This window comes from Paracoccus sp. DMF, from assembly GCF_004407025.1.
GTDB classification, from domain to species: Bacteria; Pseudomonadota; Alphaproteobacteria; order Rhodobacterales; family Rhodobacteraceae; genus Paracoccus; species Paracoccus aminovorans_B.
In genome coordinates this window covers 1-48,322 of sequence record NZ_SOKV02000026.1, presented here as the reverse complement: position 1 = coordinate 48,322, position 48,322 = coordinate 1, and the positions used below count along the sequence as shown (strand labels likewise).

Genomic DNA, 48,322 nt, shown 5'->3' with positions numbered 1-48,322 from the left:
CCAGTGGAATCCCGTTTTGTCAACATGACCTAGGCATCAACCAGAGCCAAGATTGCACGCCGTTCGGCAGCCTGCTGGCCCGATCATCGTCGGTGATCACGATTCGACAGGCTTTGATCCGGCGCCCGAACATACCATCGCGGACAAGCTGAATTCTGCTTCAACAAGGGCTGGCTATGAGACCACCAGCCGAACTGCGCATGCTGCGGCGCTGCCCCAACGACCAACATGGTTAAATCAGCAACGACGGAGCGGCGAGAGCCGCGCCCAAGTCTGACCCACGAAGGACACAGCCCCGGAGACCAGATCCCGCGCCCCAGCCGTCCGCCTATTGGCCCAGCTTCCGCGCCACCAGTTCCTGCACCGCGGCCGGGTTGGCCTTGCCGCCGGTGGCCTTCAGCACCTGCCCCACGAACCAGCCGGCGAGCTTCGGATTGGCCTTGGCCTTCTCCACCTGCGCCGGATTGGCGGCGATGATCTCGTCCACGGCCGCCTCGATGGCGCCAAGGTCGGTGACCTGCTTCATCCCGCGCGCTTCCACGATCTCGGCCGGGTCGCCGCCTTCGGTCCACAGGATCTCGAACAGATCCTTGGCGATCTTGCCCGAGATCGCGCCCGAGCCGATCAGGTCGATCACCCCGCCCAACTGCGCGGCGGAAACCGGCGAGGTTTCCACCGTCAGCCCCTCCTTGTTCAGCCGGCCGAACAACTCGTTGATGACCCAGTTCGCGGCCATCTTGCCGTCGCGGCCCCGGGCCACGGCCTCGAAGTAATCGGCATTCTCGACCTCGGCGGTCAGCACGCCGGCGTCATATTCGGAAAGCCCCAGATCGGCCACGAAACGAGCCTTCTTCTGGTCCGGCAACTCGGGCATCGAGGCGGCGATGCCGTCCACCCAGGCCTGCTCGATCTCCAGCGGCAGCAGGTCGGGATCGGGGAAATAGCGGTAGTCGTGCGCCTCTTCCTTCGATCGCATCGAGCGCGTCTCGCCGCGGTCGGGATCGTAGAGCCGGGTTTCCTGCACCACCTTGCCGCCGTCCTCCAGGATGGCGATCTGGCGGCGCGCCTCGTAGTCGATGGCGGCCTGGATGAAACGCAGCGAGTTCATGTTCTTGATCTCGCAGCGTGTGCCGAGATGGCTGAAGTCCTGGGTCTCCTGGTAGCGCTCATAGGCGCCCGGCGGACAGACCGAGACGTTCACGTCGGCGCGCAGGTTGCCGTTCTGCATATTGCCATCGCAGGTGCCCAGATAGCGCATGATCTGGCGCAGCTTGGCGACATAGGCCGCCGCCTCCTCCGGCCCGCGGATGTCGGGGCGGCTGACGATTTCCATCAGCGCGACGCCGGTGCGGTTCAGGTCCACGAAACTCATGTTCGGGTCCATGTCATGGATCGACTTGCCGGCGTCCTGCTCCAGATGGATGCGCTCGATGCGGACGCGGCGGGCGACGCCGGGGCCCATGTCCACGATCACCTCGCCCTCGCCCACGATCGGGTGGTAGAGCTGGCTGATCTGGTAGCCCTGCGGCAGGTCGGGATAGAAATAGTTCTTGCGGTCGAAGGCCGAGCGCAGGTTGATCGCCGCCTTCAGCCCCAGCCCGGTCTTGACCGCCTGAGCAACGCAGAATTCGTTGATGACCGGCAGCATCCCCGGCATGGCGGCATCGACGAAGGCGACATGGCTGTTCGGCTCGGCCCCGAAGCCGGTCGAGGCGCCGGAAAACAGCTTGGCGTTCGAGGCGACCTGGGCGTGGACCTCCAGCCCGATGACCAGTTCCCAATCCTGCTTCGCGCCCTGGATGACTTTCGGTTCCGGCGCGGTATAGGTCAGATGGTCAAGCATGGCATTCCCCTTGGCAAGGCTGCCCGCCTTTTAGGGTCTCGGCGCCCGCCCGGCAAGGCCCCGGGCCGTGGCAGCGCCGCAGGAGTATTTGGAAAACAGTGAAGACAAGATCTCTTGCGCGCTTCTTTGCTCCTCAAATACCCAACCGCCGCGGCGCCACCAGAATGGACCGCGCCAGGCTCTCGCCAACCCTGCATTCACCGTTTTCCAAATACTCAAACCCGACCGAGCAACAACCGGAAAGCCCGGACATCGACCTCAGCGACCACCCGGACGACCGGGGCGGGTCAGCCCGTGCTCGGGCGCCTCGTCGCCTTCCGACCCGATGGGCGCGGCGCTTGGACCGTGCGAGAAGCGCTCGATCAGGGCGTTTTCCAGCTGCCGATTCAGGTCGCGGCTCAGCGCCATGTACTCGGGATTTTCCTCGACCGGGACGCCGGGCTTCCAGACCTCGGCCAGTTCGCGCAGATGGGCACGGTCCATGCGGTAGAAGATGCGCTCCAGCTCGGCCGCCTCATAGGGCGACAGGCCGACATGCTCCAGCGCATAGCGCCCGGCGCGCAGCGAGCTGTCGAAGGTCTCGCGCACGATATGGTCGGCCTTGGCGGCATAGAGCTGGAACACGTTCACCCGGTCGCGGGCGCGGGCGATCACCACGATGTCGGGGCGTTTCTCCTTGGCATAGCGCACCAGGCGCAGGTTTGCCTCGGGGTCGTCCAGCGCCGCGACCAGCACGCGCGCCTTGTCGAGCCCGGCCGCCGCCAGGATCTCGGGCCGGGTCGGGTCGCCGAAATAGCCCTTGAAGCCGAAGCGGCGCATCAGCTGGATGACCGCGAGGTCGTGGTCCAGCACCGTGGTCTTGAACCCCGACATGGTCACCAGCCGGTTCAGCACCTGGCCGAAGCGGCCGACGCCGGCGATGATGATCGGCTGCTGCTCCTCGATCTCGTCGGCGAGGTCGCTGGCGCGTTCCTCGGCGATGCGGCGCGAGATGAAGTCCGACAGGATGAAGAGAAGCGGCGTTGCCAGCATCGACAGCGCGATGACCAGCAGGATGCCCTGCGCGAGGGCACGCGGCAGGATCGCCAGCGAGACGGCATAGGAGATCAGCACGAAGCCGAATTCGCCGGCCTGCGCCAGCGACAGGGTGAACAGCGTGCGGTCGCGGCCGCGCAGCCCGGTCAGCCGGGCGATCAGGTGCAGGACGACCGCCTTGATCGCGATCAGCGCGACCGTTACGCCCAGCACGGTCCCCGGCTGCTGGAACAGGATGCCGAAGTCCATGCCGGCGCCGACGGTGATGAAGAACAGCCCCAGCAGCAGCCCCTTGAAGGGCGCGATCTGGCCCTCGAGCTCGTGGCGGAACTCGGACCCGGCCAGCATGACCCCGGCCAGGAAGGTGCCAAGCGCGGGCGACAGGCCGACGAATTCCATCAGCGAGGCGATGCCCACCACGATCAGCAGCGCGAGCGCGGTGTCGAGCTCGTTCAGCCGCGCCGAATAGACATAGCGGAACATCGGCCGGATCAGGTATTGCCCGATCAGGATCACCGCCGCCACCGCGCCCAGCGTGACCAGCGCCGCCGCCCAGCCGGGCAGCGAATGCATGAAGGCCTCGCCGATATGCTCCTCGGACGTGGGCAGCGGCGCCCGCGTCGCCAGCAGCGGCATCAGCGCCAGCATCGGGATCACGGCGATGTCCTGGGTCAAGAGCACGGCGAAGGCGCTGCGCCCGCCCGGGGTCTGCATCAGCGATTTTTCCGACAGGGTCTGCAAGACGATGGCGGTCGAGCTCAGTGACAGGATCATGCCCAGCGTCACCGCGACATGCCAGTCCTGGTTCAGCGCCATCGCCAGCAGCGCCAGCAGCGCCACGGTGCCCAGGATCTGCATCCCGGCCAGGCCCAGGAGCTTCTTGCGCATCTGCCACAGCGCCTCGGGCTCCAGCTCCAGCCCGATCAGGAACAGCATCATCACCACGCCGAATTCGGCGAAATGCTGCAGGTCGGCCATGGCCCCGGCGGAACCCGCGAGGCCCAGCACCGGCCCGATCACGATGCCCGAGACCAGATAGCCCAGCACCGAGCCCAGGCCCAGCCGCGCCGACAGCGGCACGGCGATCACCATCGTCAGCAGGTAGACGGTGGCGATCAGCAGGAAGGATTCCATCAGCGCCCGTCCAGCATCCGCAGTTCGTGGGTGCGGCCCGACTTCACATAGGTCAGCCGCCCGTTGCCGATCGAATTGATGGTGCCACCGTCGATGCGGTCGCCCAGCCGCACCGTCACCACCTTGCCGCTGCGCAGCCGGATCAGCGCCCGGCTGGCCTGGCCGGCGCCGATGATGCCGATGATGGTGGTGCGGCCGGTGTCCATGCCGCGCGCCTGGGTCGCGGCCTTGGCCACGCCGGCCGAGGACACGCCTTTCGACAGGGCGGTGGCGGCGATCTCGGGCTCGTTGTCGATTTCCGGCGGCTTGTAATCCTGCTTGCGGGCGCGGGCGGCGCGTTCCTCGGCCTCGGCCTGGGCGCGGGCGCGGGCTTCGGCCTGGGCGCGGGCCTGGGCCTCGGCGGCGGCATCGGCCTGGGCGCGGGCGCGGATGCGCGCCTCGGCCTGGGCCTGCAATTGTTCGTCGAGCGCACGGCGGGCGGCGATCTCGGCATCGCTGGGGCCCGCAGCCGGCGCCGCCGCTGCCGGGGCCGCCGCGGCCGGTTCGGGGCCGGGCGCCGGGTCGGCGGCGGGCTCGGCCGCAGCGCCGCGCCGGGGCGGCAAGGGCGACGAGGCGAGCGCCGAAAGCTGCACCGCACCGGGCGTCGCCGGGGCAGCGGCGGCGGCCGACAGCGCCGCGTCGATGGCTCCGGCCGAGGGCGTGGCGCCGCCTTTGCCGGGACGCGGCTGCGGGCGGGACGAGCCACGCAAAAGCCCGCCCGAATCCCGGGCGGGCGTCGCGGCTTCCGCGCTGCGGCCGGGCTTGTCCGGTGGTGGCGTCGTGGCGGCGCGCAGCGCGGCATCGACGGCCGAGGCGCTGACCGCATCGCTGGCGGTGGCGGCCTTGCCGGGCTTGCGCAACGGCCGGGCCTGGGCCAGCCGCGCGCCCTCGGCCGCAGGCACCATCCGGGCCTCGACCAGGCCGTGCCGGCCCAGGTCGCGGATCAGATCGTGCAACTGCCGGTCATCGGCCGGGGTCAGCGGCTCGTCCTCGATCAGGGCGGGGGCCGCGCCCTCGGGGCGCAGCGGCGGCCGGGACGAGCCGCGCAGCGTCGCATCCTGGGCGACCCGGCCGGCGGGCGCCGCAGCCGGGCTGGCGGCCGGCGCCGCGGCCGGGGCGACGGTGCGGCGGGCGCGCTCCGGCGGACGGGTGGCGCGGATCGGCTGCGCCGCCTTCTGGCTTGCCGCATAGGGCAAGGGATCGGCCGGCAGGCGCGGCGCGCTGTCGGCCCGCGGTGCGCTGGTCTGCGGCGTGCTGCGCCGGGGCGCCAGCTGCGGCCGCGCCGAACTGCTGAGGCGTCCCGCTGCCGGCGCCGGGGTGGTCGGCCGTGCGGCCGAGGGCGTGGTCCGGGCCACCTGCTGCGGCGCGGCAGCGGGACGGGTGGCGGCGACGCTGGCTGCCGGAGCGGCCGCGGCGACGGCGGGCGCTTGCAGCGGGACCGCGGCCGTCGCGGCCGGCGCATCCGGGGCCGCAGGCGCAGCGGCATGGGTCGAGGGCGGCACCACGGCGGCGGCGACCGCGGCGGCGGCGACGATGACGCGCCGGCGCTCCTCCTCGGTCAGGGCCGAGATCGGCGCGGCGGGCGCGGCCAGCTGCGGCGCGGGCTGCGCCGGCGCCGGCTGGTCGATTGCCGCGGTTTGCGCGCCAGCCCCGGGCGCCAGCGCAGCGGCGGGCGTGGTCGGCGCAACGCTCTGCGGCGCGGCTTCGGTGGCGGGCGACACCGCGGCGGCTTGCGGCGCCGGATCGGCCGGCCGCTCGATCGCAGGGGTGGATTCGGCCAGGCTGTCGCCACCGTCGCGCGGCACCACGAAGGCCCAGATCAGGATCAGCCCGGCGACCAGCGCCGCCAGCATGCCGACGAGGCCGACCAGCCCGCCCGGGCGGCGGCCGGGCGGCGGCGCGGCCACGGTCTCGCGCGTCTTGCGGGCGCCGGCGGCGCGTTCATGGATGGCCCGGGCGCGCGGGTTCAGGGCCGCGGCACCCTCGGCGGCGGTCGGCGCGTGGCGCACCACGGCGACTGCGGCCTCGGCGGTCTCGGCCTCGGCTGCGCCGGCCGGCGGGGCGGGCGCATCATCGGCAGGCGCGGACGCCTTCGCTTCCGGCTCGGGTGCCTCGGGGTCCGGCACATCGGCCGTGGCGGCATCGGCCTCGGGCGCATCGGCTTCCGCGGGCGTCGCGTCGGCGGCCGGTGCCGGGGCCGGCGGCGCTTCGGCGGCGGGCATCTGCGTATCGGGCTCCGCCGTCGGCCCGGGTTCGGCGGGGGTTTCCGCCGCGGCCTCCGTCACGTCGCCGCCCAGGTCCAGATCCGAGGGCGCGCTGTCCTCGGCGAATTGCAGCCCGGCCGAGGTCACGCCGGCCTGGGCCGGATCGACCGCGGGTCGGGCGCGGGCCGGCGGATCCAGCACGAAGACCGGCTCGCCCGGATAGGCGGCCTCGGACGGGGCGGCGCAGAAGCCCTGGCCGTCGAAGCCGTATTGCGCGGCGAAGTCGCGCGCCTCGCGCAGGGTCTGGCGCGCCACGGCGGCGACGCGCACGCTGTCGCCGTCGCCCTCCCAGTCGAAGGCCAGGTCGTCGATGGCATAGGGGGTCAGCCCGTCCAGTGCCCGGCCCACCGACCGCTCGCGGTCGGCGCCGGGGGCGACGGTCAGGGTGGTGTAAAGGATCTGGTCGTCGGGAATGACCAGCGTCACCGGCAGCGGAGCCGCGTCCCCGGCCATGGCGCGCAGCGCGGTCAATTCCTCGCGAAACCCGGCCGAGTCGAACTCGACCGAGCCGAGATGGCGCCAGGCGGCCGGCACCTGCCCCTCGGCCGCGGTCTCGCGGCGCTGCAGATGCACGGCATCCTCGCTGAAGGAAAGGGCGTATTCGGTAACGGAATCAAGCGACATGAATAGGCTTTGCTCTGCGGTCCCGGGCGCCTGCGCGCGTTCTTGTGATCTTTTTGAATGGACTACCGCAGAACGCGATCCGTGAAAAGCGGAACACCGGATTGTGAGGCATCCAAACCGCGATTTCCGGTGTTATGGGGCGGGAACGACAATCGCGCGGCCAGAACCCTTCCCCAAGGCCGCGCCAAGGAGACAGAGATCATGGCCCCATTCCGCCCCCTGCTGACCGCGGCGACGTTGATCGTCATCGGCGCCGGCCCGTTGCTGGCCCAGGCCGCCGCCCCCGACGCCCCGCCGCCGCCCCCGCCGCAGATCGGACAGCACGCCATGAAACACCCCGGCAAGCATCACGGCCCCATGGCCAAGCTGACCGTGACCGGCGAGGGCCAGTCCGCGGCCCAGCCCGACATGGCGACGATCTCGCTGGGGGTCAGCTCGCGCGCCGACACCGCCGCCGAGGCCATGGCGCAGAACGCCGAACAGCAAGGCAAGGTCATCGAGGCGCTGAAGGCCGAGGGGATGGAGGCCCGCGACATCCAGACCTCGGGGCTGAACCTGTCGCCGGTCATCGACTATCAGGACGGCCAGCCGCCCAAGCTGACCGGCTACGCTGCGCAGAACATGGTGACGCTGCGCGTGCGCGACATCGCGGCGCTTGGCGGGGTGTTGGACAAGCTGGTCGCCTCGGGCGCCAATGAGATCAGCGGCATCAGCTTCTCGCGCGAGGACATGACAGAGGCGCTGGACCAGGCCCGCGCCGCCGCCATCGCCGATGCACGCCACCGTGCCGAGGTCATGGCCGAGGCGGCCGGGATGAAGCTCGGGCCGCTGATCTCGCTCTCCGAGGCCCAGGCCGGCGGCGGGCCGCGCCCGATGATGATGGCGGCTGCGGCCAAGCAGGCCGACACGCCGATCGAGGCGGGCGAGCTGACGGTGACGGCCCATGTGACCGCCGTCTTCGCCATGCATGAGGGCGCGCGGCACCGGACTCGGCCCCTGCCCCCGATGTCCCTGCCCCCGACGCGCCCGAAGGCGAGGCGCCGGCGAACTGAGCGCCACGAATGCAGCAGAACGGGCGGCGGGCCATTCCGCCGCCCGTTTCGTTCAGGCCGTCGCCGCCGCCAGCGCCTGGTCGAGATCGGCGATGATGTCCTGCGCGTCCTCGATGCCGATCGACAGCCGCACCACGTCCGGCCCGGCCCCGGCCGCGATCTTCTGCGCGTCGCTGAGCTGGCTGTGCGTGGTCGAGGCGGAATGGATCACCAGCGAACGCGCATCGCCCAGGTTCGCGACATGGCTGAAGAGCTTCAGGCTGTCGACCAGCTTCACCGCCGCGTCGTAGCCGCCCTTGATCGAGAAGGTGAAAAGCGCCCCCGCCCCCTTGGGATAGACCCGGCGCGCCGTCGCGTTCCAGGGCGAGGACGCGAGCCCCGCATAGGTGACCGAGGTGACGCGCGGGTCCTTCTCCAGCCATTCCGCGACCTTTTGCGCGTTCTCGACATGGCGCTGCATGCGCAGGCCCAGGGTCTCGACCCCCATCAGCGTGTAATGCGCGGCCTGCGGGTTCATGGTCATGCCCAGGTCGCGGAGCCCGATGGCGATGCCGTGGAAGGTGAAGGCGAGGCTGCCGAAGGTCTCGTGGAACTTCAGCCCGTGATAGGCCGGCTCGGGCTGCGACAGGCTGGGGAACTTGTCCGAGGCCGACCAGTCGAACTTGCCGCCGTCCACGATCACGCCGCCGGTCACGGTGCCATTGCCGGTGATGTATTTCGTCAGGCTGTGCACGACCAGCGTGGCGCCCAGCTCCAGCGGCTTGCAAAGCCAGGGCGTCGCCAGCGTGTTGTCGACGATCAACGGGACGCCGAGCTCGTCCGCCACCTTGGCCACCGCCGGAATGTCGGTGACATAGCCGCCCGGGTTGCTGATCGATTCGCAGAAGATGGCGCGGGTATCCTCGTCCGCCGCCGCCCGCAACGCCTCGAGATCGTCGAGGTCGACGAATTTGCACGACCAGCCGAAGCGCTTGATGGTCTGGCTGAACTGGGTGATGGTGCCGCCATAAAGCCGGGTCGAGGCGATGATGTTCCGGCCCGGCCCCATCAGCGGGAACAGCGCCATGATCTGCGCCGCATGGCCCGAGGAACAGCAGACCGCGCCCGCGCCGCCCTCCAGCGCCGCGATGCGGGTCTGCAGCGCGGCGACGGTCGGATTGGTCAGGCGGGAATAGATATAGCCGACCTCCTGCAGGCCGAAGAGCCGCGCGGCATGGCCGGCGTCCTGGAACACATAGGCGGTGGTCTGATAGATCGGCACCTGGCGCGAGCCGGTCGCCGGGTCGGGCGCGCTGCCGGCATGGACGGCGCTGGTGTCGAAGCCCCAATCGGGGGACATGCTGTCGGACATGGAAACTCTCCCTAGCTGCGGGCCAGAGACTAGGCGGGTTTCGCGGCGGAAATCCATCGAAATCCGGGGGATGGCGCCGGGAAAGACGCGGCATGGCGCCGCGCAGCCGTCCAGGAGAACGCGCTTTCTCCGCCGGGGCGAGAAAGAGCATGGCATCGCTTCAGGGAAGGGATGTTGGTGCGGTCGAGAAGACTCGAACTTCCACTCCGGTTAAGGAACAGCGACCTCAACGCTGCGCGTCTACCAATTCCGCCACGACCGCACTGCCGCAGGCCCGCGCGTTCTAGACGGTTGCGCGGCGGATGAAAAGAGAGATTTTCACCCGCCGCGCCAATTCCACCATGGCTCGGTTTTTCACTCCGCCGCCACGGCGCCTTGCGGCGTATAGTTCAGGATCGGCGCCAGCCAGCGCTCGGCCTCGCGCAGCGACATGCCCTTGCGATGGGCATAGTCCAGGACCTGGTCGTGCTCGACCTTGGCGACGCCGAAATAATAGGCCTCGGGATGGCCGATATAGAGGCCCGAGACCGACGAGCCGGGCCACATCGCCATGGACTCGGTCAGTTCGACCCCGGTCGCCGCCGTCGCATCCAGCAGCCGGAACAGCGTGGTCTTTTCGGTGTGGTCGGGCTGGGCGGGATAGCCGGGCGCCGGGCGGATGCCCTTGTAGGGCTCGGCCGCCAGTTCCTCGGGGCTGAAGTCTTCCTCGGCATAGCCCCAGTATTGCTTGCGCACCCGCTCGTGCATCATCTCGGCCAGCGCCTCGGCGAAGCGGTCGGCCAGCGCCTGCACGAGGATCGCCGAGAAATCGTCATGCGCCGCCTTGAAGCGTTCGGCGATCTGCTGCTCCTCGCCGCCCGCCGTGACCACGAAGCCGCCGACATAGTCGCGATGGCCCTCGGGGGCGACGAAATCGGCCAGGGCCACGTTCGGGCGGCCGTCGCGCTTGCTGACCTGCTGGCGCAGGGTGTGCAGCGTCGCCAGCTCATGCGCGCGGTCGTCGGCGGTGAACAGGCGGATGTCGTCGCCCATGCGATTCGCCGGCCAGAAGCCGATGACGGCGCGCGGCTTGAACCAGGATTCGTCGATGATGCGCGTCAGCATCGCCTGCGCATCGGCGAAGAGCTGGCGCGCCACCTCGCCCTGCTTTTCGTCCTGAAGGATGCGCGGATAGACCCCCTTCAGCTCCCAGGTCTGGAAGAACGGCGTCCAGTCGATATAGCGCGCGATCTCGGCCAGGTCGAAATCGTCGATGACGCGCGCACCCAGGAATTCGGGCGCCTTGGCCTGATAGCCGGTCCAGTCGATGCGCACGGCATTGTCGCGGGCCGAGGCCAGCGGCAGCCGCTTCTTGTCCGCCTCGGCGCGGGCATGACGGTTCGCCACGTCCAGGTATTCGGCGCGAACCGTGTCGACATAGGCCGATTTCTGGCCCGAGAGCAGGCTGCCCACCACGCCCACGGCGCGGCTGGCGTCGGTGACATAGACCGCCTGCCCCTTGGCATAGCGCGGGTGGATCTTCACGGCGGTATGCACGCGGCTTGTCGTCGCGCCACCGATCAGCAGCGGAATGTCGAAACCCTCGCGCTCCATTTCCGCGGCGACATGCGCCATCTCGTCCAGCGAGGGGGTGATCAGGCCGGACAGGCCGATGATATCCACCTTCTCGGCCTTGGCGGTTTCCAGGATCTTGGTCGCCGGGACCATCACGCCCAGGTCGATGATCTCGTAATTGTTGCAGGCCAGCACGACGCCGACGATGTTCTTGCCGATGTCATGCACGTCGCCCTTGACCGTCGCCATCAGGATCTTGCCGGCGCTGGAGGCGCCGCCACCGCCGCCCGCCGCGGCCTTCTCGGCCTCCATATAGGGCAGCAGATGCGCCACCGCCTGCTTCATCACCCGCGCCGATTTCACCACCTGCGGCAGGAACATCTTGCCCGAGCCGAACAGATCGCCGACCACGTTCATCCCGGCCATCAGCGGGCCCTCGATCACATGCAGCGGCCGCGCGGCGGCAAGGCGGGCCTCCTCGGTGTCCTCGTCGATATATTCGGTGATGCCGTTGACCAGCGCATGTTCCAGCCGCTTGTCCACCGGCCAGGTCCGCCAGGTCAGGTCCTTTTCGCGGGCCTTCGCGCCGCCCTCGCCGCGGAAACGCTCGGCGATCTCCAGCATGTTCTCGGTCGCCGTGCCGCCGGCCTTGGGCTTGCGGTTCAGCACCACATCCTCGCAGGCCTCGCGCAGGCTGGGCTCGATCTGGTCATAGACGGCCAGCTGGCCGGCGTTGACGATGCCCATGTCCATGCCGGTCTGGATCGCGTGATACAGGAACACCGCATGCATCGCCTCGCGCACCGGCTCGTTGCCGCGGAAGCTGAAGCTCAGGTTCGACACCCCGCCCGAGACATGCACATGCGGCAGCTGCTGCATGATCCGCCGCGTCGCGCCGATGAAGTCCAACCCGTAGTTGTCGTGCTCCTCGATCCCGGTGGCGATGGCGAAGATGTTCGGGTCGAAGATGATGTCCTCGGCCGGGAAGCCGACGCGGTTGACCAGGATGTCATAGGCCCGGGCGCAGATCTCGACCTTGCGGTTCTCGGTGTCGGCCTGGCCCTTCTCGTCGAAGGCCATGACCACCACCGCGGCACCGTAGCGGCGGCACAGGTCGGCATGGTGCAGGAAGGCCTCCTCGCCCTCCTTCAGCGAGATCGAGTTCACGATGGCCTTGCCCTGCACGCATTTCAGCCCGGCCTCGATCACCTCCCATTTCGAGCTGTCGATCATCACCGGCACGCGGGCGATGTCGGGCTCGGCCGCGATCAGGTTCAGATAGTCGATCATCGCCTGCTTCGAATCGATCAAGCCTTCGTCCATGTTGACGTCGATGATCTGGGCACCGTTCTCGACCTGGTCGCGGGCCACGTCCAGCGCGGCGGCGTAATCGCCATTGGTGATCAGCTTGCGGAACTTGGCCGAGCCGGTGACGTTCGTGCGCTCGCCCACGTTGACGAAGGGAATGTCGTCGGTCTTGACGAAGGGCTCCAGCCCCGACAGGCGCAGGCGCGGCTCGATCTCGGGGATCGCGCGCGGCGGCAGGCCCTCGACGGCGCGGGCGATGGCGGCGATATGCTCGGGCGTCGAGCCGCAGCAGCCGCCGACCACGTTCACCAGCCCCTCGCGGGCGAATTCGGCGACCTGCGCGGCCATCTCCTCGGGCGATTCGTCGTATTGGCCCATCTCGTTCGGCAGGCCGGCATTGGGATAGGCGCAGATCAGCGTATCCGCGACCGAGGACAGCTCGGCCAGGTGCGGGCGCATGGCGGCGGCCCCCAGCGCGCAGTTCAGCCCGATGGTGGCGGGTCGGGCGTGGCTGACCGAATACCAGAAGGCGGTCGGCGTCTGCCCCGACAGCGTGCGCCCCGACAGGTCGGTGATGGTGCCCGAGATCATCACCGGCAGCCGCAGCCCCACGTCGGAAAAGACCTCCTCGCAGGCAAAGATCGCCGCCTTGGCGTTCAGCGTGTCGAAGATGGTCTCGATCAGGATCAGGTCGGCACCGCCATCGACCAGGCCGCGGATCTGCTGGGCATAGGCCACGCGCAGATCGTCAAAAGTCACGGCACGATAGCCGGGGTTGTTCACGTCCGGGCTGATCGAGGCCGTCCGGTTGGTCGGCCCCACCGCGCCCGCCACCCAGCGCAGCCGCCCGTCCTCGGCCGTGGCGCGGTCCAGCGCCCGGCGCGCGATGCGCGCGCCGTGGAAGTTCAGGTCATAGACCGCCGCCTCCATGCCGTAATCCGCCTGGGCGATGGTGGTCGAGGAAAAGGTGTTGGTCTCGACGATATCGGCGCCCGCCTTGGCATAGCGGTAATGGATCTCCTCGATCGCCGCGGGCTGGGTCAGGATCAGCAGGTCGTTGTTGCCCTGCTGCGGATGCTCGCCCGGCACCGGCGGATGGCAGCCGCAGTTGCAGCCGCCGCCATGGCCGCGGAAATCGTCCTCCTTCAGGCCCAGCTGCTGGATCTGCGTGCCCATGGCCCCGTCGAGGATCAGGATACGCTGGCGCGCGGCCTCGCGCAGGGCTTCGAAGACGGGGGACTTGGGCAGGGTCATGGCGGCATCCGGGCTTGGGTTGGGTGGCAACCTATACAGGCACACAGGCATTTAGTGAAATTCAACATCCGCACAATGATCTTGAAGCAGGCTCATGTTTCTTTGCTCGGCAAATACCCCGGGGGCGTGGGGGCAGCGCCCCCACCGCCGACGGCGCCCCCTTGCGACAGCCCGTCCGCAGGAATATCTGCCGGCCATGACCGAATGGATCACCGCCCCCGGACTGACCGACTATCCGCAAGCCGTCGCCTTCATGGAGGCGCGCGCCGCCGCGATCCACGAAGGCCGCGCCGACGAGCTGATCTGGCTGGTCGAGCATCCGCCGCTCTATACCGCCGGCACCTCGGCCAAAGCCGAAGACCTGCTCAGCGCCCGCTTCCCGGTGCACGAGACCGGCCGCGGCGGGCAATATACCTATCACGGTCCCGGCCAGCGCGTGGTCTATGTCATGCTGGACCTGAACCGGCGTGGCCGCGACGTGCGCGCCTTCGTCAAGGCGCTCGAATCCTGGGTCATCGACGCCCTGGCCGAGTTCAACCTGAAGGGCGAGATCCGCGACGGCCGCGTCGGCGTCTGGATCGCCCGGCCCGACAAGGCGCCCCTGCCCGACGGCAGCATGCGCGAGGACAAGATCGCCGCCATCGGCGTCAAGCTGCGCCGCTGGGTCAGCTTCCACGGCATCTCGATCAATGTCGAGCCCGACCTCGGCCATTACGCCGGCATCGTGCCCTGCGGCATCCAGGGCCATGGCGTGACCAGCCTGGTCGATCTCGGCCTGCCGGTCGGGATGGGCGACCTCGACCTGGCGCTGCGGGCCGGATTCGCACGGCATTTCCCGCCGCTGGCCGGCTGATTTTCACCCGCACGGAAAAGCAGTCTCAAAACTTTCTGCGACTTTTTGACGGTGTTGCACCCCAGCCCGGCATGTTACCCCTGTACTTCGGAGGAGGACGAGGGTCCTCTCGTCGACTCAAGGAAAAGAACCCAGAGGATTCGCGATGAAGACCAGCATCTACGCCACTCTCGCCGCCACGTTTCTCGCCCTGCCCGCCATGGCCCAGGACGCCGGAGACCCGGCCAAGGGCGAGAAGGAATTCAAGAAGTGCAAGGCCTGCCACATGATCCAGTCGCCGGACGGCTCGGATGTGGTCAAGGGCGGCAAGACCGGGCCGAACCTCTACGGCGTGGTCGGGCGCAAGGCCGGTACCGAGGAAGGCTTCAAATATTCCGACGCGCTGATCAAGCTGGGCGAGGCCGGCGAGGTCTGGACCCCCGAGGATCTGGAGCATTACATCACCGACCCGAACAAATACGTCGCGGAAAAGGTCGGCGACAAGTCGCTGAAAACCAAGATGACCTTCAAGCTGACCAAGAACCAGGCCGACGTGGTGGCCTTCCTGGCGCAGCACTCGCCCGAGGCGGGCGCCGCCCCCGCGGCCGGCGACGCGCCCGCGGCCGATGCTCCCGCCGAGGCCCCTGCAGAGACTCCCGCCGCGCCGGCGTCGAACTGAGCCGATCCTGTCGCCAAGCGGCAACATTCGCGCCCCCGGCACGCCGAAAGCGTCCGGGGGCGTGTCATTTGAGACCTGTGGCGGATTGCCTCAGCCCATCATCCTGTTCTAGAACCGATAGCGAGTCCGCTGGCCCCCGAGGCCGGCCAGCCGCATCTGAGGGAGTCCACGCATGGCAGACGCAGCCGTTCACGGCCACGGTGACCATCATGACACCCGCGGGTTCTTCACCCGCTGGTTCATGTCAACCAACCACAAGGATATCGGTATCCTTTACCTGTTCACGGCCGGCGTCGTCGGCCTGATTTCGGTCTGCTTCACCGTCTACATGCGCATGGAGCTGCAGCATCCCGGCGTGCAGCTCATGTGCCTGGAAGGCGCGCGGCTGATCGCCGATGCCTCGGCGGAATGCACTCCGAACGGGCATCTCTGGAACGTCATGATCACCTATCACGGCGTGCTGATGATGTTCTTCGTCGTGATCCCGGCGCTGTTCGGCGGGTTCGGCAACTATTTCATGCCGCTGCACATCGGCGCCCCGGACATGGCCTTCCCGCGGCTGAACAACCTCAGCTACTGGATGTATGTCTGCGGCGTGGCGCTGGGCATCGCCTCGCTGCTGGCTCCCGGCGGTTCGGACCAGCCCGGCTCGGGCGTGGGCTGGGTGCTGTATCCGCCGCTCTCGACCACCGAAGGCGGCTATTCGATGGACCTGGCGATCTTTGCCGTCCACGTCTCGGGCGCCTCGTCGATCCTGGGCGCGATCAACATCATCACCACCTTCCTGAACATGCGCGCCCCCGGCATGACGCTGTTCAAGGTGCCGCTGTTTGCCTGGTCGGTCTTCATCACCGCCTGGCTGATCCTGCTGTCGCTGCCGGTGCTGGCCGGCGCGATCACCATGCTGCTGATGGACCGCAACTTCGGCACGCATTTCTTCGACCCGGCCGGCGGCGGCGATCCGGTGCTCTATCAGCACATCCTGTGGTTCTTCGGCCACCCCGAGGTCTATATCATCATCCTGCCCGGCTTCGGCATCATCAGCCACGTGATCTCGACCTTCGCGCGGAAGCCCATCTTCGGCTACCTGCCGATGGTCCTGGCCATGGCCGCGATCGGCATCCTGGGCTTCGTGGTCTGGGCGCACCACATGTACACGGCCGGCATGTCGCTGACCCAGCAGGCCTATTTCATGCTGGCGACCATGACCATCGCCGTGCCCACGGGCATCAAGGTGTTCTCGTGGATCGCGACCATGTGGGGCGGCTCGATCGAGTTCAAGACGCCGATGCTCTGGGCCTTCGGCTTCCTGTTCCTGTTCACCGTCGGCGGCGTGACCGGCGTGGTGCTGTCGCAGGCGCCGCTCGACCGGGTCTATCACGACACCTATTACGTCGTGGCGCATTTCCACTACGTGATGAGCCTGGGCGCCGTCTTCGGCATCTTCGCCGGGGTCTATTACTGGATCGGCAAGATGTCCGGCCGGCAATACCCGGAATGGGCCGGCAAGCTGCATTTCTGGATGATGTTCCTCGGCTCGAACATGATCTTCTTCCCGCAGCACTTCCTGGGCCGCCAGGGCATGCCGCGGCGCTACATCGACTACCCGGTCGAGTTCGCCTATTGGAACAACATCTCGTCGATCGGCGCCTATATCAGCTTCGCCTCCTTCCTGCTGTTCATCGGCATCGTGTTCTACACGCTCTTCGCCGGGCGCCGGGTGAACGTGCCGAACTACTGGAACGAGCACGCCGACACGCTGGAATGGACCCTGCCCTCGCCCCCGCCCGAGCACACGTTCGAGCAGTTGCCCAAGCGCGAGGACTGGGATCGCAGCCACGCGCATTGAGCGATGCCCTGGCAATGGCATGACGCGGCCCCGGAGCAATCCGGGGCCGTTTTCCGTCTGGAGATCCGCCCGCATCGCGCCCTGCCTCGGCGCGGCTTTGCCTGGGTGATCGGGCTGACGGCGGGCTTCCTGGCGCTGCCGCTGATCGCGGTGCTGGGCACGGCGGTGCTGTGGGGTCTGCTGCCCTTTGCCGCGCTGGCGGTCTGGGGGCTGTGGGCGGCGATCCGGCACAGCTATCGGGTGCCGCAGGAGGTGATGCACCTGTCGCACGACCGGCTCGAGCTGGTGCGCAGCGACCCGGGCCGCGCCGACCGCATCTGGCGGACCAACCCCTATTGGGTCCGGGTGGTGCTGCGGGCGAATGGCCCGGTCGAGGATTACCTGGTGCTGACCGACGGCCGGCGCGAAGTCGAGCTGGGCGCCTTCCTGGCCCCCGAGGAGCGGGTGGCGCTGCGGGACGATCTGACCCGGCGGCTGGGGGCGTTGCGGGGATAGAGGGCTGCGGACGCAGGGCGCGTAACGGTCTTGGCAATCTTCTGTTCAAAGAACGCCTGTGACCGGCGTACACCGAGCGTACACTGCGGATGCACCGGCGGTGCGCCTTGAAATCGCGAGCACGGCGTTCGGAAACCTGTCCAAATCGCCAGCTACTGCGGCAATCCGGGACAGGGTAAGGCACATGGATCACGTATTGTTTACCATTGGTTGATCATGCCCGACACCGGCCCTTCGCGACTGCTTTCTCTGACCACGCCCACCACGCTTGATCTGGACCAGGACACCGTTTCCGCGCTGTTCGCGGCGACGGTCGAGGATCCAGACGGCATCCGCCAAGTCACGGTTTACTACGACCGGCCGCTGGCTACGACTCAAGGCGCTTATGAGTTTCAGATCATCCACGGCTATGGCAGCGACTGGTCGGACGGCACGCACAGCTACACAACCGGCGTGCTGCCGCATAATATCTCCGGGCCACTGAACATCGCGCGGGTTCAGATCACCGACAATCTGGGCAACCAGACCGATGTGACGAATGCGGAACTGCGTGCGCTTGGCATCGACACCTCGATCAACATCACCAGCACCAGCGCCGATACCACCCCGCCGGTTCTCACATCGCTTGATCTGCCGGATGTGATTGACTTGAGGGGGGAAAACGTCGCGGCGGATTTCGCGGCAAGCGGGATAGACACAACAGAAATCGAAAGTGTATCCCTCTGGTTCGATCGTGATATTTCCTATTCTTTTGGTAGCGGCTCTTTCAACGACTGGGACCTGCTTATTATCTCTGGTGATAGCGACGACTGGTTGGACGGAAGCTCTACACAAACGCGCAGCATTGGTGGCAGCACCTTTTCCGGGCCGGTGGACCTGGAGAGGATTTGGATCACCGACATCTACGGCAACCGACGCATCTATACGAATGACGATCTGCGCGCGCTGGGTTTCGACACCTCGTTCGAAGTCATCGGCACCGCCGCCCCCACGCCGACAACCTATGTGGCCGACCTGCCCGACTCGATCACCATCCGCGAAGGCCAAAGCGTCGATGTGGCGCTGAACTTCAGCGGCATGACCAATCATTATGTCAATTATAGCTACCACGTCTCGACCAGCGGTGGCACTGCGGATTTCAGCGACATCGGCGCCTCGTCAGGCAGCGGCTGGATCAGTATTTCCTCGACCTCGCCCTACAACACCAGCCGCGGCATGTCGGTCTATGCACTGCGCGACGGTGAACAGGATCCCGGCGAGGTCGCCTACCTTGTCGTAGAACTGACAGGACAGATGACCTTTGTCGATGGCGGCACCACCCAGATCGTCGAGATCCGCATCGCCGATGACAACTGGTCCATCGGCGACGACCGGGCCAACGTGCTGCGCGGCACCAGCGCGGCCGAGGATCTGGTCGGCGGTGCCGGAAACGACAGCTATTACGTCACGGCCGGCGACCGGGTGGTCGAGACGGCGAATGCCGGAATTGACACGGTCTTCACCGATTTCTCGCGCGGGATCGAGGCTCATGTCGAGAACCTGACCCTGCTCGGCTCGGGCAATATCAACGGCACCGGCAATGCGGTGGCGAACCGGATCAGCGGCAATGCCGGCAACAATACGCTGCTTGGCGGTCTGGGCAACGATACGCTGCTGGGCGGCGCCGGCAACGACACGCTGAACGGCGGGGCGGGAGACGACCGGCTGGACGGTGGCGCGGGCGTGGACCTGGTCGCCTATGGCGGGGCCACGGGCGGCGTGCGGGTGAACCTGTCGCTGAACACGGCGCAGGTGATCGGCGGCGGCCAGGGCAGCGACACGCTGAGCTGGATCGAGAACGTCAACGGCTCGGGCTTCGCCGACGTGCTGACCGGCAATGGCGCCGCGAACCTGCTGTCCGGGGCCGCGGGCAATGACACGCTGATCGGCGGGGCCGGCACCGACACGCTGAGCGGCGGGCTCGGCACCGATACGGCGGGCTATGGCGCGGCCGGCGGCGGCGTGCGGGTGGACCTGGCGACGGCCGGCGCGCAGGCGATCGGCGGCGGCCAGGGCAGCGACCTGCTGCTGGGCATCGAGAACCTGGACGGCTCGGGCTTTGCCGACCGGCTCTGGGGCAATCTCGCGGCGAACCGGCTGAACGGCAGCGCCGGCAACGACCAGCTGGATGGCCGGGGCGGCAACGACAGCCTGCTGGGCGGCGCCGGGGCCGACAGCCTGCTGGGCGGCGCCGGCAATGACGTGCTGACCGGCGGCGCCGGCGCGGACCGGCTGAACGGCGGGCTGGGCGCCGACCAGTTCGTGTTCCTGGGCTTGGGCGAGTCGGGCGTGGCAGCGGCGGGGCGCGACCTGATCCAGGATTTCAGCCACGCCCAGGGCGACCGCATCGACCTGCGCGGCATCGACGCGCATGCCGGGCTTGCCGGCGACCAGGCCTTCCGGCTGATCGGCGAGCGTGCCTTTACCGGCGCGGCGGGCGAGCTGCGCTATGAGCGGGCCGGCAATGTGACCACGATCCTGGCCGATAGCAATGGCGACGGCCGGGCGGATTTCTCGGTGGCGCTGAACGGCAGCCACAGCTTGGCCGGGGCGGATTTCCTGCTGTAACCGACTGACCCAACAGCAAAAAGGCCCGGCAGCGCGCCGGGCCTTTCCTGCATCTAGCGGCTGGGGAGGAGGGTCAGCCGTCGACGCGGATCACCTTGTTTTCCGGGTCATAGGGGCTGTCCTCGGTCACCACCGCGTCCCAGAGCTGGCGCTGCATGCGGACCTTCAGCCGCGTGCCCGGCTTGGCCAGGTCGGGGCGGACATAGCCCATGCCGATGGACTTGCCGAAGGCCGCCGACCAGCCGCCCGAGGTCAGCCGGCCGATCTTGGTCGCGCCGTCCTCGGTAAAGAGCGCCTCGCGGCCCCAGGGGTCGGCATCGGCCGGGCCGTCGATCAAGAGCGTGCAGCAGAGCGAGCGCACGCCCTTGTCGAGCATGGCCTGCTTGCCGTTGAATTCCTTGCCCAAGTCGACAAAGCGGTCCAGCGCGGCTTCCAGCGGCGTCGCGTCGCGGCCCAGTTCGGTGCCGAAGGCGCGATAGGATTTCTCCTGCCGCAGCCAGTTCTGGGCCCGGGCGCCGACCAGCTTCATGCCGTGCTTCTCGCCCGCCACGACCAGCTGGTCCCAGAGATAGCGGCCGAATTCGATCGGGTGATGCAGTTCCCAGCCCAGCTCGCCGGTATAGGCGACGCGGATGGCGCGCACCGGGCACATGCCAAGCTCGATATTGCGCATCGTCAGCCACGGGAAACGCTTGTTGCCGAGCACGGTTTCCGGGTTCGCGTCGCGCACCAGCTCGTTCAGGATGGCGCGCGACTTCGGCCCGGCGATGGCGAAGACGCCCCATTGCGTGGTCACGTCCTGAATGATGACCTGGCCGAATTCGCCCTCCATCTCTTCGGCGGTCTTGCGCAGGAAGTCGGCGTCGTAATCGGTCCAGGCACCGGCCGAGATCAGGTAATAGTCGTCCTCGGCCAGGCGCACGATGGTGTATTCGGTGCGGGTGGTGCCGGTCTCGGTCAGCGCATAGGTCAGGTTGATGCGGCCGACCTTGGGCAGCTTGTTGGTGGTGAACCAGTCCAGGAACGCCGTGGCGCCGGGGCCGTAAACCCGGTGCTTGGTGAAGGCCGAGGCGTCGATCAGGCCGGCAGTGTTGCGCACGGCCTCGGCCTCGGCCTTGGCATATTGCCACCAGCCGCCGCGACGGAAGCTGCGCGCGGCGTGGTCGTCGAAGCCGATGGGGGCATAGTAGTTCGGGCGCTCCCAGCCGTTCACCTGGCCCATCTGGGCGCCGGCCGCGACCTGGCGGTCATAGGCCGGGGCGGTGCGCAGCGGCCGGGCGGATTCGCGTTCCTCGTCCGGGTGGTGCAGGATGAAGACGTGCTCGTAGCATTCCTCGTTCTTCTGCACCGCGTATTCGGTGGTCATCCACTGGCCATAGCGGCGCGGGTCGAGGCTCGCCATGTCGATCTCGGCCTCGCCCTGGGTCATCATCTGCGCCAGGTAGTAGCCGACGCCGCCGGCGGCGGTGATGCCGAAGGAAAAGCCCTCGGCCAGCCACATGTTGCGCAGGCCGGGGGCCGGGCCGACCAGCGGGTTGCCGTCGGGGGTGTAGCAGATCGGGCCGTTGAAATCGTCCTTGAGACCCACGGTTTCCGAGCTGGGCAGCCGGTGGATCATCGACATGTATTCTTCCTCGATCCGTTCCAGGTCCAGCGGGAACAGGTCGGCGCGGAAGGTTTCCGGCACGTCGTATTTGAAGCGGGCGGGTGCGCCGGCCTCATAGGGGCCGAGGATCCAGCCGCCGCGTTCCTCGCGCACATACCATTTCGCGTCGGCGTCGCGCAGCACCGGATGCTCGGGGTTGCCGGCCTCGCGCCAGGCCAAGAGCGCCGGGTCGGGCTCGGTGACGATGAACTGGTGCTCGACCGGGATCGCCGGGATCTTGATGCCCAGAAGGCGCGCGGTGCGCTGCGCGTGGTTGCCGGTCGCGGTCACCACATGCTCGGCGCGGATCTCGAACTCTTCGCCCGAGCCGACCAGGTTGCCGCCCTTTTCGATCATCTTTTCACAGGTGACGATCCATTCGTCGCCGGTCCATTTGTAGCCGTTGACCTGGATCTTGCGCTCGATGCTGGCGCCGGCCATGCGCGCGGCGCGGGCCATGGCCTGGGTCACGTCGGCCGGGTTGATATAGCCGTCGGTCGGGTGGAACAGCGCGCCCTTCAGCCCGTCGATATTGACCAGCGGCCAGCGATCCTTGATCTGGGCCGGGGTCATGAATTCATGCTCGACGCCCACGGTCTCGGCGATCGAGGAATACAGCTCGTATTCGTCCATCCGGTCCTGGGTCTGCGCCATGCGCAGGTTGCCGCAGCGGGTGAAGCCGGCGTTCAGCCCGGTCTCGGCCTCGAGCCCGGCATAGAGCTTGACGGAATAGTCATGGATGTGGCTGGTCGCGTAGCCCATGTTGAACAGCGGCAGAAGGCCGGCCGCGTGCCAGGTCGAGCCGGCCGTCAGCTCGTCGCGCTCGACCAGCAGCGTGTCCCAGCCGGCGCGCGCCAGATGCAGGGCGATGCCGCAACCGACGGCGCCGCCGCCGACCACCAGGGCCTTCACATGGGTTTTCATGGCGAGCGACTCCTTTTTCGCGCGTGAGCTTTGCTGAGAAACATCTCTGCCACAGCCGGCGCGGAATCATGTCCACAGCGCGACATGTTCCCGGCAAAAAGCGACATGGCCGGCCTGGCCCGGACAAGGGCAAAACGCCCCGGAAACCGGGGCGCAGCATTCACAGCATCGAGGGCACCACCTGGTCCGGCGGCCGGTGGCCATCGGCGAAAGTCTTGATGTTGATCAGGACTTTCTCGCCCATCTCGATCCGGCCCTCGACGGTGGCCGAACCCATATGCGGCAGCAGCACCACATTGGGCAGTTCGCGCAGCCGCGGGTTGATCTCATGACCGTGCTCGAAAACGTCAAGGCCGGCGCCGGCGATCTCTCCGGTGCGCAGCATCCGGGTCAGGGCGTTCTCGTCGATGACCTCGCCGCGCGAGGTGTTGATGACCACGGCCGAGGGTTTCATCAGCTTCAGCCGCCGCGCGTTCAGCAGGTGAAAGGTCGAGGGCGTGTGCGGGGCGTTCACGCTGATGATGTCCATGCGCGCCAGCATCTGGTCCAGGCTTTCCCACCAGGTCGCCTGCAACTCGGCCTCGGTTTCCGGGCGCAGGCGGCGGCGGTTGTGGTAATGCACCTGCATGCCGAAGACATTGGCGCGCCGCGCCACGGCCTGGCCGATGCGGCCCATGCCCAGGATGCCCAGCCGGCGCCCGCCCAGCCGCCCGCCCAGATGCGAGGTCGGCGACCAGCCCTGCCAGCGCCCGGCCTGCATTTCGGCCATGCCCTCGGGCAGGCGGCGGGTCACGGCCAGGATCAGCGCCAGCGCCATGTCGGCGGTGTCCTCGGTCACCACGCCCGGGGTATTGCTGACCAGGATGCCGCGCTGGCGGGCGGAGTGCACGTCGATATGATCGACGCCGGCGCCGTAATTCGCGATCAGCTTCAGCTTCTCGCCGGCCTGGGCCAGCATGTTGGCGTCGATCAGGTCGGTCACCGTCGGCACCAGCACGTCCGAGACGCGCATGGCGGCGACCAGTTCCTCGCGGCTGAACTTGTGGTCGTCGGCGTTCAGCGACACGTCGAAAAGCTCGGACATGCGGGTCTCGACCACTTCGGGCAGGCGCCGGGTCACGGTAACTTTAAGGCGCGAGCGGGTCGGATCGGTCGCTTGAACGGCGGGCATGGTCGCTCCTCTCTTCCAAAGCCGGGCGGCTTTTGGCAAAGTGCCCGCGATGCGGGGCGCGCACAAGACCCCGAAGAAGCAGGACGAGCAGATGAAGCAAGGACAGGCCTGGCTCTATGCCGCGGCGATGGGGCTGGGGCTTGCGGGCGGCGGCAGCGCCGCGCTGGCGCAGGCAAGCGATCCCGGCGAGGCGCTGGACGCCAAGCCGGTGCCCGGCGTTTCCGCCGACGCGGCGATCAGCCGCAACCCGGACGGCCAGGCCGATCCGAACCGCGGGCCGGTCACCAACCTGCCGCTGCCGCGCTATGTCAGCCTGAAGGGCGGCGAGGGCAATGCCAGGCGCGGCCCCAGCCTGTCGCATCGCATCGACTGGGTGTTCCGCCACGCCGGCATGCCCTTGCGCGTGGTGGCCGAGTTCGGCCAGTGGCGCCGGGTCGAGGACCAGGAGGGCGCCGGCGGCTGGGTGCATTATTCGCTGCTATCGGGCGTGCGCACCGCCATCGTCACCAAGGACATGCTGGACCTGCTGGCCCGGCCCGAGCCGCGCGCCGATGTCGTCGCCCGCGCCGAGGCCGGCGCCATCGTGCGGCTGCATGAATGCAATCCCGACTGGTGCCGCGTTTCGGGCGCCGGGGAAAAGGGCTGGGTGCCCAAGACCGCGATCTGGGGCGTCGACGCGGCCGAGATCCGCGACTAGGGCGGCGGCGCCTCGGCCCCCGTCTCGCCGCCGGCCTTGCAGACCACGACATGCCCCAGGGACACCCGCATCCAGGCGATGCGCGAGCAGCGGGCGCCGCCGGTGCCCAGCGTCGGGTGGGTCATGTCTTCGGCCCCGCATTCGTCGATCAACTCCTTGACGAAGCCGACCATGCCGCGGTCGTGGCCGTGAAAGCGCCGCCGCACCAGGTTCCAGCGCAGCCAGCCGGTCGCCTTGCGCAGCGGATAAAGCGCGCGCACCACGCCGTTCTTGTGGGCGCGGTCCAGCAACCGTTCGTGCCAGGACAGCTCCGGCTCGGGCGGGCGGTAGTGCTTGCCGTCGGGATATTGCGGCCAATAGCCGGTGCCCCAATCCTCGATGAAATACAGCCCGCCCGGCTTCAGGTGATGCTCGAGCAGGTGCCAGAACGAGATCCGCGCCAGCTGCCCGACATGGGCGGCGTCGTCGATGATGACGTCGAAGCCCTGCGGCGCACGTTCGGCGGCGATGCGGTCCAGGAGCGCCCTGTCCTGCTGCTCGCCGACATAGCACCGCACCCGATCGCCGAAGCGCGCGTCGCAGGGGTTGATGTCCAGCCCGGTGATGCGGGCATTGGGCAGCCATTCCTGCCAGTATTTCAGGGAATCGCCGCGCGCCACGCCCAGTTCCAGCAGGTCCAGCGGCTCGTGCCGCCGCGGCCCCAGGAAGGTGGCGTAGTTCTGGAAGTAATGCGCAAGCCCCATCTTGTCGATCGGGATGTCGCTGATCGTCCTGACGGGATTGGCCGAAGTCATCGCTTCACTCTCCCCGAAACACCGGATGAGAAAAGCGTAAGGCCGGGGACGGGCCGGCGGCAAGCGCCTTGCCATGCGCAGGGCCGCTTTGGCGCCGCGATACCAGCGCGGCGTGTGGCGCGCGGGCCGGGCACGCCCTGCAATTGCAAAGGCCGCCCCCGGGGGACGGCCTTGAGGTGGTTGCGGGTCGGTCCGCGTCACATGGTCTGGCCAACCAGCGAGTCGGTGCTGGCGCTGGCCTTCATGCATTGGTGATAGGTCAGCGTGATCGAATCCTCGGTCATGCGCAGCGTGCCGTCGGGCCGGGTCTGCAGGTCCACGACGCGGTTGCCGGCAGCGGGCGAGCCTTCGCAGGCCAGCGTGACGCGGGTGCGGTTCACCTGCGGCTCGGAGCTCGCGACGGTGCAGGTCGAGGCCGGGAACATGAACTTGTTGCCGTCGATGACCAGGCGCTTGTCGCTGGCCGGATCGCCGCAGTTCGATTCCAGCAGGTTGTAGGTGCCGTTCAGCGCGCTGGATTGCGCCAGGGGGCCGGGGGTCGGCTCGGGTGCGGCCGGGGCGACCTGGTCGCAGGCGGCGATGCCAAGCGTGGCCACGGCGGCAAGGGCAAGCAGGGGTTTCATCACAGTCATTTCAATCTCCCGTTGTGTCAGGAAACGTCGGTCAACAGGCCGCGTCCTTTCAACAAAGCGTGAACCCCCGGTTTTCGTTCCCTGAATTTCAACCAAAGTTCGTCGGCGGGCAAAGAATCGCCCTTGGAGAGGATCCATTCCTCCAGCCGGGCGGCGGTTTCCGGGTCGAAGGCGCTGCCCTTTTCCAGGAAGGCCTCGAAGGCGTCGGCATCCATGACCTCGGACCACATGTAGCTGTAATAGCCGGCGCTGTAGCCGTCGCCGGAGAAGACATGCGCGAAATGCGGCGTGGCGTGGCGCATCGGGATCGCCGCAGGGGCGCCCAGTTCCGCCAGCACCTCGGCCTGGCGCGCCATCGGGTCGGCGGGCGGCGTACCGGTATGGAAGGCCAGATCGACCAGCGCGCTTTCCAGATATTCGGTGGTGGCAAAGCCCTGGTCGGCATTGCGCGCCGCCAGGATGCGATCGCGCAGCTCGGCCGGCATCGGCGCGCCGGTCTCGGCATGGCGGGCGTGGCGGTCCAGCACCTCGGGCTGCTCCAGCCAATGCTCGAACAGCTGGCTCGGCAGCTCGACGAAATCGCGCGCGACCGAGGTGCCCGAGATCGAGGGCCAGTCCACGTCCGACAGGATATGGTGCAGGGCATGGCCGAATTCGTGAAACAGCGTATGCGCGTCGTCCCAGGACAGATAGGCCGGCGCGCCGGGCGCCTCGGGCGGGGTGAAGTTGCAGACATTGACCACGATGGGCCGCTGGCCCGCGCCGATCCGGTGCTGCTGCTGCAAGGACGAGCACCAGGCGCCCGAGCGCTTGCTGGGCCGGGCGAAGTAGTCGCCCAGGAACACCGCCATCTGCCGGCCGTCGCGGGTGATCTCCCACGCCCGGACCTCGGGCGACCAGAGCGGCGCCTGGAACTCGCGGAACTCCAGCCGGAACAGCCGGCTCGCGGTGTCGAACACCGCGCCGATCATCGCCTCCAAGGTCAGGTAGGGCTTGACCGCCGCCTCGTCGAACTCGTGCTCGGCCTTGCGGCGACGCTCGGCGTAGAAGCGCCAGTCCCAGGGCTCCAGCGCGCCGTTCACGCCGTCCGCGTGCAGCATCTGGGTAAAGCGCGCGGCATCGGCCTCGGCCCGGGCCTTGGCCGGGGTCCAGACCTGTTTCAACAGCGCCTCGACATTGCCGGCATTGCCGGCCATCTCGGGCTCCAGCTTGTAGCTGGCGAAATCGGCATAGCCCAGCAGCGTGGCGCGTTCGTGGCGCAGCGCCAGGATCTCGGTGGCGATGGGGCGGTTGTCGGTCTTGGCGCCCCCTGCCCCCGAGCCGTCGCCGCGCGCGGTCCAGGCCCGCCAGGCGGTCTCGCGCAGGGCCCGGTCCTCGGCATATTCCAGGAAGGGCACGATCAGCGAGCGGTTCAGCGTCACGACCTGGCCCGGCAGCCCGCGTTCGCGCGCCGGCGCCCGCATGGCGCGGATCAGCCAGTCCGGCAGGCCCGAAAGCCGGTCGTCCGGCACGGCCATGGTAAAGTCGCGCTCATCCGCCAGCACGTTCTGGGCGAAATCCGTGCTGAGCACCGCCAGCCTTTCGCGGACCTGCGCCATGCGTTCGCGCGCCGCGCCGGTCAGCCCGGCGCCCGAGCGGCGCAGGCCGCGCAGGGTCAGCTCGGTCAGGCGCTGGTCCTGCGGCGCCAGCTCGTCGCGGTCCTGATAGATCGCCTCGACCCGGTCGAACAGCCGCGGGTCCATGCTGGTCTTGGCGCCATGCGCGGCCAGGCGCGGCGCGAACTGGCGCTGCAAATCCTCGCGCGCCGGGTTCGAATCGACGCCGGCCAGGGTGTAGAACACGGCGCAGAGGCGGTTCAGCGGCTCCTCGGCAGTTTCCAGCGCGGCGACGGTGTTCTGGAAGGTCGGCGGCTCGGGATTGGCGGCGATGGCCTCGACGGCGTCCTCGGCCAGTTTCAGGCAGGCGTCGAAGGCGGGGGCGAAATCCGCGTCGCGGATCAGGTCGAAGCGCGGCAGGCCCAGCGGCCCGGTCCATTCGGTCAACTCAGGGTTCATGCGGCATCCTTTCGGTTGCCCTGCATGTTTTCACCCCGGCGGCAAATGTCCAGAGCCGCAGACCGGGCAATCGCCGCGTCGCGAAATTTTCATCAGCCGGTTTTCGGAATAGAGCCCGTCAAAGATCAGCATGCGCCCGCGCAGGGGCTCGCCCGCGCCGGCGATCAGCTTGATCGCCTCCAGCGCCATCATCGAGCCGATGACGCCGGGCAGCGGGCCGACCACGCCGGCTTCGGCGCAGGCCGGGGCAAGGCCCTGGGCCGGGGCTTCGGGGAAGATGCAGGCCATGCAGGGCGCGCCGCGGGCCGGATCCCAGACGGTCAGCTGCCCCTCCCATTGCGCGATGGAACCGGCGACCAGCGGCACGCCGGCGCGGGCGCAAGCGAGGTTGACCGCCTGGCGCGAGGCAAAGCTGTCGCTGCCATCGATCACCACGTCGTGGCCGGCGATCAGCGCCGTGTCGGCTTCGGTGACGCGGCGGTTCAGCGGCGTGATCTCGACCAGCGGGTTCAGCGCCCGCATGGCGTCGCGCGCGGCATCCGCCTTGGGCCGGCCGTCGTCGCTGCTGCGAAAGATCACCTGGCGTTGCAGGTTCGACAGGCTCACCCGGTCGTCGTCCGCGACGGTGATCCGCCCCACCCCGGCAGCGGCGAGATAGAGGCAGACCGGCGCGCCCAACCCGCCGGCGCCGACGACCAGCACATTGGCGCGCCGCAAGGCCGCCTGCCCCGGGCCGCCGATCTCGCGCAGGACGATGTGGCGGGCATAGCGGTCCAGCTCGGGGTCCGAGACCGGCGCCTTGGGCGCGACGGCCGGCGCCGCGCACCGCAGCGGCACCAGGCCGGGCGCGTCATGGCTGGGCGCGGTGTTGCGGCGATGCAGAAAGGCCAGACCCTGCCCGGCACCCAGCGCGATCAGGCCGATGACCAGCATCCAGATCATGCCCTTGGCCGACCACTGCACGGCCCAGGCAAAGCGGCTGTCCGGCGCGTGATGCACGCCGGCCGCCACGGCAAGCCACAGGATCACCCCCAGCGCCAGCAGCTTCCAGCCGCGCAGACCCAGCCAATGCGCCAAGCCCAGCACGGCGGCAAGACCCAAGAGCCACCAGCCCTTCGTCAGCCACAGGAACACGCCGGCGATGACGATGGGCATGGCGCCGCCTCAGCCGCGCCCGGTCGAGCCGAAGCCGCCCGCGCCGCGCGCGGTATCGTCCAGCGTCTCGGCCATGACCCAGGCCGCGCGCGTCACCGGGGTGACGACGGCCTGGGCGATGCGCTCGCCGTGGTGGATGGTATAGGCTTCGGCGCCGAGGTTGATCATGATCACCCCCAGCGGCCCGCGATAATCGCTGTCGATGGTGCCCGGGGTGTTCGGCAGCGTCACGCCATGCTTCAAGGCCAGGCTGGAGCGGGGGCGGATCTGCATCTCATAGCCCTCGGGGATCTGCACGCGCAGGCCCGTGGGCACCAGCCTGATCTGGCCCGGCGCCAGCTCCAGGCTGTCGCCGCCCAGATCGGCCCGCAGGTCGGCACCGGCCGAGCCCGCGGTCTGGTATTCCGGCAGGGGCAGCGCGGCATCCGCGCCCGGTTCGCGCAGAACCAGAATCGTGACCGCGCCCGCCATCGTCACTTCGGCGCGATCATCATGACCATCTGACGCCCTTCCAGCTTGGGCATCGATTCGACCTTGCCGGCCTCGCCCACGTCGGCGGCGACGCGGTTCAGCAGTTCCAGGCCCAGCGACTGGTGCGCCATCTCGCGGCCGCGGAAGCGCAGGGTGACCTTGACCTTGTCGCCCTCGGTCAGGAACTTCATCACCGAGCGCATCTTGACGTCGTAATCATGGGTATCGGTCCCGGGCCGGAACTTGATCTCCTTGATTTCGATGATCTTCTGCTTCTTGCGGGCCTCGGCCTCGCGCTTTTGCTGTTCATACTTGAACTTGCCGAGGTCCATGATCTTGCAGACCGGCGGCACGGCATTGGGCGAGATCTCGACCAGGTCCAGCCCGGCCTCCTGCGCAAGCTCCATCCCCTTGGCGGGGGTCACGACGCCGACGTTTTCGCCATCCGCGCCGATCAGGCGGATCTCGGCGACTCGGATGCGTTCGTTGACGCGGGGGCCGGTGTCACGGGTGGGCGGAGCGTTATGCGGTCTGCGGGCTATGGCTGTCTTCCTTACATGGCCGGGGGTTTCTGGCGGCTAGATAGTCGCGCGGAGCCGCATTTTCAACCGGATTCGGCGGGTTTGCCGCGCATTTGCCGCTGTTGTGCCCGGCTTGGCGCGGCCACGGGGCCGGGGCGCTTTTCCCGCCCGCCGCGCCGTGGCATAGAAGCCGGAACGCAGCATTGCCGGAGCGACCCATGCCCAGACTTCTCGCCCTGATCGTGATCCTGGTGCTGGCCCTTGGCGGGGCCTGGCTGTGGAGCGGCGGCGATCTTTCCCGGTTCGCGGGCCTGATCCCCGGGCAGGGCGCCGCGCCCGACGCCACGGCGACCGCCGCCCAGGACAAGGCCAATGCCGCCGCCGATGCCGCCGCCGACGCCGCCGCCATCGCGGCGGACGCCGCGGCAGAGGCCGCGGGATCGGCGACATCGGCGGCCGTGGCCCCCGCCGGCTCGGCCGCCGACCAGGCCGAGGTCGCGGCCGAGGAAGCCATCGCCGCCGCCGACCGCGCCGCCGAGGCCGCGGCCCGGGCCAGCGCCGCGCCCACGCAGGCCGAGGCCGCCGCCCTGGCCGCCGGCACCGCCGCCCGCGATGCGGCCAGCGCCACCCGTGCCGCCGGCAATGCGGCGGGCGAGGCGGTCGAGATCGACTCGGCCCTGACCCCGCAGGGCTTCGACGCCGCCCGGCTGCGCCGGATCGTCGCGGCGGCCGCCCTGCCCGAGGCGCGCAAGGCCGAGCTGGCGGCGCTGGTCGCACGCGCCGAGGCCGACGCCGCCGCCCGCCCGGCGCTGCTGGAACAGATCCGGGCGGCGCTGCCATGAGCTTCCCGAGCCTGTCCCAGTTCCTGGCCGAGGCCCCCGACCGGCTGGCCAAGGGCCCGATCGCGCTGATCCTGGTCGAGGACGACGCCGCCGTCGCCCAGACGCTGGAGCATCACCTGCGCGCCGGCTTCAAGCTGATCCTGGCGCTGTCGCCCGAGCCCCTGCCCGCCGACGCGATCCCCGCCGCCGGCGCCAGCAAGATCGTCAACCTGCGCCACGATGCCCGCCGCGGCCGCGCCCATGTCGAGGCGGTCAATGCCGCCATCGAGGCGGTGCCGAACGACACCTGGCTCTATTACGGCTACAACGCGGAATTCCTGTTCTATCCCTTCTCGGAACACCGCACCGTGGGCGAGATGCTGGGCTTTCACGCCGAGGAGCGGCGCCGGGCCATGCTGACCTATGTCGTGGACCTCTATGCCCCGGACCTCGACCGCTTTCCCGATGCGGTCAGCCTGGACCAGGCGATGTTCGACCGCACCGGCTATTTCGCGCTTGGCCGCGCCGACCGCGACGGCCGGCACAGGGAGCGGCAGCTGGACTTCCACGGCGGCTTGCGCTGGCGCTTCGAGGAGCACATCCCGCGCGACCGCCGCCGCATCGACCGCATCGCGCTGTTCCGCACCCAGCCCGGGCTGAAGCTGCTGCCCGACCACCGCTTCAACGTCGAGGAATACAACACCTATTCCTGCCCCTGGCACCACAACCTGACGGCGGCGGTGGCCTCGTTCCGGGTCGCCAAGGCGCTGGCGCGCAACCCCGGCTCGCGCGGGGCCATCGGCAGCTTCCGCTGGCGCAACTCGCATCCCTTCCTGTGGAACTCGCAGCAGCTGATGGATTTCGGCCTGATGGAGCCGGGACAGTGGTTCTAGATCCCTGGCAGGAACGCCGCCAACCGCGCCTGCCCCGCGCCGACGATTTCCGCAGCGAGGGCGAGGTGGATTACGCCCGCGTCATCCATTCCGCCGCCTTCCGGCGCCTGCAGGGCAAGACCCAGATCCTGAACCTGGGCGACAGCGATTTCTACCGCACCCGGCTGACGCATTCGCTGGAGGTGGCGCAGATCGCCGGCGGGCTGGTGCAGCAGCTGCGCGGCACGGCGGCCGGCCATGCCGGCGCCGCCGCCCTGCCCGGCCGCAGCATGATCCAGGCCATCGCCTGCGCCCATGACCTGGGCCATCCGCCCTTTGGCCATGGCGGCGAGGTGGCGCTGAACTGGTGCATGCGCGACGACGGCGGGTTCGAGGGCAACGGCCAGACCCTGCGGCTGCTGTCGCGCCCGCCCGGCAGCCTGCCCGAACCGGGCGTGAACCTGACCCGGCGCAGCCTTCTGGGCGTGCTGAAATACCCGGCGCCCTGGTCGCGGCTGGCCAATCCGGCCTGCGCGCCGCGCCTGCGGGACGGGCTTTCCGTGCTGCGCTGCATCGACACCGAGACCTCGGCGCCGCCGAAATGCCATCTCGACAGCGAGACCGGGCTGGTCGACTGGATGCTGGCGCCGCTGTCGAACGAGGACCGCGACAACTTCACCCGGATTCGAGAAAACCCCGGCAAGCATGCGTCCACGCTGCACAAATCCCTGGATTGCAGCATCATGGACCTGGCCGACGACATCGCCTATGGCGTCCATGATCTTGAGGATGCCATCGCGCTGGGGCTGGTTTCGGCCGAGGCCTTCGAGGCCGAGGTGGCGGGCGCGGTGCCTGGCGATCTGGCCGCGCCGCTGTTCGGGCCGCCGGCGGCGCGCAAGCAATGCATCGGCGCGCTGGTACATCACTTCATCGCCAGCGTGCGCTTTCGCGAGGAGCCGGGCTTTGCCGAGCCGCTGCTGCGCCATCGCGTCGAACTGCCGCCCGAGCAGCGGCAGGTCCTGGACCTGCTCAAGGGCTTCATCTTCCGGCACGTGATCCGCAGCGCCGGGGTGCAGCAGCTGGAGTTCAAGGGCCAGACCATGGTGGTCGCGCTGTTCGAGGCGCTGCGTTCGGACCCCGAGCGGCTTCTGCCCGAGGAATGGCGCCGGCGCCATGCCGAGGACGGGCTGCGGGCGATCTGCGATCATGTCGCGGCCATGACCGACGCCAGCCTGCTGCGCAGCTACGAGCGGCTGTTCGCGCCGCGCATGGGCTCGGTCTTTGACCGGCTCTAGGCGGCGCTGACGCGCCAGATCACGTCGCCCACGTCATCCGCCATCAGAAGCGAGCGGCGATCCGGGCCGATGGCGACGCCGACCGGCCGGCCATAGGAGAATTTCTCGTCCGGCGACAGGAAGCCGGTCAGGATGTCGCGGGGCGCCCCCGAGGGCCGGCCGCCCTCGAAGGGCACGAAGATCAGCTTGTAGCCCGACAGCGTCGAGCGGTTCCACGAGCCATGCTGGCCGATCACCATGCCGTCCGGGAAGCCGGGCAAGGTGCCCGCGGGCATCCAGCACAGGCCCAGCGAGGCGGTGTGCCCGCCCAGGGCGTAGTCCGGGGTCAGGGCGCGGGCGACCATGCCGGCGTCCTGCGGCACGCGGTCGTCGACGGTCTGGCCCCAATAGCAGAAGGGCCAGCCGTAGAAGCCGCCGTCCCTGACCGAGGTCAGATAGTCGGGCGGGGTCTCGTCGCCGAGGCCGTCGCGTTCGTTCACCACCGTCCACAGCGCGCCGGTCACCGGCTCCCAGGCCAGCCCCACGGGGTTGCGCAGGCCCGAGGCAAAGATCCGCGCCCGGCCGGTTTCCAGGTCCAGCTCCCAGATCGCGGCGCGGCCTTCCTCGGCCTCCATGCCGTGATCGCCGATGTTCGAGAGCGAGCCGACGCCGCAATAGAGCCGCTGGCCGTCGGGCGAGGCGATCAGGCTGCGCGTCCAGTGTCCGCCCGGCTGGAACTCGACCAGCCGCCGGCCCGGCCCCTCGATGCGGGATGCGCCGGGCGGACAGGGAAAGGCGACGATGCCGTCGGTATTGCCGACATAGAACGTGTCGCCGACCAGCGCCATGCCGAAGGGCTGGCGCTGGTTTTCCAGGAACAGCTCGCGGGTTTCGGCCACGCCGTCGCCATCGGCGTCGCGCCACAGGCTGATGCGGTTCGCGCTGACACCCAGCGCCCGCGCCCGGCGCATGGTGGCCTGCGTGGCGCGGTCGAGCAGGGTCTTCGGCGGGCTCGCCTCTTGCAGCGCCTCGGCCACCAGCACGTCGCCGTTGGGCAGGACCTCGATCCAGCGCGGGTGCAGCAGGTCGCGGGCGAAGGCGTTGACGCGCAGGCCGGGCGCGGGCACCGGCGCCTCATCGCCGCGCCAGCCGCGCGCGGTCGGCATCTTCAGCGTCATGATGCCCTGCGATTTCGCCTGCGGGATCTGCGGATCGCGGCCGAAGGCCGGGGTGCGGGGCGCGCCCATCCGGCGCATCAGCACCATCGCCCCGCCCACCAGCGCGGTCGCCCTGGCCATCAGATCCATGCGCGTTCCTTTCTTCCGTCTTGCAATCCGAGGCTAACCGAGCGTGCGCGAGCGTCAATCACCGAATGCATCCCCCGGTAGCCCTGCCGCCGCAAACCAGCTATAGGCGCAGGAAAACTGGAGCGATCATGCCCGATCCCTTCGACCGGCCCGCCTCGATCCCCGCCTTCGCGCTTTTCGCGCTGCTGCCGGGGCTGCTGCTGCTGGCGGCCTGCCTTTGGGGCGGCGGCTGGACCTGGGCGGCGCTGATCTGGATGGGCGGCGCCAGCCAGATCGTCGACACGGTGATCGCGCGCGGCTTCGCCGATCCGCAGGGCGACCGGGTGCCGCCGGCGACCGATCTTCTGTCGGTGGTGCTGGCGGGGCTGCATTTCCTGCTGCTGGTCCTGGGGCTGGTCGCGCTGGCGGGGGCCGGGATGGATGCGGCCTCGCGGCTGGCGCTGTTCCTGGGGCTGGGGCTGTTCTTCGGCCAGGTGTCGAATTCGAACGCGCATGAGCTGATCCATCGCGGCGCGCGCGGGCTGTTCCGGCTGGGGGCGGCGGTCTATGTGACGCTGCTTTTCGGGCATCACACCTCGGCGCACCGGCTGGTGCATCACCGCCATGTCGCCACCGCGCAGGACCCGAACTCGGCCCGGTTGGGCGAGAGCTTCTGGCATTTCCTGCCGCGCGCGCTGATCGGATCGTTCCGGGCCGGGCTGGTGGCCGAGCGCGCGTTGTCGGCGCGGCGGCCGGGGCGAGCAAACCCCTATCTGGTCTGGGTCGGCGGCGGCTTCGCCTGCTGCCTGCTGGTCGGGCTGGCGCTGGGATGGGCGGGGCTTGGCTGGTATCTGGGGCTGTGCCTTTACGCGCAGGTGCAGATGATGCTGGCGGATTACGTGCAGCATTACGGGCTGGAGCGGGGGCTGCGCGCGGATGGCCGGCCCGAGCCGGTCGGGCCGCGCCACAGCTGGGACGCGCCGCATTTCCTGTCCTCGCTGATGATGGTGAACGCGCCGCGCCATTCCGACCATCACGCCCATCCCGGCCGGGCCTATCCCGGGCTGCGGCTGGAGCGCGAGGCCACGCCGCGGCCGATGCTGCCCTATTCGCTGCCGGTAATGGCGTCGCTGGCCATGCTGCCGCGGGTCTGGCGGCGGATCATGGACCGGCGCGTCGCGCGCATGCGCGCCGAATAGGCATCTGCGCATGCGCGTCGAGTAGGGATCTGCGGATGCGCGTCGAGTGAGACGGATGCGGGGCGGGTGACATGGAAACGGCGGCGCCTTGGGGCACCGCCGGTTTTTGGGTATTTGCAGAGCAAAGAAGCCGTCAAGCCTGCGCGTCGCGGATCAGCTGCGCCAGGTGCTCGGTCGAGGGGTCGTGGCCGGGGGCGGGCTTGCCTTCCAGCAGCGGCGCGACCTTCAGCGCCAGTTCCTTGCCCAGTTCGACGCCCCATTGGTCGAAGCTGTTGATGCCCAGGATCACGCCCTCGACGAAGACCCGGTGCTCGTAGAGCGCGACGATCTGGCCCAGGGCATGGGGCGTCAGTTCGGGGATCAGCAGCGTGGTCGAGGGGCGGTTGCCCGGGAAGACGCGGTGGCGGGCCTGGCGGTCGAGCTCGGCGCCGCTGAGCCCCTTCTGCTGCATCAGCGCCCGCGCCTCGTCGAGCGAGCGGCCGCGCATCAGCGCCTCGGACTGCGCCAGGCAATTGGCGGTCAGGAGCAGGTGGTGATGCGCCAGCGCGGGCTCGTGGCCGCGGGCGGCGACGATGAATTCGCAGGGCACGATGGCGGTGCCCTGGTGGATCAGCTGGTAGAAGGCGTGCTGGCCGTTGGTGCCGGGCTCGCCCCAGACCACCGGGCCCGAGGGGACGGTCAGGTCGCTGCCGTCCATGGCGACGCGCTTGCCGTTCGATTCCATCTCCAGCTGCTGCAGATAGGCCGGCAGGCGGCCGAGGCGGTTGTCATAGGGCAGCACCGCGCGGGTGCCGTAGCCGCAGACCTGGTGGTTCCAGAGCCCGACCAGCGCCAGGATCACCGGCAGGTTTTCCGCCAGCGGCGCTTCGCGGAAATGCCGGTCCATCGCCGCGCCGCCGGCCAGGAAGCGGTCGAATTCGTCCGGGCCGATGGCGATCATCAGCGACAGGCCGATCGGCCCCCACATGGAATAGCGGCCGCCGACCCAATCTTCGAAGCCGAAGACGCGGGCGGCGTCGATGCCCCATTCCGCCGTCCTGGCCGTGGCCGAGGAAAGCGCCGCGAACTGCTGCGCCGGCTGGGCGATGCTGGCCGCCATCCAGTCCAGCGCGGTCTTGGCGTTGGTCATGGTCTCGATGGTGGTGAAGGTCTTGGAGGCGACGATGACCAGCGTGGTCGCCGGATCGAGCCCGGCGATGGTGTCGGCGATGTCGGCGCCGTCGACGTTCGAGACGAAATGCAGCCGCGGCCCGTCGTGATACGGCGACAGCGCGCGCGTCGCCATGGCCGGGCCCAGGTCCGAGCCGCCGATGCCGATGTTGATCACGTCGGTGATCTTGCCGCCCTGCCCCGCGAAGCTGCCGTCGCGGACCGCATCGGCAAAGGCGCGCATGCGGGCATGGGTGGCGCGCACCTCGGGCATGACGTCCTGGCCATCGACCAGCACGCTGGCGTCGAGGTTGCGCAGCGCGGTATGCAGCACGGCGCGGTCCTCGGTCTCGTTGATGCGCTGGCCCGAGAACATCGCCTCGCGCCGTTCGGCGACCGGCTGCGCCAGTTCCAAGAGCAGCGCCCGCGCGGTGTCGTCGATGCTGGTCTTGGACCAGTCGAGGGCCAGCCCCTCGGCCTGCACGGTATAGGCCGCGGCCCGGCCGGGCGCGCTGGCGAACAGGCTCTCGATGCGCAGCGCGCCCTGCGCCTTGCGGTGGTCGGTCAGTCTGGTCCAGATCTCGCTCATGTCACTCTGCCCAATGCACGGTGATGTCGCCAAGGAAGGCCTTGATCGGCGCCTCGGTCGGGTCGAGGCCCTGCGCACGCTCAAGCGCGGCGCGCTTGTCGGCCCCGGTGATCAGAAGATGGGTGTTGATCGCGCCCTTCAGCGCCGCGGCGGTCAGGGTGATGCGCGGCTCGTCCTTGATGCTGGCCACCGCCATGACCGGGGCCGCATCCGGGGCCAGCGCCAGCACGGTTTCCGAGGCGGCGGGAAACAGGCTTGCCGTATGCATGTCGGTGCCCATGCCCAGCAGGAGCACGGTCAGCGGCAAGAGCGGCGCGACCTGGGCGCCCAGCGCCTCGGCCGCATCCTCGGGGCGTGCATCGCCGGTATAGAGGTCGATGTAGCGCGCCGCCTGCGCCTTGTCCTTGAGCAGGTGGCGATGCAGCAGCCGGCTGTTCGAGCGCAGATGCTCGCCGTCAACCCAGCGTTCGTCGTTCAGCAGCACGGTGACGCGCGGCCAGTCGAGCTCGCTGCCCGAGAGATAGTCGTAGACCGGCGCCGGCGTGGTGCCGCCCGGCACGCAGAGGCTGGCGCTGTCATTCACCCGCAGGTGCTGCGCCAGCTGGCCGGCGATCTTGTCGGCCAGCGACAGGAACAGCATCTCGCGGTCGGGATATTCGACGAAATCCAGGCTCATGATCGTATCTCCCTCCACCGGCGGTTGTCGCGGTGCAGCAGGCGCAACGCTTCCTCGGGGCCGCTGGATCCCGGGTCATAGGGCTCGGGGCGTTTCGAGCCGTGCTCCCAGGCGCTGATGATCGGGTCGGTCCAGGCCCAGGCGGCCTCGACCTCGTCGCCGCGCATGAACAGGGTCTGGTTGCCGCGGATCACATCCATGATCAGACGCTCATAGGCGTCGGGCATGTCGCTGCCCTCGGCGCCCAGCGCATCGGCAAAGCTCATGTCCAGCGGCACCTGCACCAGGCGCATGCCGCCGGGCCCCGGCTCCTTGATCATCACGGTCAGGTCCATGCCTTCGTTCGGCTGCAGCTTGATGACCAGCTGGTTGGCCTTGTGGGTGCCGCTATCGTCGAAAAGCGAATGCGGCGGCTCCTTGAAGGTGATGACGATCTCGCTGGTCCGCGCCCGCAGCCGCTTGCCGGTGCGCAGGTAGAAGGGCGTGCCGGTCCAGCGCCAGTTGGCGATGCACACCTTCAGCGCGACGAAGCTCTCGGTGCGGGAATCGCGGTTCTCGGCATCCTCGAGGTAGCCGGGGCCGTCCGGGCCGGCGACATATTGCCCGCGCACGATCTCTTCGGCCGCGACCGGCTCCAGCGCGCGGATCACCTTCAGCTTCTCGTCGCGCACGGCGTCCGAGTCGATGTGATAGGGCGGCTCCATGGCGATCAGGCACAGAAGCTGCATCAGGTGGTTCTGCACCATGTCCCGCATGGCGCCGGAATGGTCGTAATATTCGCCGCGCCCGCCCACGCCCACCGTCTCGGCGACGGTGATCTGGACGTGGTCGACATATTGCGCGTTCCACAAGGGCTCGAACAGGATATTGGCGAAGCGCACCGCCATCAGGTTCTGGACGGTTTCCTTGCCCAGGTAATGGTCGATGCGATAGATCTGCTTTTCCGAGAAATGCCGGGCCAGGGTGTCGTTCAGCGCCCTCGCCGTGGCCAGGTCGCGGCCAAAGGGCTTTTCCACCACGATGCGGCTGTCGGCATCGGCGATGCCATGCTCGGCCAGCCGCTCGGCGATATCGCCGAACAGCGCCGGCGCCACCGAGAAATAGAAGGCATGCACGACGCCCGGGCGGACCCGCGCCTTGAGCTCGGCCCAGCCATCGGTGCCGCGGGCGTCGATGGCGACATAGCCGAGCAGGTCCAGGAAGGCCACGACGCGGGCCGGATCCTCGGCCTTGCCGACGAATTCGGCGATGGCGGCGCGCATCTCGGCGCGGAAGGCCGCGTCGTCCTGGCGGGTGCGGGCGGCGCCGATGATCCTTGCGCTGGCCGGCAGCTGGCCGGCCTTGAACCGCCGATACAGGCCGGGCACGATCTTGCGCCGGGCCAGGTCGCCGGTCGCGCCAAAGATCACAAGGTCGAAATCCTCGACCGGAATCACGCGTGAAACCATCGCTGCCTCCTCATCGCTGATCTGTCGGTTAGCGGATGTTAGCGTTAACATCAAGTCCTGCAAGCCCATGCCCGTTCAGTCCTGTCCTGGCCCGGCCTGATCCGCGGCCGAGGCAGCGGGCAGCGCGTCGAAATCCTGGTGCCGCGCCATCGCCTTTGCCAGGCGCGGCAGGCGGGCGCGACGCAGCAGCTCCTTGCGGCTCAGCGCAGCGCCGGCGGCCTGGGCGCGCGTCTCGGTAGCGGCAACGGCGGCGGCGATGGCATCGGGCGCGCGCAGGTAGAGGTCGCGCAGGAATTCGTCGGGATGGATGGCCGTCAGCCCGACCGCCGCCAACGCGCCGCGCGGAAAATCGCGCAGATTCGCGGTGACGATGATGGGAGCGCCGGCCGCCAGCGCCGCCTCGACCACATGGCGGTCGGCGGGATCGGGCAGGTCCAGCCCCTCGGCGCCGCCCGACGGGGCAACCATCGCCGCGGGCAGGCGCGATTCCAGCAGCGCGATCTCGACCCCGGCCGCCAGCCCCTGCCGGTCGGCGGCATGGCGCCATTCGTCCAGGATGCGCCGCGACCAGACCGGGGCATACAGCCCGGCTCCCGCCGCATCGATCAGGATCTCGCGCAGCACGGTCGGGAACAGGACGCAGGCGTCCAGGACGGCCTTCATCCGTCCAGCCGGAAGAACAGCGCCTTGAGATAGCCGCTTTCGGCCAGTTGCGGCAGCACCGGATGGTCGGGGCCGGCCTGGCCGGTGTGCAGAAGCTGCATCCGCCGCCCGCCGCGCCCGATGCCGCGCGCCGAGGCATTGCGGAAGGCGGTCAGGTCGGCGGCGTGGCTGCACGAACACAGCCCCAGATAGCCGCCCGGCGCCACCAGCGGCGCGGCGAGCTTCGCCACCCGCTCATAGGCGCGCAGGCCCGCCTCCAGCGCCGGCTTCGAGGGCGCAAAGGCCGGCGGATCGCAGATCACCAGGTCGAAGCGCGCACCCTCGGCCGCCAGCGCCTCCATCTGGTCGAAGGCGTCGCCCTGCCGGGTCGCCAGCCGCGATTCGGCGCCCATCGCCCGCGCCCCGCCCCGCGCCAGTTCCAGCGCCGCGGCCGAGCCGTCGATGCAGGTCGCCTGCCCGGCCCCCGCCGCCAGCGCCGCCAGCCCGAAGCCGCCGACATGCGAGAACACGTCCAGCACTCGCGCGCCCTTGGCGAGGCGCTGCGCAAAGGCGTGGTTCGGCCGCTGGTCATAGAACAGCCCGGTCTTCTGCCCGCCCATCAGGTCGGCAAGGTAGATCGCGCCGTTCATCGGCACCTCGACTGGACCCGGAACGCCGCCCGACAGCACCGCCATGCGCTCGGGCAGCCCCTCCAGACTCCGGGCGCGACCCTGCCCGTTCAGGATCACCGTCGAGACACCGGTGACCTGGCGCAGCGCCGCGGCGATGTCCGCGACCATGCGCTCGGCCCAGGCGGCGTTGGGCTGGATCACCGCGGCATCGCCGAAGCGGTCGATGATGGTGCCGGGCAGGCCGTCGGCCTCGGCATGGATCAGGCGATAGAAGGGCGCGTCGAACAGCCGCGCGCGCAGCGCCAGCGCCCGGGCCAGCCGCGCCGCGATCCAGTCGCCGTCGATCACCGCCTGCGGGTCCGGATCCATCATCCGGGCGATGATCTTCGATTCGGCATTGACCGTGACCACGCCCATCGGCCGGCGCTCGGCATCCTCGAGAGCCGCGAAGCTGCCCGGCGCGATGGCCCGGGTGCGGCGGTCCACGACCAGTTCGTCGGCAAAGACCCAAGGGAAGCCGTGGCGGATCGCCTGCGGCTTGGACTTGGGGCGCAATCGGATGATGGGCAGATCGGCGGTCATGGCGGCCTCGTGCAAAACGCGGCAGGATTGCCACGATGCGCGCCTGCGGGCAAGAGCCGGCCGGTTGCGCCGTTACCGCTAACATGATACCCTGCGCGCGAAGGAGAAGCCAGCCATGACCCTGCACGCCACCATCGACCGGGTGACCGACCGCATCCGCGCCCGCTCGGCCAGCAGCCGAAGCGCCTATCTGGCCAAGATCGCCCGCGCCGCCGAGGAAGGGCCGCGCCGGGCGCATCTGTCCTGCGGCAACCAGGCCCATGCCTATGCTGCCATGCCCGACAAGGACGACCTGGCGACCAGCCGCAAGCCGAACATCGGCATCGTCACCGCCTATAACGACATGCTTTCGGCGCATCAGCCCTATGAGCGTTACCCGGACCTGATCCGGCAGGCGGCCCATGCCGCGGGCGCCACGGCGCAGGTCGCGGGCGGGGTGCCGGCGATGTGCGACGGGGTCACGCAGGGCCGGCCGGGGATGGAGCTGTCGCTGTTTTCCCGCGACGTGATCGCGCTGGCCTCGGGCGTGGCGCTGACGCATGACGTCTTCGACGCGGCGCTGTATCTGGGGGTCTGCGACAAGATCGTGCCCGGGCTGATCATCGCCGCCGGCACCTTCGGCCATATCCCGGCGGTCTTTGTCCCGGCCGGGCCGATGCCCTCGGGCCTGCCCAACGACGAGAAATCCAAGGTCCGCCAGCAATTCGCCACCGGCGAGGTCGGGCGCGAGGCGCTGATGGCGGCCGAGATGGCCAGCTATCACGCGCCGGGCACCTGCACCTTCTACGGCACCGCCAATACCAACCAGATGCTGATGGAGTTCATGGGCCTGCACCTGCCGGGATCGAGCTTCGTGAACCCGAACACGCCGCTGCGCGAGGCGCTGACCAGCGCCGCCGTCGCGCGCGCGGCCGCGATCACGCGCCTGGGCAACGATTACCTGCCGGCGGGCGAGGTGCTGGACGAGCGTGCCTTCGTCAACGGCATCGTCGGGCTGATGGCGACCGGCGGCTCGACCAACCTGGTGCTGCACCTGCCGGCGATGGCCCGGGCGGCGGGGGTGATCCTGGACCTCGAGGATTTCCACGACCTGTCCGAGACCGTGCCGCTGATGGCCCGGGTCTATCCCAACGGGCTGGCCGATGTGAACCATTTCCACGCCGCAGGCGGCCTCGGCTTCATGATCGGTCAGTTGCTGGAGGCCGGGCTGCTGCACCCCGACGTCAAGACCATCACCGGCGGCGGGCTCGATCAATATGCCAGCGAGCCGAAGCTGCGGGATGGCCGCGTCGAATGGGTCGAGGGCGCGCGGGACAGCCTGAACGACCGCATCCTGCGCCCGGCCGCCGATCCCTTCGCCCCGACCGGCGGGCTGAAGCAACTGTCGGGCAACCTGGGCCGCGGCGTCATCAAGGTCTCGGCCGTCGCGCCCGAGCGCCATGTCATCCAGGCGCCCGCCCGGGTGTTCTCGGACCAGGAGGACGTGAAAGCCGCCTTCAAGCGCGGCGAGTTCACCCAGGACACCATCGTCGTCGTCCGCTTCCAGGGTCCCAAGGCCAACGGCATGCCGGAACTGCATTCGTTGACGCCGACGCTCGCCGTCCTGCAGGATCGCGGGCTGCGCGTGGCGCTGGTCACCGACGGGCGCATGTCGGGCGCCTCGGGCAAGGTGCCGGCGGCGATCCATATCTCGCCCGAGGCGGCGGATGGCGGTCCGCTGGCCCGGCTGCGCGACGGCGACCTGCTGCGGCTGGACGCGGTCGCGGGCACGCTGACCTGTCTCGAGCCCGACTTCCTGGACCGCCCCGCCGTCCGGCACGATCCATCGCGCAGCGCCGAAGGCCTGGGGCGCGAGCTTTTCGCCGCCTTCCGCGCCCATGTCGGCCCCGCGACCGAAGGCGCGGCGGTGGTGGTCTGACAGGATCGGCAAGCGCATCAGGCTCGGGCCGCTAACCGTCGCAGCGCCGGGCGCAGTTTTCCGGCGCGGGCGGCGCCCAAGGAATCGGCCGCGACCACGGGTTCTCCCTCCCCCGGCCCGGCAGGCGAATGACCTCGCCGCTCGCGGGCAGCATCCCCGGCAGCAGGGCGCGCAACGGCTCCTGCTCGCCGGCCGCTTCGCTCAGGAACAGCACATTGAGGCAAACCTGCCCGTCCTCGTCCCGGATCCGGCAGATCCGTGCATCGACACGAAAGCGCCGCCCCGATTTCGCCACCTGCGCCAGGCCGTGCAGCCGCGCCTCCCTGCCCTCGCCGCCTTGCAGCATCTGGCGCAGCCGCTCGGACGCTTTTTCCGCATCGTCCAGCAGCATGACCACCGGCCGGCCGATCAATTCGGCGCGCTGATAGCCGCACATGCCAAGACAGCACTGGTTCACCGCCAGGATCCGGCCGGCCAGATCGAGGATCAGCACCGCGCGATGCGTGCGGATGGCGCGCATCGCCCATTCGACATCGTGGTGCAGCCGCTGGACTTGGGACATGCGAAAAGCCTCATGCAGGAATTTCCGCCAGCATGGCGCCAAGAGGCTAACAATCCCTTAGCGGCGGCGATTTTTTTCCTCAGGCTTCCGTCGGGGGGCCGAAACGCTCGAGCATCCGGCTGCGGATCTGGTCGCGCACGCCGCGGTAGAGCGCCAGCTTGGCCTCGCGCCCCTCGGCCAGGCCGCTGGGGTCCATGATCGGCCAATATTCGACATCCAGATGCGCAACCCGCGTCAATTCAAGGGCTTGCCTCTGGCTGGCCGGCGACAGCGCCACGATCAGGTCGAAGCTGCCCAGGTCGTCGCCCCAGGCCTGCATCTCTTCGAAGGACCGCGCGCGGTGGCGCGACAGCTCGACCCCGATCTCGTCGCAGACGGCGATGGCGAAACCGTCGATCTCCATGTCGTTCTTGACCCCGGCCGATTGCACATAGGCGGCGCGGCCGTAGAACTTCTTCATCATCCCCTCGGCCATGGGCGAGCGAATCGCGTTGTGATCACAGCAGAAAAGCACCGAATGGGGAATCGGTCCGGCCACGAATCACTCCGGGATCAGGGCGCAGATCAGGGTGAACAGGCGGCGGGCGGTGTCGATGTCGATCTGCGCCTTGCCCTCCAGCCGCTCTTGCAGGGTGCGGGCGCCCTCGTTGTGGATGCCGCGCCGCGCCATGTCGATGGCCTCGATCTGCGCCGGCGGCAGGCGCTTGACCGCATCGAAATAGCTGGCGCAGATCTGGAAATAGTCCTTGACGGTCTGGCGGAACGGGCCCAGCGACAGGTGGAACTCGGCCAATCGGTCGCCGGCCTCGGTCGCGATGTCGAAGACCAGGCGCTTTTCGCGCACCGCCAGCGCCAGGGCATAGGGGCCCTGCGGCACCGGAGCGCCCTTGCGGCCGGGTAGCACGAAGCTGTTGTCCTCGAGCAGGTCGAAGACGGCGACGCGGCGGTCCTGCTCCATGCCCGGGGTCGGCGGCGGCAGGGCGCTGTCGTCGATCTCGATCCGGCAGATGCGGTCGGTGCTGGCCTGGCTCATCCGTTCCCCCCGTTCAATGCCGCAAGCCGGGCCGAGACAGACCGGCCATGCGCGCCCAGCCCTTCCGATTCGGCCAGCCTGACCGCCGCCGGGCCGATGGCGGCCAGCGCCTCGGGGGTCAGCCGGGCGATGGTGGTGCGCTTGAGGAAATCCATCACCGACAGGCCCGAGGAGAACCGCGCCGAGCGCGCCGTCGGCAGCACGTGATTCGGCCCGCTGACGTAATCTCCCACCGCTTCCGGCGTCCAGCCGCCCAGGAAGATGGCGCCGGCATGGCGGATCTGGCCGGCCAGCGCCTCGGGGTCGTCGACGCAAAGCTCCAGATGCTCGGGCGCAAGCCGGTCCGAGAGCGCCGCCGCCTCGGCCAGGTCGCGGGTCACGATCACCGTGCCATAGTCGCGCCAGCTGGCGCCGGCAACGGCGGCGCGCGGCAGCATCGGCAGCAGGCGTTCGACCTCGGCCACCACGGCGCGGGCCAGGTCGGCGTCGGGCGTGACCAGGATCGACTGGGCATCGGCGTCATGTTCGGCCTGGGCCAGCAGGTCCAGCGCCAGCCATTCCGGGTTCTGCACCCCTTCGGCGATGATCAGCACCTCGGAGGGACCGGCGATCATGTCGATGCCGACGCGGCCGAAGACATGGCGTTTGGCCGCCGCGACATAGGCATTGCCGGGGCCGGTGATCTTGTCCACGGGCCGGATGGTCGTGGTGCCATAGGCCATGGCGGCGACGGCCTGGGCGCCGCCGATGCGATAGATCTCGTCGACGCCGGCCAGTTCGGCGGCCAGCAGCACCAGCGGATTGACCACGCCGTCGGGCGTCGGCACGCAGATCACCAGCCGCTCGACCCCCGCCACCCGCGCCGGAATGGCGTTCATCAAGACCGAGGAGGGATAGCTCGCCTGCCCACCCGGAACGTAAAGCCCCGCCGCCGAGACCGGCGTCCAGCGCCAGCCCAGGCTCGCGCCCTCGGGGTCGGTCCAGCGCATGTCCTCGGGCATCTGCCGGGCGTGATAGGCACGGATGCGGTTCGCGGCCATGACCAGCGCCGCCCGATCCTCGGCCGAGACGCGCGCAGTCTCGGCCGCAATCTCATCGGCACTGAAGGCCAGGGTCTCCGGCGTCAGGGAAAGCCGGTCGAAGCGCGTGGTCAGGTCGACCAGGGCCGCGTCGCCGCGCGCCCGCACATCGGCGATGATCGCGGCCACGGCCTCGTTCACATCCGCCGCATCCTCGCGTTTCATCGACAGAAGCGCTGCGAAGCGCTCGGCGAAATCGGGCTGGGCGGTCGAAAGATGGATGGGCATGGCTCGGGCCTTCAATGACCCGCCCTTGTTAGCGACTGCCGCCAGGGGGCTCAAGCGGCTATGCTGCGGCCTGAACCGCCCCGCCCATCCCAGTTGCCCGGTTGGGATCGGGTATTTGGGGAGCAAAGAAACGGGACGCTTCATGCGCTTCTTCGTTCTTCAAATACCCATTGCGACCGGGCGACACGCGCATCCGGTGGCCCTGTGCGCAGAGGTTCAGCTATCCGGATGCCGGGGCAGCTTGCCCGAGGGCGCGAGATAGGGCCGGGTCACGTCGCGCAGCTCGACATTCAGGCATTCGGCATCCACGGCCAGCGTGCCGTCGCCGGCGAATTCCAGCAGCAGCCGGCCGGCGCCGTCTTGGCCCGGCTGCCATTGCAGCGTCAGCAGCTCCAGGATCAGGTCGCGATCCTTGCGGTCGATGCCGTCGCTCTGCACCCGCTGCACGTCGCCGATCAGCAGCACCGCGCGCACCCGCTCATAGGGGCGGTTCTCGCGGCGGGCGGCCTCGGCATCCTCCCAGCGGAAGCGGTTGAGCAGCAGCGCCAGCTGGCGGTGGCGGGCATCATAGGCGATCTCGGTCACCGGCAGGACCGCATCCTGCGCCAGCGTCGCAATGACCGCCAGATCCTCGGCATCGCTCGCCATCAGCGCCAGCGGCGCCGGATCGGCATCCTGAAACCTCGCGTCAGCCATCGGCCGTCCCCTCCTTGATGCGTTCGATCTGGGCGCCGACGCCGCGCAGCTTGCGCACCACCTTCTCGTAGCCGCGATCCAGGTGATAGACCCGGCTGACGATGGTCTCGCCCTCGGCCGCCAGCCCGGCAAGGATCAGGCTCACCGAGGCGCGCAGGTCGGTCGCCATCACCGGGGCGCCGCGCAGCTTCTCGACGCCGTGGACGGTGGCATGGCCGCCGTGGACCTCGATCCGGGCGCCCATGCGGGTCAGTTCGGGGGCGTGCATGAAGCGGTTCTCGAAGATCTTCTCCTCCAGCACCGAGGTGCCCTCGGCCGTGCACAAGAGCGCCATCATCTGCGCCTGCAGGTCGGTCGGGAAGCCCGGGAAGGGTTCGGTCACCACATCCACCGCCCGCACCCGGCCGTTCTTGCGCGAGACCTTGAGGCCGCGCTCGGTCTCGACCACGTCGATGCCGGCGGCGTCGAGCTTTTCGCAGAAGGCCGCGACCAGGTCGATGCGGCCGCCGAGGCATTCGACCTCGCCGCCGCAGATCGCCGGTGCGAGCATGTAGGTGCCCAGCTCGATCCGGTCGGTGACCACGGGATGGGTGGCGCCGCGCAAGGCCTGCACGCCCTCGACGGTGATGGTCGACGAGCCCTCGCCCTCGATCTGCGCGCCCATGCGGCGCAGGCATTCTGCCAGGTCGACGATCTCGGGCTCGCGCGCGGCGTTGTTGATGACGGTGGTGCCGCGCGCCAGCGTCGCGGCCATCAGCGCGTTCTCGGTCGCCCCGACCGAGACCAGCGGGAAGTCGATCACCGCGCCCCGCAAGCCGCCAGAGGGCGCCTTGGCATGGACATAGCCCTCGCGCAGGTCCAGCTCCGCCCCCATCGCCTCGAGCGCCTTCAGGTGCAGGTCCACCGGCCGCGCCCCGATGGCACAGCCGCCGGGCAGCGACACCACCGCATGGCCGTCGCGCGCCAGCATCGGCCCCAGCACCAGGATCGAGGCCCGCATCTTGCGCACGATATCGTAATCGGCGGTGTGGTTGTTCAGGTCATGGCTCGAGAGCGCCAGCACCTCGCCATCCTGGAGGCTGGCCACCTCGGCCCCGAGCGAGCGCAGCAGCGCGGTCATGGTGCGGATGTCCGAGAGCCGCGGCGCATTGGTCAGCGTCAGCGGCTGGTCGGTCAACAGCGTCGCGGGCATCAGCGTCAGGCAGGCATTCTTGGCGCCGGCGATGGGGATCTCGCCCTTGAGCGGCCCGTTACCCCTTACAATGATCTGGTCCATCTAATCCTCGTTCCCGGGCGCGCCCTGATCCGGCGTCTGTTGCCCATGCTGCTCGTCCTGCGAATCCGCCTCGGCCCGCGCGCGGCCCTGCGCCTTGCGCCGCGCCAGATTGGCCCGCAGCGCGGCCTTCAGCCGCGCCTCGCGCGTGTCGCTCCGGGGGTCGCGGGGTGGTTTGGTCATGCCCACCCTGTTAGCGTCCTTGCCCGCTTGCGTCCAGCGGCGGCGCAAAGACCGGCGCCGGTCGGTGCCGCGCGATTTTTTGGAAATCCCCCCTTGCGCCTACCCGGTGGTTCGGTCTAAAGCCCCGCCCACGATGCTGTGGTAGCTCAGTGGTAGAGCACTCCCTTGGTAAGGGAGAGGTCGAGAGTTCAATCCT

General features: G+C 69.1%; 37 protein-coding genes, 1 tRNA gene and 1 pseudogene. 12 read left to right on the top strand and 27 right to left on the bottom strand.

The genetic code is table 11. The annotated features are described in order from the left end of the window. Window positions 1-328 precede the first annotated feature (328 nt). From gatB to E3D03_RS13790, 3 genes are all read right to left on the bottom strand, one after another. A complete protein-coding gene (gene gatB / locus E3D03_RS13800; RefSeq protein ID WP_263567406.1) occupies window positions 329-1,843 on the bottom strand; it encodes an Asp-tRNA(Asn)/Glu-tRNA(Gln) amidotransferase subunit GatB in 1,515 nt (504 codons plus the stop codon). A gap of 258 nt (window positions 1,844-2,101) precedes the next feature. Further along, entirely contained in the window at window positions 2,102-4,012 is a 1,911-nt protein-coding gene (locus E3D03_RS13795) for a monovalent cation:proton antiporter-2 (CPA2) family protein (protein ID WP_263567405.1), read from the bottom strand. Then, on the bottom strand, window positions 4,012-6,939 hold the full coding sequence (locus E3D03_RS13790) for a hypothetical protein (protein ID WP_263567404.1): 2,928 nt from the start codon (window positions 6,937-6,939) through the stop codon (window positions 4,012-4,014). The genes E3D03_RS13795 and E3D03_RS13790 overlap by 1 nt, the downstream gene beginning before the upstream one ends. 57 nt (window positions 6,940-6,996) lie before the next feature. Here E3D03_RS13790 and E3D03_RS21325 point away from each other — a divergent pair. Then, window positions 6,997-7,839: pseudogene (locus E3D03_RS21325) on the top strand (SIMPL domain-containing protein); the annotation flags it as partial. A gap of 204 nt (window positions 7,840-8,043) precedes the next feature. Here E3D03_RS21325 and E3D03_RS13780 read toward each other — a convergent pair. From E3D03_RS13780 to metH, 3 genes are all read right to left on the bottom strand, one after another. Beyond that, window positions 8,044-9,342, bottom strand: a complete 1,299-nt coding sequence (locus E3D03_RS13780; protein ID WP_263567403.1) for an O-acetylhomoserine aminocarboxypropyltransferase/cysteine synthase family protein — start codon at window positions 9,340-9,342, stop codon at window positions 8,044-8,046. 175 nt (window positions 9,343-9,517) lie between these two features. Beyond that, window positions 9,518-9,604: transfer RNA gene (locus E3D03_RS13775), tRNA-Leu, on the bottom strand. Window positions 9,605-9,696: 92 nt separating this feature from the next. Further along, a complete protein-coding gene (metH, locus tag E3D03_RS13770) occupies window positions 9,697-13,458 on the bottom strand; it encodes a methionine synthase (protein ID WP_263567402.1) in 3,762 nt (1,253 codons plus the stop codon). Between the two features lie 196 nt (window positions 13,459-13,654). Between metH and lipB the strand changes: the two genes are divergently transcribed. The 5 genes from lipB to E3D03_RS13745 all read left to right on the top strand — a co-directional run bounded on the left by lipB (window position 13,655) and on the right by E3D03_RS13745 (window position 19,920). Continuing rightward, the gene (gene lipB, locus E3D03_RS13765; protein WP_263567401.1) at window positions 13,655-14,311 is read left to right on the top strand and encodes a lipoyl(octanoyl) transferase LipB; all 657 of its coding nucleotides are present in this window, start codon (window positions 13,655-13,657) and stop codon (window positions 14,309-14,311) included. A gap of 145 nt (window positions 14,312-14,456) precedes the next feature. Then, on the top strand, window positions 14,457-14,969 hold the full coding sequence (locus E3D03_RS13760) for a c-type cytochrome (protein WP_263567400.1): 513 nt from the start codon (window positions 14,457-14,459) through the stop codon (window positions 14,967-14,969). A gap of 172 nt (window positions 14,970-15,141) precedes the next feature. Further along, complete coding sequence (gene ctaD, locus E3D03_RS13755) at window positions 15,142-16,818, top strand: cytochrome c oxidase subunit I (protein ID WP_263567399.1); 1,677 nt, start codon at window positions 15,142-15,144, stop codon at window positions 16,816-16,818. 3 nt (window positions 16,819-16,821) lie between these two features. Next, window positions 16,822-17,313: a DUF2244 domain-containing protein gene (locus tag E3D03_RS13750; RefSeq protein ID WP_263567398.1), complete on the top strand. Its 492-nt coding sequence runs from the start codon at window positions 16,822-16,824 to the stop codon at window positions 17,311-17,313. Window positions 17,314-17,529: 216 nt separating this feature from the next. After that, window positions 17,530-19,920, top strand: coding sequence for a calcium-binding protein (locus E3D03_RS13745; protein ID WP_263567397.1), 2,391 nt, complete (start codon window positions 17,530-17,532; stop codon window positions 19,918-19,920). Between the two features lie 73 nt (window positions 19,921-19,993). Here E3D03_RS13745 and E3D03_RS13740 read toward each other — a convergent pair whose 3' ends face one another. Together E3D03_RS13740 and E3D03_RS13735 are read right to left on the bottom strand one after the other, a co-directional pair. After that, complete coding sequence (locus tag E3D03_RS13740) at window positions 19,994-22,489, bottom strand: FAD-dependent oxidoreductase (RefSeq protein ID WP_263567396.1); 2,496 nt, start codon at window positions 22,487-22,489, stop codon at window positions 19,994-19,996. 160 nt (window positions 22,490-22,649) lie between these two features. Beyond that, window positions 22,650-23,660, bottom strand: a complete 1,011-nt coding sequence (locus E3D03_RS13735; protein ID WP_263567395.1) for a 2-hydroxyacid dehydrogenase — start codon at window positions 23,658-23,660, stop codon at window positions 22,650-22,652. A 91-nt stretch (window positions 23,661-23,751) separates the two neighbouring features. Between E3D03_RS13735 and E3D03_RS13730 the strand changes: the two genes are divergently transcribed. Further along, window positions 23,752-24,357 (top strand): SH3 domain-containing protein, encoded by a 606-nt coding sequence (locus E3D03_RS13730; RefSeq protein ID WP_411969825.1) that lies wholly within the window; start codon window positions 23,752-23,754, stop codon window positions 24,355-24,357. Here E3D03_RS13730 and E3D03_RS13725 read toward each other — a convergent pair. From E3D03_RS13725 to infC, 6 genes are all read right to left on the bottom strand, one after another. Beyond that, window positions 24,354-25,151 carry a class I SAM-dependent methyltransferase gene (locus E3D03_RS13725; RefSeq protein ID WP_263567393.1) on the bottom strand — a complete coding sequence of 266 codons (798 nt, stop codon included), beginning with the start codon at window positions 25,149-25,151 and terminating at the stop codon, window positions 24,354-24,356. The two genes, E3D03_RS13730 and E3D03_RS13725, sit on opposite strands and share 4 nt — an antisense overlap. A gap of 197 nt (window positions 25,152-25,348) precedes the next feature. After that, window positions 25,349-25,774: a hypothetical protein gene (locus E3D03_RS13720; protein ID WP_062563672.1), complete on the bottom strand. Its 426-nt coding sequence runs from the start codon at window positions 25,772-25,774 to the stop codon at window positions 25,349-25,351. A 26-nt stretch (window positions 25,775-25,800) separates the two neighbouring features. After that, a complete protein-coding gene (locus tag E3D03_RS13715; RefSeq protein ID WP_263567392.1) occupies window positions 25,801-27,837 on the bottom strand; it encodes a M3 family metallopeptidase in 2,037 nt (678 codons plus the stop codon). 30 nt (window positions 27,838-27,867) lie between these two features. Continuing rightward, window positions 27,868-28,992 (bottom strand): HesA/MoeB/ThiF family protein, encoded by a 1,125-nt coding sequence (locus E3D03_RS13710; RefSeq protein ID WP_263567391.1) that lies wholly within the window; start codon window positions 28,990-28,992, stop codon window positions 27,868-27,870. 9 nt (window positions 28,993-29,001) lie between these two features. Continuing rightward, complete coding sequence (gene dut / locus E3D03_RS13705; protein ID WP_263567407.1) at window positions 29,002-29,463, bottom strand: dUTP diphosphatase; 462 nt, start codon at window positions 29,461-29,463, stop codon at window positions 29,002-29,004. Between the two features lie 2 nt (window positions 29,464-29,465). Further along, a complete protein-coding gene (gene infC, locus E3D03_RS13700; protein ID WP_062563668.1) occupies window positions 29,466-30,005 on the bottom strand; it encodes a translation initiation factor IF-3 in 540 nt (179 codons plus the stop codon). Window positions 30,006-30,202: 197 nt separating this feature from the next. Here infC and E3D03_RS13695 point away from each other — a divergent pair, with 197 nt between their 5' ends. The 3 genes from E3D03_RS13695 to E3D03_RS13685 are packed head-to-tail and all read left to right on the top strand — an operon-like array spanning window position 30,203 to window position 32,972. Beyond that, window positions 30,203-30,826 (top strand): hypothetical protein, encoded by a 624-nt coding sequence (locus E3D03_RS13695; RefSeq protein WP_263567390.1) that lies wholly within the window; start codon window positions 30,203-30,205, stop codon window positions 30,824-30,826. Next, window positions 30,823-31,698, top strand: coding sequence for a glycosyltransferase family 2 protein (locus E3D03_RS13690; RefSeq protein ID WP_263567389.1), 876 nt, complete (start codon window positions 30,823-30,825; stop codon window positions 31,696-31,698). The genes E3D03_RS13695 and E3D03_RS13690 overlap by 4 nt, the downstream gene beginning before the upstream one ends. Further along, a complete protein-coding gene (locus E3D03_RS13685; RefSeq protein ID WP_263567388.1) occupies window positions 31,689-32,972 on the top strand; it encodes an anti-phage deoxyguanosine triphosphatase in 1,284 nt (427 codons plus the stop codon). The genes E3D03_RS13690 and E3D03_RS13685 overlap by 10 nt, the downstream gene beginning before the upstream one ends. Here the strand turns inward: E3D03_RS13685 and E3D03_RS13680 are convergent. Further along, window positions 32,969-34,258 carry a PQQ-dependent sugar dehydrogenase gene (locus tag E3D03_RS13680; protein ID WP_263567387.1) on the bottom strand — a complete coding sequence of 430 codons (1,290 nt, stop codon included), beginning with the start codon at window positions 34,256-34,258 and terminating at the stop codon, window positions 32,969-32,971. The two genes, E3D03_RS13685 and E3D03_RS13680, sit on opposite strands and share 4 nt — an antisense overlap. Window positions 34,259-34,386: 128 nt before the next feature. On the opposite strand from E3D03_RS13680, the gene E3D03_RS13675 reads away from it, so the two are divergent. Then, window positions 34,387-35,436, top strand: a complete 1,050-nt coding sequence (locus tag E3D03_RS13675) for an alkane 1-monooxygenase (RefSeq protein WP_263567386.1) — start codon at window positions 34,387-34,389, stop codon at window positions 35,434-35,436. A gap of 133 nt (window positions 35,437-35,569) precedes the next feature. Here the strand turns inward: E3D03_RS13675 and pgi are convergent, their stop codons facing one another. The 5 genes from pgi to E3D03_RS13650 all read right to left on the bottom strand — a co-directional run bounded on the left by pgi (window position 35,570) and on the right by E3D03_RS13650 (window position 41,154). Next, entirely contained in the window at window positions 35,570-37,174 is a 1,605-nt protein-coding gene (gene pgi, locus E3D03_RS13670; protein ID WP_263567385.1) for a glucose-6-phosphate isomerase, read from the bottom strand. A gap of 1 nt (window position 37,175) precedes the next feature. Then, complete coding sequence (gene pgl, locus E3D03_RS13665) at window positions 37,176-37,850, bottom strand: 6-phosphogluconolactonase (RefSeq protein ID WP_062563661.1); 675 nt, start codon at window positions 37,848-37,850, stop codon at window positions 37,176-37,178. Further along, on the bottom strand, window positions 37,847-39,298 hold the full coding sequence (gene zwf, locus E3D03_RS13660; RefSeq protein ID WP_263567384.1) for a glucose-6-phosphate dehydrogenase: 1,452 nt from the start codon (window positions 39,296-39,298) through the stop codon (window positions 37,847-37,849). The genes pgl and zwf overlap by 4 nt, the downstream gene beginning before the upstream one ends. Window positions 39,299-39,373: 75 nt before the next feature. Then, on the bottom strand, window positions 39,374-39,961 hold the full coding sequence (locus tag E3D03_RS13655; RefSeq protein WP_263567383.1) for an RSP_2648 family PIN domain-containing protein: 588 nt from the start codon (window positions 39,959-39,961) through the stop codon (window positions 39,374-39,376). Beyond that, window positions 39,958-41,154, bottom strand: a complete 1,197-nt coding sequence (locus tag E3D03_RS13650; protein WP_263567382.1) for an RSP_2647 family RNA methyltransferase — start codon at window positions 41,152-41,154, stop codon at window positions 39,958-39,960. Before E3D03_RS13650 ends, E3D03_RS13655 begins: the two co-directional genes overlap by 4 nt. 115 nt (window positions 41,155-41,269) lie before the next feature. Between E3D03_RS13650 and edd the strand changes: the two genes are divergently transcribed. Beyond that, window positions 41,270-43,072 (top strand): phosphogluconate dehydratase, encoded by a 1,803-nt coding sequence (gene edd / locus E3D03_RS13645; RefSeq protein ID WP_263567381.1) that lies wholly within the window; start codon window positions 41,270-41,272, stop codon window positions 43,070-43,072. 31 nt (window positions 43,073-43,103) lie between these two features. Here the strand turns inward: edd and E3D03_RS13640 are convergent, their stop codons facing one another. The 7 genes from E3D03_RS13640 to E3D03_RS13610 all read right to left on the bottom strand — a co-directional run bounded on the left by E3D03_RS13640 (window position 43,104) and on the right by E3D03_RS13610 (window position 48,126). Beyond that, window positions 43,104-43,634 carry a PAS domain-containing protein gene (locus tag E3D03_RS13640; protein WP_263567380.1) on the bottom strand — a complete coding sequence of 177 codons (531 nt, stop codon included), beginning with the start codon at window positions 43,632-43,634 and terminating at the stop codon, window positions 43,104-43,106. Window positions 43,635-43,713: 79 nt separating this feature from the next. Then, on the bottom strand, window positions 43,714-44,172 hold the full coding sequence (locus E3D03_RS13635; protein WP_062563657.1) for a low molecular weight phosphatase family protein: 459 nt from the start codon (window positions 44,170-44,172) through the stop codon (window positions 43,714-43,716). A 3-nt stretch (window positions 44,173-44,175) separates the two neighbouring features. After that, a complete protein-coding gene (locus E3D03_RS13630; protein ID WP_263567379.1) occupies window positions 44,176-44,667 on the bottom strand; it encodes a UPF0262 family protein in 492 nt (163 codons plus the stop codon). Beyond that, window positions 44,664-45,974: a histidinol dehydrogenase gene (hisD, locus tag E3D03_RS13625; RefSeq protein ID WP_263567378.1), complete on the bottom strand. Its 1,311-nt coding sequence runs from the start codon at window positions 45,972-45,974 to the stop codon at window positions 44,664-44,666. The genes E3D03_RS13630 and hisD overlap by 4 nt, the downstream gene beginning before the upstream one ends. Before the next feature lie 216 nt (window positions 45,975-46,190). Continuing rightward, window positions 46,191-46,670 carry a DUF2948 family protein gene (locus E3D03_RS13620; RefSeq protein WP_062563655.1) on the bottom strand — a complete coding sequence of 160 codons (480 nt, stop codon included), beginning with the start codon at window positions 46,668-46,670 and terminating at the stop codon, window positions 46,191-46,193. Further along, window positions 46,663-47,946 carry a UDP-N-acetylglucosamine 1-carboxyvinyltransferase gene (gene murA / locus E3D03_RS13615; RefSeq protein ID WP_263567377.1) on the bottom strand — a complete coding sequence of 428 codons (1,284 nt, stop codon included), beginning with the start codon at window positions 47,944-47,946 and terminating at the stop codon, window positions 46,663-46,665. Before murA ends, E3D03_RS13620 begins: the two co-directional genes overlap by 8 nt. Further along, on the bottom strand, window positions 47,947-48,126 hold the full coding sequence (locus tag E3D03_RS13610; RefSeq protein WP_062563653.1) for a hypothetical protein: 180 nt from the start codon (window positions 48,124-48,126) through the stop codon (window positions 47,947-47,949). Window positions 48,127-48,322 lie beyond the last annotated feature (196 nt).

Coding starts and splice junctions, on each gene's coding strand:
- E3D03_RS13690 (WP_263567389.1), top strand. CDS start 30,823: ATGAGCTTCCCGAGCCTGTCCCAGTTCCTGGCCGAGGCCCCCGACCGG.
- ctaD (WP_263567399.1), top strand. CDS start 15,142: ATGGCAGACGCAGCCGTTCACGGCCACGGTGACCATCATGACACCCGC.
- E3D03_RS13610 (WP_062563653.1), bottom strand. CDS start 48,126: ATGACCAAACCACCCCGCGACCCCCGGAGCGACACGCGCGAGGCGCGG.
- E3D03_RS13695 (WP_263567390.1), top strand. CDS start 30,203: ATGCCCAGACTTCTCGCCCTGATCGTGATCCTGGTGCTGGCCCTTGGC.
- gatB (WP_263567406.1), bottom strand. CDS start 1,843: ATGCTTGACCATCTGACCTATACCGCGCCGGAACCGAAAGTCATCCAG.
- E3D03_RS13760 (WP_263567400.1), top strand. CDS start 14,457: ATGAAGACCAGCATCTACGCCACTCTCGCCGCCACGTTTCTCGCCCTG.
- E3D03_RS13780 (WP_263567403.1), bottom strand. CDS start 9,342: ATGTCCGACAGCATGTCCCCCGATTGGGGCTTCGACACCAGCGCCGTC.
- pgl (WP_062563661.1), bottom strand. CDS start 37,850: ATGAGCCTGGATTTCGTCGAATATCCCGACCGCGAGATGCTGTTCCTG.
- E3D03_RS13640 (WP_263567380.1), bottom strand. CDS start 43,634: ATGTCCCAAGTCCAGCGGCTGCACCACGATGTCGAATGGGCGATGCGC.
- edd (WP_263567381.1), top strand. CDS start 41,270: ATGACCCTGCACGCCACCATCGACCGGGTGACCGACCGCATCCGCGCC.
- E3D03_RS13630 (WP_263567379.1), bottom strand. CDS start 44,667: ATGAGCCAGGCCAGCACCGACCGCATCTGCCGGATCGAGATCGACGAC.
- E3D03_RS13720 (WP_062563672.1), bottom strand. CDS start 25,774: ATGAAACCCCTGCTTGCCCTTGCCGCCGTGGCCACGCTTGGCATCGCC.
- hisD (WP_263567378.1), bottom strand. CDS start 45,974: ATGCCCATCCATCTTTCGACCGCCCAGCCCGATTTCGCCGAGCGCTTC.
- E3D03_RS13745 (WP_263567397.1), top strand. CDS start 17,530: ATGCCCGACACCGGCCCTTCGCGACTGCTTTCTCTGACCACGCCCACC.
- E3D03_RS13725 (WP_263567393.1), bottom strand. CDS start 25,151: ATGACTTCGGCCAATCCCGTCAGGACGATCAGCGACATCCCGATCGAC.
- E3D03_RS13715 (WP_263567392.1), bottom strand. CDS start 27,837: ATGAACCCTGAGTTGACCGAATGGACCGGGCCGCTGGGCCTGCCGCGC.
- E3D03_RS13790 (WP_263567404.1), bottom strand. CDS start 6,939: ATGTCGCTTGATTCCGTTACCGAATACGCCCTTTCCTTCAGCGAGGAT.
- E3D03_RS13795 (WP_263567405.1), bottom strand. CDS start 4,012: ATGGAATCCTTCCTGCTGATCGCCACCGTCTACCTGCTGACGATGGTG.
- E3D03_RS13650 (WP_263567382.1), bottom strand. CDS start 41,154: ATGACCGCCGATCTGCCCATCATCCGATTGCGCCCCAAGTCCAAGCCG.
- pgi (WP_263567385.1), bottom strand. CDS start 37,174: ATGAGCGAGATCTGGACCAGACTGACCGACCACCGCAAGGCGCAGGGC.
- zwf (WP_263567384.1), bottom strand. CDS start 39,298: ATGGTTTCACGCGTGATTCCGGTCGAGGATTTCGACCTTGTGATCTTT.
- E3D03_RS13620 (WP_062563655.1), bottom strand. CDS start 46,670: ATGGCTGACGCGAGGTTTCAGGATGCCGATCCGGCGCCGCTGGCGCTG.
- E3D03_RS13750 (WP_263567398.1), top strand. CDS start 16,822: ATGCCCTGGCAATGGCATGACGCGGCCCCGGAGCAATCCGGGGCCGTT.
- E3D03_RS13675 (WP_263567386.1), top strand. CDS start 34,387: ATGCCCGATCCCTTCGACCGGCCCGCCTCGATCCCCGCCTTCGCGCTT.
- dut (WP_263567407.1), bottom strand. CDS start 29,463: ATGGCGGGCGCGGTCACGATTCTGGTTCTGCGCGAACCGGGCGCGGAT.
- E3D03_RS13730 (WP_411969825.1), top strand. CDS start 23,752: ATGAAGCAAGGACAGGCCTGGCTCTATGCCGCGGCGATGGGGCTGGGG.
- metH (WP_263567402.1), bottom strand. CDS start 13,458: ATGACCCTGCCCAAGTCCCCCGTCTTCGAAGCCCTGCGCGAGGCCGCG.
- E3D03_RS13710 (WP_263567391.1), bottom strand. CDS start 28,992: ATGCCCATCGTCATCGCCGGCGTGTTCCTGTGGCTGACGAAGGGCTGG.
- E3D03_RS13655 (WP_263567383.1), bottom strand. CDS start 39,961: ATGAAGGCCGTCCTGGACGCCTGCGTCCTGTTCCCGACCGTGCTGCGC.
- murA (WP_263567377.1), bottom strand. CDS start 47,946: ATGGACCAGATCATTGTAAGGGGTAACGGGCCGCTCAAGGGCGAGATC.
- lipB (WP_263567401.1), top strand. CDS start 13,655: ATGACCGAATGGATCACCGCCCCCGGACTGACCGACTATCCGCAAGCC.
- E3D03_RS13740 (WP_263567396.1), bottom strand. CDS start 22,489: ATGAAAACCCATGTGAAGGCCCTGGTGGTCGGCGGCGGCGCCGTCGGT.
- E3D03_RS13680 (WP_263567387.1), bottom strand. CDS start 34,258: ATGGATCTGATGGCCAGGGCGACCGCGCTGGTGGGCGGGGCGATGGTG.
- E3D03_RS13735 (WP_263567395.1), bottom strand. CDS start 23,660: ATGCCCGCCGTTCAAGCGACCGATCCGACCCGCTCGCGCCTTAAAGTT.